This is a genomic window from Curvibacter fontanus (assembly GCF_054780335.1).
In genome coordinates this window covers 221,569-274,615 of record NZ_BAAGWN010000016.1, presented here as the reverse complement: position 1 = coordinate 274,615, position 53,047 = coordinate 221,569, and the positions used below count along the sequence as shown (strand labels likewise).

At 66.5% G+C, this 53,047-nt stretch carries 62 protein-coding genes and 2 pseudogenes (2 of these 64 running past the window's edge); 42 read left to right on the top strand and 22 right to left on the bottom strand.

Annotated elements, in window-relative coordinates:
• Positions 1-40 carry the final stretch of a molybdopterin adenylyltransferase gene (gene mog / locus ACYVH8_RS12460; RefSeq protein ID WP_460489129.1) on the top strand. 557 nt of this gene lie to the left of the window's left edge, so only the last 40 of its 597 coding nucleotides appear in the window; its start codon lies off the left edge, out of view; it ends in the stop codon at positions 38-40.
• An 18-nt stretch (positions 41-58) separates the two neighbouring features.
• On the opposite strand, the gene ACYVH8_RS12455 is transcribed toward mog, so the two are convergent.
• Positions 59-973 (bottom strand): LysR family transcriptional regulator, encoded by a 915-nt coding sequence (locus ACYVH8_RS12455; protein WP_460489128.1) that lies wholly within the window; start codon positions 971-973, stop codon positions 59-61.
• Between the two features lie 86 nt (positions 974-1,059).
• Here ACYVH8_RS12455 and ACYVH8_RS12450 point away from each other — a divergent pair, with 86 nt between their 5' ends.
• From ACYVH8_RS12450 to ACYVH8_RS12420, 7 genes are all read left to right on the top strand, one after another.
• A complete protein-coding gene (locus ACYVH8_RS12450; protein WP_460489127.1) occupies positions 1,060-2,058 on the top strand; it encodes a sodium-dependent bicarbonate transport family permease in 999 nt (332 codons plus the stop codon).
• A 55-nt stretch (positions 2,059-2,113) separates the two neighbouring features.
• Positions 2,114-2,992 carry an EamA family transporter gene (locus tag ACYVH8_RS12445; protein WP_460489126.1) on the top strand — a complete coding sequence of 293 codons (879 nt, stop codon included), beginning with the start codon at positions 2,114-2,116 and terminating at the stop codon, positions 2,990-2,992.
• Positions 2,993-3,089: 97 nt separating this feature from the next.
• On the top strand, positions 3,090-3,638 hold the full coding sequence (locus tag ACYVH8_RS12440) for an iron transporter (RefSeq protein WP_460489125.1): 549 nt from the start codon (positions 3,090-3,092) through the stop codon (positions 3,636-3,638).
• 2 nt (positions 3,639-3,640) lie between these two features.
• A complete protein-coding gene (locus ACYVH8_RS12435) occupies positions 3,641-5,179 on the top strand; it encodes a carbohydrate porin (RefSeq protein WP_460489124.1) in 1,539 nt (512 codons plus the stop codon).
• 8 nt (positions 5,180-5,187) lie between these two features.
• Complete coding sequence (locus ACYVH8_RS12430) at positions 5,188-5,529, top strand: cupredoxin domain-containing protein (protein ID WP_460489123.1); 342 nt, start codon at positions 5,188-5,190, stop codon at positions 5,527-5,529.
• 9 nt (positions 5,530-5,538) lie between these two features.
• A complete protein-coding gene (locus tag ACYVH8_RS12425; RefSeq protein WP_460489122.1) occupies positions 5,539-5,688 on the top strand; it encodes a hypothetical protein in 150 nt (49 codons plus the stop codon).
• Positions 5,681-7,078, top strand: a complete 1,398-nt coding sequence (locus ACYVH8_RS12420) for a 4Fe-4S binding protein (RefSeq protein ID WP_460489121.1) — start codon at positions 5,681-5,683, stop codon at positions 7,076-7,078. The genes ACYVH8_RS12425 and ACYVH8_RS12420 overlap by 8 nt, the downstream gene beginning before the upstream one ends.
• A 16-nt stretch (positions 7,079-7,094) precedes the next feature.
• On the opposite strand, the gene cysE is transcribed toward ACYVH8_RS12420, so the two are convergent.
• The gene (gene cysE, locus ACYVH8_RS12415; RefSeq protein WP_460489120.1) at positions 7,095-7,868 is read right to left on the bottom strand and encodes a serine O-acetyltransferase; all 774 of its coding nucleotides are present in this window, start codon (positions 7,866-7,868) and stop codon (positions 7,095-7,097) included.
• Positions 7,869-7,877: 9 nt separating this feature from the next.
• Entirely contained in the window at positions 7,878-8,690 is an 813-nt protein-coding gene (locus ACYVH8_RS12410; RefSeq protein ID WP_460489119.1) for an RNA methyltransferase, read from the bottom strand.
• 124 nt (positions 8,691-8,814) lie between these two features.
• On the opposite strand from ACYVH8_RS12410, the gene ACYVH8_RS12405 reads away from it, so the two are divergent.
• Positions 8,815-9,726 (top strand): inositol monophosphatase family protein, encoded by a 912-nt coding sequence (locus tag ACYVH8_RS12405; RefSeq protein WP_460489118.1) that lies wholly within the window; start codon positions 8,815-8,817, stop codon positions 9,724-9,726.
• Between the two features lie 99 nt (positions 9,727-9,825).
• On the opposite strand, the gene ACYVH8_RS12400 is transcribed toward ACYVH8_RS12405, so the two are convergent.
• Positions 9,826-12,792 carry a sensor domain-containing protein gene (locus tag ACYVH8_RS12400; RefSeq protein WP_460489117.1) on the bottom strand — a complete coding sequence of 989 codons (2,967 nt, stop codon included), beginning with the start codon at positions 12,790-12,792 and terminating at the stop codon, positions 9,826-9,828.
• A gap of 265 nt (positions 12,793-13,057) precedes the next feature.
• Between ACYVH8_RS12400 and ACYVH8_RS12395 the strand changes: the two genes are divergently transcribed.
• The 4 genes from ACYVH8_RS12395 to ACYVH8_RS12380 all read left to right on the top strand — a co-directional run bounded on the left by ACYVH8_RS12395 (position 13,058) and on the right by ACYVH8_RS12380 (position 15,622).
• Positions 13,058-13,219, top strand: coding sequence for a DUF2256 domain-containing protein (locus ACYVH8_RS12395; protein WP_460489116.1), 162 nt, complete (start codon positions 13,058-13,060; stop codon positions 13,217-13,219).
• A complete protein-coding gene (locus ACYVH8_RS12390; protein WP_460489115.1) occupies positions 13,216-14,769 on the top strand; it encodes a cryptochrome/photolyase family protein in 1,554 nt (517 codons plus the stop codon). The genes ACYVH8_RS12395 and ACYVH8_RS12390 overlap by 4 nt, the downstream gene beginning before the upstream one ends.
• A gap of 54 nt (positions 14,770-14,823) precedes the next feature.
• Positions 14,824-15,204, top strand: a complete 381-nt coding sequence (locus ACYVH8_RS12385; RefSeq protein ID WP_460489114.1) for a DUF2237 family protein — start codon at positions 14,824-14,826, stop codon at positions 15,202-15,204.
• A 253-nt stretch (positions 15,205-15,457) separates the two neighbouring features.
• Positions 15,458-15,622, top strand: coding sequence for a hypothetical protein (locus ACYVH8_RS12380; protein WP_460489113.1), 165 nt, complete (start codon positions 15,458-15,460; stop codon positions 15,620-15,622).
• Here the strand turns inward: ACYVH8_RS12380 and hpxZ are convergent, their stop codons facing one another.
• From hpxZ to ACYVH8_RS12360, 4 genes are all read right to left on the bottom strand, one after another.
• Entirely contained in the window at positions 15,623-16,024 is a 402-nt protein-coding gene (gene hpxZ / locus ACYVH8_RS12375; RefSeq protein ID WP_460489181.1) for an oxalurate catabolism protein HpxZ, read from the bottom strand. It lies immediately after the preceding gene.
• 21 nt (positions 16,025-16,045) lie between these two features.
• Positions 16,046-18,661: a branched-chain amino acid ABC transporter ATP-binding protein/permease gene (locus ACYVH8_RS12370; RefSeq protein WP_460489112.1), complete on the bottom strand. Its 2,616-nt coding sequence runs from the start codon at positions 18,659-18,661 to the stop codon at positions 16,046-16,048.
• A complete protein-coding gene (locus ACYVH8_RS12365; RefSeq protein WP_460489111.1) occupies positions 18,658-19,536 on the bottom strand; it encodes a branched-chain amino acid ABC transporter permease in 879 nt (292 codons plus the stop codon). Before ACYVH8_RS12365 ends, ACYVH8_RS12370 begins: the two co-directional genes overlap by 4 nt.
• Before the next feature lie 80 nt (positions 19,537-19,616).
• Complete coding sequence (locus ACYVH8_RS12360; RefSeq protein WP_460489110.1) at positions 19,617-20,801, bottom strand: ABC transporter substrate-binding protein; 1,185 nt, start codon at positions 20,799-20,801, stop codon at positions 19,617-19,619.
• A 230-nt stretch (positions 20,802-21,031) separates the two neighbouring features.
• Here ACYVH8_RS12360 and ACYVH8_RS12355 point away from each other — a divergent pair, with 230 nt between their 5' ends.
• From ACYVH8_RS12355 to ACYVH8_RS12340, 4 genes are read left to right on the top strand one after another with little or no spacing between them, the layout of a single operon-like run.
• Positions 21,032-21,463, top strand: coding sequence for a nuclear transport factor 2 family protein (locus ACYVH8_RS12355; protein ID WP_460489109.1), 432 nt, complete (start codon positions 21,032-21,034; stop codon positions 21,461-21,463).
• An 11-nt stretch (positions 21,464-21,474) separates the two neighbouring features.
• Positions 21,475-22,398 (top strand): polysaccharide deacetylase family protein, encoded by a 924-nt coding sequence (locus tag ACYVH8_RS12350; RefSeq protein WP_460489108.1) that lies wholly within the window; start codon positions 21,475-21,477, stop codon positions 22,396-22,398.
• A complete protein-coding gene (locus ACYVH8_RS12345; RefSeq protein WP_460489107.1) occupies positions 22,395-23,597 on the top strand; it encodes an amidase in 1,203 nt (400 codons plus the stop codon). Before ACYVH8_RS12350 ends, ACYVH8_RS12345 begins: the two co-directional genes overlap by 4 nt.
• Complete coding sequence (locus ACYVH8_RS12340) at positions 23,581-24,360, top strand: GntR family transcriptional regulator (RefSeq protein WP_460489106.1); 780 nt, start codon at positions 23,581-23,583, stop codon at positions 24,358-24,360. Before ACYVH8_RS12345 ends, ACYVH8_RS12340 begins: the two co-directional genes overlap by 17 nt.
• Here the strand turns inward: ACYVH8_RS12340 and ACYVH8_RS12335 are convergent.
• The 3 genes from ACYVH8_RS12335 to metE are packed head-to-tail and all read right to left on the bottom strand — an operon-like array spanning position 24,302 to position 27,880.
• Complete coding sequence (locus ACYVH8_RS12335; RefSeq protein ID WP_460489105.1) at positions 24,302-24,814, bottom strand: GNAT family N-acetyltransferase; 513 nt, start codon at positions 24,812-24,814, stop codon at positions 24,302-24,304. The two genes, ACYVH8_RS12340 and ACYVH8_RS12335, sit on opposite strands and share 59 nt — an antisense overlap.
• Entirely contained in the window at positions 24,795-25,550 is a 756-nt protein-coding gene (locus ACYVH8_RS12330; RefSeq protein ID WP_460489104.1) for an acyl-CoA thioesterase, read from the bottom strand. Before ACYVH8_RS12330 ends, ACYVH8_RS12335 begins: the two co-directional genes overlap by 20 nt.
• A complete protein-coding gene (metE, locus tag ACYVH8_RS12325; RefSeq protein ID WP_460489103.1) occupies positions 25,550-27,880 on the bottom strand; it encodes a 5-methyltetrahydropteroyltriglutamate--homocysteine S-methyltransferase in 2,331 nt (776 codons plus the stop codon). The genes ACYVH8_RS12330 and metE overlap by 1 nt, the downstream gene beginning before the upstream one ends.
• A 109-nt stretch (positions 27,881-27,989) precedes the next feature.
• Between metE and ACYVH8_RS12320 the strand changes: the two genes are divergently transcribed.
• Positions 27,990-28,868: a LysR family transcriptional regulator gene (locus ACYVH8_RS12320; protein WP_460489102.1), complete on the top strand. Its 879-nt coding sequence runs from the start codon at positions 27,990-27,992 to the stop codon at positions 28,866-28,868.
• A pseudogene (locus tag ACYVH8_RS12315) lies at positions 28,852-28,908 on the top strand (hypothetical protein); the annotation flags it as partial. The gene ACYVH8_RS12320 and the pseudogene ACYVH8_RS12315, both read left to right, overlap by 17 nt.
• Positions 28,909-29,046: 138 nt before the next feature.
• Here the strand turns inward: ACYVH8_RS12315 and ACYVH8_RS12310 are convergent.
• Both ACYVH8_RS12310 and ACYVH8_RS12305 read right to left on the bottom strand, forming a co-directional pair.
• On the bottom strand, positions 29,047-29,451 hold the full coding sequence (locus tag ACYVH8_RS12310) for a histidine kinase (protein WP_460489101.1): 405 nt from the start codon (positions 29,449-29,451) through the stop codon (positions 29,047-29,049).
• Positions 29,448-29,945, bottom strand: a complete 498-nt coding sequence (locus ACYVH8_RS12305) for a GAF domain-containing protein (protein WP_460489100.1) — start codon at positions 29,943-29,945, stop codon at positions 29,448-29,450. Before ACYVH8_RS12305 ends, ACYVH8_RS12310 begins: the two co-directional genes overlap by 4 nt.
• A gap of 170 nt (positions 29,946-30,115) precedes the next feature.
• On the opposite strand from ACYVH8_RS12305, the gene mutS reads away from it, so the two are divergent.
• A complete protein-coding gene (gene mutS / locus ACYVH8_RS12300; protein WP_460489099.1) occupies positions 30,116-32,719 on the top strand; it encodes a DNA mismatch repair protein MutS in 2,604 nt (867 codons plus the stop codon).
• The gene (locus ACYVH8_RS12295; protein WP_460489098.1) at positions 32,716-33,555 is read left to right on the top strand and encodes an alpha/beta fold hydrolase; all 840 of its coding nucleotides are present in this window, start codon (positions 32,716-32,718) and stop codon (positions 33,553-33,555) included. The genes mutS and ACYVH8_RS12295 overlap by 4 nt, the downstream gene beginning before the upstream one ends.
• On the opposite strand, the gene ACYVH8_RS12290 is transcribed toward ACYVH8_RS12295, so the two are convergent.
• The 4 genes from ACYVH8_RS12290 to ACYVH8_RS12275 form a co-directional block, all read right to left on the bottom strand.
• The gene (locus ACYVH8_RS12290; protein WP_460489097.1) at positions 33,556-34,401 is read right to left on the bottom strand and encodes a dienelactone hydrolase family protein; all 846 of its coding nucleotides are present in this window, start codon (positions 34,399-34,401) and stop codon (positions 33,556-33,558) included. It abuts the gene before it with no gap.
• A gap of 2 nt (positions 34,402-34,403) precedes the next feature.
• Entirely contained in the window at positions 34,404-35,291 is an 888-nt protein-coding gene (locus ACYVH8_RS12285) for an undecaprenyl-diphosphate phosphatase (RefSeq protein ID WP_460489096.1), read from the bottom strand.
• A 65-nt stretch (positions 35,292-35,356) separates the two neighbouring features.
• Positions 35,357-35,749: a nuclear transport factor 2 family protein gene (locus tag ACYVH8_RS12280; protein ID WP_460489095.1), complete on the bottom strand. Its 393-nt coding sequence runs from the start codon at positions 35,747-35,749 to the stop codon at positions 35,357-35,359.
• Positions 35,750-35,834: 85 nt separating this feature from the next.
• Positions 35,835-36,077 carry a hypothetical protein gene (locus ACYVH8_RS12275; RefSeq protein ID WP_460489094.1) on the bottom strand — a complete coding sequence of 81 codons (243 nt, stop codon included), beginning with the start codon at positions 36,075-36,077 and terminating at the stop codon, positions 35,835-35,837.
• 287 nt (positions 36,078-36,364) lie between these two features.
• On the opposite strand from ACYVH8_RS12275, the gene ACYVH8_RS12270 reads away from it, so the two are divergent.
• The 3 genes from ACYVH8_RS12270 to ACYVH8_RS12260 are packed head-to-tail and all read left to right on the top strand — an operon-like array spanning position 36,365 to position 38,261.
• A complete protein-coding gene (locus ACYVH8_RS12270) occupies positions 36,365-36,685 on the top strand; it encodes a cupredoxin domain-containing protein (RefSeq protein WP_460489093.1) in 321 nt (106 codons plus the stop codon).
• A gap of 6 nt (positions 36,686-36,691) precedes the next feature.
• The gene (locus tag ACYVH8_RS12265) at positions 36,692-37,519 is read left to right on the top strand and encodes an FTR1 family iron permease (RefSeq protein WP_460489092.1); all 828 of its coding nucleotides are present in this window, start codon (positions 36,692-36,694) and stop codon (positions 37,517-37,519) included.
• Positions 37,520-37,526: 7 nt separating this feature from the next.
• Positions 37,527-38,261, top strand: coding sequence for a hypothetical protein (locus ACYVH8_RS12260; protein WP_460489091.1), 735 nt, complete (start codon positions 37,527-37,529; stop codon positions 38,259-38,261).
• A gap of 48 nt (positions 38,262-38,309) precedes the next feature.
• Here the strand turns inward: ACYVH8_RS12260 and ACYVH8_RS12255 are convergent, their stop codons facing one another.
• The 5 genes from ACYVH8_RS12255 to ACYVH8_RS12235 all read right to left on the bottom strand — a co-directional run bounded on the left by ACYVH8_RS12255 (position 38,310) and on the right by ACYVH8_RS12235 (position 43,798).
• Positions 38,310-39,434, bottom strand: a complete 1,125-nt coding sequence (locus ACYVH8_RS12255; RefSeq protein WP_460489180.1) for an ABC transporter permease — start codon at positions 39,432-39,434, stop codon at positions 38,310-38,312.
• Positions 39,435-39,541: 107 nt separating this feature from the next.
• Positions 39,542-40,252 carry an ABC transporter ATP-binding protein gene (locus ACYVH8_RS12250; protein WP_460489090.1) on the bottom strand — a complete coding sequence of 237 codons (711 nt, stop codon included), beginning with the start codon at positions 40,250-40,252 and terminating at the stop codon, positions 39,542-39,544.
• Between the two features lie 88 nt (positions 40,253-40,340).
• Positions 40,341-41,945 carry an efflux RND transporter periplasmic adaptor subunit gene (locus ACYVH8_RS12245; protein ID WP_460489089.1) on the bottom strand — a complete coding sequence of 535 codons (1,605 nt, stop codon included), beginning with the start codon at positions 41,943-41,945 and terminating at the stop codon, positions 40,341-40,343.
• Between the two features lie 178 nt (positions 41,946-42,123).
• Positions 42,124-42,579: a hypothetical protein gene (locus ACYVH8_RS12240; RefSeq protein WP_460489088.1), complete on the bottom strand. Its 456-nt coding sequence runs from the start codon at positions 42,577-42,579 to the stop codon at positions 42,124-42,126.
• Positions 42,580-42,706: 127 nt separating this feature from the next.
• Positions 42,707-43,798, bottom strand: a complete 1,092-nt coding sequence (locus tag ACYVH8_RS12235; protein ID WP_460489087.1) for a DUF2157 domain-containing protein — start codon at positions 43,796-43,798, stop codon at positions 42,707-42,709.
• Positions 43,799-43,866: 68 nt separating this feature from the next.
• Here ACYVH8_RS12235 and ACYVH8_RS12230 point away from each other — a divergent pair, with 68 nt between their 5' ends.
• The 18 genes and pseudogenes from ACYVH8_RS12230 to ACYVH8_RS12145 all read left to right on the top strand — a co-directional run.
• The gene (locus tag ACYVH8_RS12230; RefSeq protein ID WP_460489086.1) at positions 43,867-45,951 is read left to right on the top strand and encodes a glutamine--tRNA ligase; all 2,085 of its coding nucleotides are present in this window, start codon (positions 43,867-43,869) and stop codon (positions 45,949-45,951) included.
• 5 nt (positions 45,952-45,956) lie between these two features.
• Positions 45,957-46,190, top strand: coding sequence for a hypothetical protein (locus tag ACYVH8_RS12225; protein WP_460489085.1), 234 nt, complete (start codon positions 45,957-45,959; stop codon positions 46,188-46,190).
• Positions 46,187-46,402 (top strand): DUF2283 domain-containing protein, encoded by a 216-nt coding sequence (locus ACYVH8_RS12220; RefSeq protein WP_460489084.1) that lies wholly within the window; start codon positions 46,187-46,189, stop codon positions 46,400-46,402. The genes ACYVH8_RS12225 and ACYVH8_RS12220 overlap by 4 nt, the downstream gene beginning before the upstream one ends.
• Positions 46,403-46,407: 5 nt before the next feature.
• Entirely contained in the window at positions 46,408-46,695 is a 288-nt protein-coding gene (locus ACYVH8_RS12215) for a helix-turn-helix domain-containing protein (protein WP_460489083.1), read from the top strand.
• Positions 46,696-46,706: 11 nt separating this feature from the next.
• Positions 46,707-46,916, top strand: a pseudogene (locus ACYVH8_RS12210) (glutamine--tRNA ligase); the annotation flags it as partial.
• A gap of 1 nt (position 46,917) precedes the next feature.
• The gene (locus ACYVH8_RS12205; protein ID WP_460489082.1) at positions 46,918-48,276 is read left to right on the top strand and encodes a hypothetical protein; all 1,359 of its coding nucleotides are present in this window, start codon (positions 46,918-46,920) and stop codon (positions 48,274-48,276) included.
• 47 nt (positions 48,277-48,323) lie between these two features.
• On the top strand, positions 48,324-48,605 hold the full coding sequence (locus tag ACYVH8_RS12200; RefSeq protein WP_460489081.1) for a DUF427 domain-containing protein: 282 nt from the start codon (positions 48,324-48,326) through the stop codon (positions 48,603-48,605).
• Between the two features lie 6 nt (positions 48,606-48,611).
• Positions 48,612-48,944, top strand: coding sequence for a hypothetical protein (locus tag ACYVH8_RS12195; RefSeq protein ID WP_460489080.1), 333 nt, complete (start codon positions 48,612-48,614; stop codon positions 48,942-48,944).
• A complete protein-coding gene (locus ACYVH8_RS12190; RefSeq protein ID WP_460489079.1) occupies positions 48,913-49,152 on the top strand; it encodes a hypothetical protein in 240 nt (79 codons plus the stop codon). Before ACYVH8_RS12195 ends, ACYVH8_RS12190 begins: the two co-directional genes overlap by 32 nt.
• A complete protein-coding gene (locus ACYVH8_RS12185) occupies positions 49,152-49,286 on the top strand; it encodes a hypothetical protein (protein ID WP_460489078.1) in 135 nt (44 codons plus the stop codon). The genes ACYVH8_RS12190 and ACYVH8_RS12185 overlap by 1 nt, the downstream gene beginning before the upstream one ends.
• Positions 49,287-49,304: 18 nt before the next feature.
• Positions 49,305-49,646: a nucleotidyltransferase family protein gene (locus ACYVH8_RS12180; protein WP_460489077.1), complete on the top strand. Its 342-nt coding sequence runs from the start codon at positions 49,305-49,307 to the stop codon at positions 49,644-49,646.
• Between the two features lie 14 nt (positions 49,647-49,660).
• Entirely contained in the window at positions 49,661-49,933 is a 273-nt protein-coding gene (locus tag ACYVH8_RS12175; RefSeq protein WP_460489179.1) for a HEPN domain-containing protein, read from the top strand.
• A 180-nt stretch (positions 49,934-50,113) separates the two neighbouring features.
• Positions 50,114-50,251 (top strand): DUF427 domain-containing protein, encoded by a 138-nt coding sequence (locus ACYVH8_RS12170; protein WP_460489076.1) that lies wholly within the window; start codon positions 50,114-50,116, stop codon positions 50,249-50,251.
• A 52-nt stretch (positions 50,252-50,303) separates the two neighbouring features.
• Entirely contained in the window at positions 50,304-50,546 is a 243-nt protein-coding gene (locus ACYVH8_RS12165) for an addiction module protein (RefSeq protein WP_460489075.1), read from the top strand.
• The gene (locus ACYVH8_RS12160) at positions 50,543-50,839 is read left to right on the top strand and encodes a type II toxin-antitoxin system RelE/ParE family toxin (RefSeq protein WP_460489074.1); all 297 of its coding nucleotides are present in this window, start codon (positions 50,543-50,545) and stop codon (positions 50,837-50,839) included. Before ACYVH8_RS12165 ends, ACYVH8_RS12160 begins: the two co-directional genes overlap by 4 nt.
• Entirely contained in the window at positions 50,836-51,969 is a 1,134-nt protein-coding gene (locus ACYVH8_RS12155) for a methyl-accepting chemotaxis protein (protein WP_460489073.1), read from the top strand. The genes ACYVH8_RS12160 and ACYVH8_RS12155 overlap by 4 nt, the downstream gene beginning before the upstream one ends.
• A gap of 20 nt (positions 51,970-51,989) precedes the next feature.
• The gene (locus ACYVH8_RS12150) at positions 51,990-52,316 is read left to right on the top strand and encodes a hypothetical protein (protein ID WP_460489072.1); all 327 of its coding nucleotides are present in this window, start codon (positions 51,990-51,992) and stop codon (positions 52,314-52,316) included.
• Between the two features lie 69 nt (positions 52,317-52,385).
• Positions 52,386-53,047, top strand: the 5' portion of a protein-coding gene (locus ACYVH8_RS12145; protein WP_460489071.1) for an NYN domain-containing protein. 145 nt of this gene lie beyond the right edge of the window; the window shows 662 of its 807 coding nt (coding positions 1-662); the start codon lies at positions 52,386-52,388; its stop codon lies beyond the right edge, outside the window.

Sequence of the window (53,047 nt, the reverse complement as noted above, 5' to 3'; positions counted from 1 at the left end):
GGCCTTCCGTCCCAGGTCGGCCCTACGCGCGCCGAAATAAGAACCGCGTCGCGCGCCCTCAGCGCGTCAGCGCCTGCGACGTCAGTTGCCCGGCCTGCGCAACGAGTTGCTGGCGGAACACCTCGGCAATCGGCGACAGCCGCTTGCCCTTGGGATAGACGATGTGCCACTGCGAGGCGATCGGAAAGCCCTGTACATCGAGCACGGCCACTCCCTGCGTGACGGGCTTGGCGGCCAGCGCGTGCACCGAAATCACGGCCAGCCCCAGCCCGCCGGCCACGGCCTCGCGCACCGCCTCGTTGCTGCCGAGCTCCAGGCGCAGTTCAGGCGTGTAACGCTGCTTGCGGAAATGCGCGTCGGCGGCCAGCCGTGTGCCCGAGCCCTGCTCACGCAGGATGAAGCGCATGCCGCGCAGGTCCTGCAGCTGCAGTCTGCGCCGGCGCGCCAGCGGATGCGAGGTCGCAGCGATCAGCACCAGCGGATTGGGCAGGAAGACCTGATCTTCGAGCTCCAGCTCGGCCGGCGGCCGCGACATGATGTAGAGATCGTCCAGGTTCTCGCGCAGGCGGCTGACCACGCCGTCGCGGTTGAGCACCTCCAGCGAGATCTCGACGTCGGGGTGGTGGCTGCAGAAGTGGCCGAGCAGGCGCGGGATGAAGTACTTGGCCGTGCTCACCACCGCCACCTTGAGCCGGCCGCGCGTCAGCCCCTTGAGGCCGTCGATGGTCTGGCCGAAAGCCTCCCACTCGGTGGCCATGCGCCGCGCCGTACGCGCCAGCTCCAGTCCGGCCTGGGTCAGGTGCACGCGGCGCGCCACCACCTCGTAGAGCGGCAGGCCCACGGCCTCGCTGATCTCGCGCAGCTGCATGGAGGCGGTGGGCTGCGTCACGTGCATCGCGCGCGCCGCGCCGCTGACGCTGCCGGTTTCGGCCAGCGCCAGGAAGAGGCGTAGCTGGCGAAAGGTTACGTTCATAGATAAAACTCTATGGATAAGTGCTTGAATATCGATTTTACTTTGTGCACCGGCACCCCCATCATTGCGCGGTCTGGAGACCTTCGATGCACAACCTGCTTGACCCCGCCATCCTGTTCTTCGTGTTCGGCATGCTCGCCGGCACGGTGAAGTCCAATCTGGAGATCCCCGCGCCGATCACGCGCTTCCTCTCGCTCTACCTGCTCATGGCCCTGGGCCTCAAGGGCGGTTTTGCACTCTCGCAGTCGGGCCTGACGGCCGAGGTGGTCACCAGCCTGGCCTGCGCCGTGCTGCTGGCCGTGCTCGTGCCCCTGCTGGGCCACCGCCTGCTGCGGCGCCTGGCCTCGCCCTTCGATGCCGCCGCGCTGGCCGCCACCTACGGCTCGGTCAGCGCGGTGACCTTTGTCACCGCCACCCAGTTCCTCGACAACCAGCAGATCGGCTACGGCGGTTACATGGCCGCGGCCATGGCGCTGATGGAGTCACCCGCCATCGTGCTGGCGGTGCTGCTGGCCAATGCCCAGCGGCGCCATGCGGGCGTCGGCGTGCTCCCCTTGCCCCATGGCGCCGCCGCCCTGACGCCACCGCAGCCGGTGGGCATCGGCCCCCTCCTGCGCGAGTCCCTGACCGACGGCGCCCAGCTGCTGCTGCTCGGCGCCATGCTGATCGGCATGCTCACGGGCGAGAGCGGCAAGGCGGCCATGCAGCCTTTCTCGGGTGACCTGTTCAAGGGCATGCTGGCCTTCTTCCTGCTCGACATGGGCCTGCTGACCGCGCGCAACCTCGGCCCGCTGCGCCAGCACTCGCCCTGGTTGATCGCCTACGCCCTGCTGGCGCCGCTGGTGCATGCGGGCCTGGCCCTGGCGCTGGCCACGGCGCTGGCCGTGCCCCTGGGCGACACCATCCTGCTCATGGTGCTGGCGGCCAGCGCGTCCTATATCGCCGTGCCCGCCGTGCTGCGCCATGCCATCCCCGAGGCCCAGCCCGCGCTGTACTTCGGCATGTCCCTGGGCGTGACCTTCCCGCTCAACATCCTGGCGGGCATTCCACTCTACGCCTGGGTGGCACAATCGGTGTTGAACTGAAGCGGTGGGCCGGCGCACGGGCCCGCCGCCCGTGACCACGTCAGCCCCCCTGCCCTTGCCTCACACACACCTCCTGCTCGCCCTGGCCGTGGTCGCGGTCTGGGGCACCAATTTCGTGGTCATCAAGTTCGGGCTGACCGAGCTGCCGCCGCTGCTGCTGGCCACCATGCGCTTCCTGCTCAGCGCCCTGCCCTGGCTGTTGTTCATCAAACGCCCGGCCGTGGCCTGGCGCTATCTGGTGAGCTATGGGGTCTTCATCGGCTTCATGTTCGGCCTGCTCTTCATGGCCATGCGCAACGATGTGTCGCCAGGCCTGGCCTCGCTGCTGATGCAGTCGCAGGTCTTCATGACGCTGCTGCTGGTCGCCTGGCTGCAGCACGAGCGCATGCCGCGTATGCGGTTCGGCGGCCTGGCCCTGGCCACCCTGGGTTTCGCGCTGATCGCCTGGCAGAGCTTTGCCCAGGCGCATGCCGACGTCACGCCACTGGGGCTGGTCCTGGCGCTCAGCGGAGCCCTGTGCTGGGCCTGCGCCAATGTGGTGTCGCGCAGCATCGGCCGTGTTGATATGCTCGGCTTCATGGTCTGGAGCAGCGTGTTTGCCGTGCCGCCTCTGCTGGGCCTGAGCCTGTGGTTCGAGGGGCCGGCCGCCATCACCGAGGCGCTGCCGCACGCCAGCCTGGCCGCCTGGGCCGCCATCGTCTGGCAGGCGGTGGGCAACACCCTCTTCGGTTTCGGCGTCTGGGGCTGGCTGCTGGCGCGGCACCCGGCGGCCACCATCACGCCCATGGCCCTGCTGATTCCCGTGTTCGGCATGGGCTCCTCGGCCCTGCTGCTGGGTGAACCTTTGCAGGCCTGGAAGCTCGGGGCCGCCGCCCTGGTGATGGCCGGCCTTGCCATCAATGTGACGCTGGGCCAGCGCCCACGCCCGGACTGATCACACCAACTTCTGATCCGGATCGGATTCAGCATTTTCATTTTATGTAATAATAATCATTGTCATTAACATTAACAACCATCTAACGATGAGCACCATGCCCAGTTCCAAGCACGTCCAGCGACTGTTATTTGTTCTTGCTGCCATCTTCGCCCTACACGCCCGGGCGGTGGAATACCCCATCGGTACGCCACACCAGCGTGTGGGCATGGAGATCGCGGCGGTCTACCTGCAGCCTGTCAGCATGGAACCCGACGGCATGATGCGCAAGGCCGAGGAATCCGACATCCATCTCGAAGCCGACATCAAGGCCTTGGCCAACAACCCCAACGGCTTCGAGGAAGGCGCCTGGGTGCCCTATCTGGTCGTCAGGTACGAGGTCACCAGAACCGACAGCCAGCAGAAGATCAGCGGCGAAATGATGCCCATGGTCGCCAACGACGGCCCGCACTACGGCGACAACGTCAAGCTCTTCGGCCCCGGCAAATACCACGTGAAGCTCACCATCCTGCCGCCGTCGGAGAACAGGCATGCGCACTTTGGCCGCCACACCGACCGCCTGACCGGCGTGCGCCCCTGGTTCAAGCCCTTCGAGGTGGAGTACGACTTCGTCTACGCCGGCATCGGCAAGAAGGGCGGCTACTGATCATGCGCCGCACCACCCTCCACGCCCCCCGGGCGGTGCTGGTGCTGTGCAGCGCCGCGCTGCTGGGCATGCCGGTCCGGGCCGCCCCACCGGAGCAGGAACTGCTGGACAAGCTGGACCGGCTCAACCGCCGGCTCGAGCAGCTGGAGCAGCGCAACGGCGAACTGGAAAAACAGCTGCGCGCGCCGCCGGCCGCAGCGGGCACCGGCGCACCGCTGGAGCAGCGCGTGCGCAAGCTGGAAGAAACCCAGCGGAAGATCGAACAGGGCATGGACTCGGAGAACATCAGCGAGAACGAGCCCGAACTCACCTCGCGCCTGAAGGCGGTGGAATACCAGTCGCTCAACACACTCAAGGCCGCGCGCGTGGTCGAGTCGCTCGAAGGCGTGACCGCCGGCGTGAGCCTGACCACGGTAGCGCAAAGCCCGCACGGCGTGGCGGCCGGCTCGCCCGCGGGCACGGAGAACAGCCAGCTCAACTACCGCGCCGATGCCTTCGTCACCCTGCCCCTGCCCAAGGTCGGCGACACCGAGAGCCGTATCTTCACCCACTTCCGCATGGGCCAGGGTTCGGGCCTGAACGCGCTGACCAGCTACTCCAAACCCAACGCCACCGCGTTTCGCGTGCAATCAGCGCAGCCCGACGACTCCGTGGCCGTGCTGGGCCAGGCCTGGTACCAGGCCACCATCCCGCTGCCCTTCGGCGGCTTCAAGCCGCACTCGCGCGAGCAACTGGAAGTCAATTTCGGCAAGATGGACCCCTTCGTCTTCTTCGACCAGAACGCCGCGGCCAACGACGAGACGCGCCAGTTCCTCAACACGGTCTTCGTGCACAACGCCCTGCTCGACGCCGGCAGCGACATCGGTGTGGACGCCAACGGCTTCACGCCGGGCTTTCGCCTCTCCTACCTGAACCAGCGCACCAGGAGCGAAGCCTGGCGCCTGTCGCTGGGCGTCTTCGGGGCCGGCAAGGGCGCCAACTACCAACAGTTCTTCACCTCGCCGCTGATCCTGGCGCAGGCCGAGACGCAACTGCGCTGGGACGGCAACCCCGGCAACTACCGCATCTACTACTGGCAGAACGGCCAGGCCCCGGGATATGACGGCGTGACCCGCCTGCGCAACGGCTGGGGCCTGTCGGTGGACCAGCGCACGGGTGATGCCTGGACGCTGTTCGGCCGCTGGGGCCAGCACATCCACAGCGGCGGCGCGCGCTTCGACCGTGCCCTCACGCTGGGTGCGGAGGTCGCCGGCTTCGCCTGGGATCGCGGAGGCGACTCCCTCGGCATGGCCCTGGCCTGGATGAACACCAGCGATCACTTCACGCTCAACTCGGCCACGGCCGACGCCAACGGCGACGGCATTCCGGACTACGGCTACGCCGCCGGCAAGGGCGAACAGGTGGCCGAGCTGTACTATCGCTACCGCATCAACAAGCAGTTCGAGATCTCGCCCGACCTGCAGTACATCGTACGCCCGGGCGCCTCCCCCGAGGCCGGCGCCATCACCGTCATCGGCGTGCGCGCCCAGCTCACCTTTTGAGGCCCGCCATGATCCGCCCCCCCTTCCGTGCGCACCTCGCCGCCCTGCTGCTGGCCTGCGTCCTGGCGCCCGTGCAAGCCCAGGACATGCCGAGCTTCCAGCTTCTCATCAAGGACGGTCGCTTCCACCCCGAAACCCTCGAGGTGCCGGCCCACACCCGCTTCCGCCTGCTGATCAGGAACGAGGGCCCGGGCGCGGAAGAGTTCGAGAGCGTGGAACTGCGCAAGGAAAAAGTGCTGGCCCCGGGCGCCTCCAGCTTCTTGATCTTCCAGCCGCTCAAGCCCGGCACCTACAAGTTCTTCGGAGACTTCCACCCGGACACGGCCCAGGGCCGGTTCATCGCGAAGTGAGAGCAGCCCATGGGTAATTCCCTGTTCGTCGTCTGGCGCGATTTCCGCCTCGGTGGCTTCCTGCTGCTCCTGCTTGCAATCGCCCTCCTGGTGGCCGTCTATGCGGCTTACTGGGCCGGCGTCGTGCTGGTGCAGCGCCGCCTGAACCGCCATGCGTGAAATTCCGATTGTTCCGCACACCGTTGCCGCCACCGGCAGCAAAGATCCGGGCTGGCTGGCACGGATGGGGGTCGCCATGCAGGTCCATCGGCGGGCCATCATGGCGCTGCAATGGATCGTGGTCGTGGCCTACGTGGTGCTACTGGTCGTGCCGGCCTTCATGCCGCTGCCGCCCGAGGAGGCCCACATCTACAACAACCTGCGCCTGTTCGCGCAGTTCCTGTTCTGGGGCATCTGGTGGCCCTTCGTCATGCTGAGCATGATGCTGCTGGGACGTGTCTGGTGCGGCGTCCTCTGCCCGGAAGGCACGCTCACCGAAATCGCCAGCCGCCATGGCCTGGGCCGCGCCATCCCGCGCTGGATCCGCTGGAGCGGCTGGCCCTTCGTCGCTTTCGTCTGCACCACGGTCTACGGCCAGCTGGTCAGCGTCTACGAATACCCGCAAGCCGCCCTGCTGGTGCTGGGTGGCTCCAGCGTCGCGGCGGTGGCCGTGGGCCTGGTCTACGGCCGGGGCTCGCGTGTCTGGTGCCGCTACCTGTGCCCGGCCAATGGCGTGTTCTCCCTGCTGGCCAAGATTGCCCCCGTGCATTTCCGCGTCGACGAGCAGGCCTGGAAAGCCAGCACCGAACGCCGGCCCATGGTGAACTGCGCGCCCCTGATCGACATCCGCCACATGAAGAGCGCCTCGGCCTGCCATGCCTGCGGCCGCTGCAGCGGCTATCGCGGCGCGGTGCAGCTGGCCGTACGCCCGCCGGCGCAGGAAATCCGGGCCACACGCAACAAGGATGTCTCGACCGAAGAGGCGCTGACGCTGCTGCTCGGCGTGCTGGGCATCGCAACGGCGGCCTTTTTGTGGTCGTCCAGCCGCGCGCTGGTGCAGGTGAAGTCCCTGTTGGCGAACTGGCTGGTGGAACACGACGTCTTGTGGCCCCTGAATGACGATGCCCCCTGGTGGCTGCTGACGCATTACCCCGCCGCCAACGACATGTTCACCTGGCTCGACGGCTTCTGCATCCTGGCCTACATCCTGGGCGGCGGCCTGGCGGTGGGACTGGCGGTGCTGGCCGGCATCCGGCTGGCCGCCCGCGTGGCCGCCGATGCGGACCTCTCGTGGCAGCGCCTGTCGCTGGCTCTCGTGCCGCTGGCGGGCATGAGCATCTTCCTCGGCCTGTCCATGCTGACGCTCGGGCACCTCAAGGCCGAGCGTGTCTCGCTGGAATGGGTGGCGCCGGTGCGGGTCGTGCTGCTGGTTCTGGGCAGCAGCTTTGCCGCCTGGCTGGGGGCACGCTTGCTGCTGCGCAGCGCGACGGCACGCAAGGTGATCGCTTACGCGCTTTTCCTGCTGCCGGTTGCCCTGATCGACACGATCTGGGCGCTCAACTTCTTCTGACCGGGCGGCTGGCCGTCTACTTGCCGACCAGCTGGTTGAGCTTGGCAGCCTCGAACAGTTCTTCGCGCGCGGCGTCGCCGGGTACGCAATCGGAGATCGCTTTGCCCGAGGACAGCTTCTCGATGGCCTGCCACAGCAGGGCAATCTGGTGCTCCTGCGAACCCGCGTTGTCGATCAGGCCCTTCATGGCCTGGCTCAGCGGATCGTCCTCCTGCGTGATGCCGTAGGCCGTGAACTTCCTCTCCGGCGCGGTCACGTCGGCGCTTTCGCCGGCCCTGGACGGGATGATGCGCGCCGGGATGCCCACGGCCGTGGCGCCGGCCGGCACCGGCTTGATGACCACCGCATTGCTGCCGATCTTGGCGCCGTCGCCCACCTCGAAACCACCGAGCACCTTGGCGCCCGCGCTCACCACCACGTCGCGGCCCAGTGTGGGGTGGCGCTTGGTGCCCTTGTAGAGCGAGGTGCCGCCCAATGTGACGCCGTGGTAGATGGTGCAGCCGTCGCCCACCTCGGCGGTCTCGCCGATCACCACACCCATGCCGTGGTCGATGAAAACACGCTGACCGATCTTCGCGCCCGGGTGGATCTCGATGCCCGTGAACCAGCGGCCGAAGTGTGAAATGAAGCGCCCCAGCCACTTGAGGCCGTGGGTCCAGCACCAGTGGCCCCAGCGGTGCATCACGATGGCGTGCAGGCCGGGGTAGCAGGTCAGCACCTCCCAGGCGCTGCGGGCGGCCGGGTCGCGGTCGAGGATGCACTGGATGTCGGAGCGGAGGCGGGAAAACATAGGCTTAGTCTAGCGCTTAGCCTTGTCCGCCGTCTCCAGCATGGCCTTGGCAACACCTCTGAGGATATGGATTTCCTCCTGGCTCAGGTCCGCGCGGTTGAAGAGGCTGTTGAGCCGCGGCATGAGCTTCTTGGGCGCCTCGGGGTCGAGAAAGCCCACCGCCACCAGGGCCTGCTCCAGGTGCGCCAGCAAACCGGCCACCTGCGCCGCGTCGGCGCGCACTTTCTCCGTTCGGGCTGAGCCTGTCGAAGCCGGCTGCCCAACGACCGGCTCAGGGCGGACGGAATGTGCGAACCCACCCAAGGCCAGCCGCCATTCGTAGGCGATCACCTGCAGGGCCGAGGCCAGGTTGAGCGAGCCGAACTTCGGATTGGTCGGGATGCTCAGGGCCACATGGCAGCGGTAGACGTCCTCGTTGCGCATGCCGAAGCGCTCGGAACCGAAAAGAAACGCCACGCCCTGGCTGCCGGCCTCGGGCGTGGCCGTCTGCGCCAGCTGCGCGAAGTGCTCGCGCGGCGCGCGTGTGGGCGGACCGAAATCGCGCGGGGTCATGGCGGTGGCGCACAGATGGGTCATGCCCTCCAGCGCCTCGTCCAGGGTCTCGACGATGCGGGCGTTGTCCAGCACATCCAGCGCCCCGCTGGCGCGCTGGATGGTTTCCTCGCGTCGCAGCACATTGGCCCAGCGCGGGGCCACCAGCACCAGTTCGTCGAAACCCATGACCTTGATGGCGCGCGCGGCCGCGCCCACATTGCCGGCGTGACTGGTCTGGATCAGCACGAAACGGGTGCGAAAGGCGGGGCTTTGGGGGCTGGTTTGCATGAAAAACGGATGAGACGGGTAAAATCTGGGCTTATTGTCGCCGCCCGCATCGCCGGACGGCGTTTTTGCTCTTCCAGCCAGCCGGGGCCTGCGCACTGCGCAGCCCCTCAACGCCTCACAATTTATGTCGTCCCCCAATCTGCACCCCATGCTCAACGTGGCCATCAAGGCCGCCCGCGCCGCCGGCGCCATCATCAACCGCGCTGCGCTCGACGTCGAGGCCGTGCGCGTCTCGCAGAAGCAGGTGAACGACTTCGTGACCGAGGTGGACCACGCCAGCGAAGAGACCATCATCGAGACCCTGCTGACCGCCTATCCGGGCCACGCCATCTGGGGCGAGGAAACCGGCCGCACACGCGGCGCCCAGGATTCCGACCACGTCTGGATCATCGACCCGCTGGACGGCACCACCAACTTCATCCACGGCTTCCCGGTCTATTGCGTGAGCATCGCGCTGGCCGTCAAGGGCAAGGTCGAGCAGGCCGTCATCTACGACCCCTCGCGCAACGACCTCTTCACCGCCACCAAAGGCCGCGGCGCCTACATGAACGAGCGCCGCATCCGCGTGAGCAAGCGCACCCAGCTCTCGCAGTGCCTGATCTCCACCGGTTTCCCCTTCCGCCAGGGCGACAACTTCCCGGCCTACCTGGCCATGATGAGCGACGTCATGCAGCGCACCGCCGGCCTGCGCCGCCCGGGCGCCGCCGCGCTGGACCTGGCCTATGTGGCCGCCGGTTTCACCGACGGCTTCTTCGAGACGGGCCTGAGCCCCTGGGACGTGGCGGCCGGCTCCCTGCTGGTGACCGAGGCCGGTGGCCTGGTGGGCAACTTCACCGGCGAGTCCGACTTCCTGGAACAGAAGGAATGTCTGGCCGGCGCCCCGCGCATCTACGGCCAGCTGGTGCCTCTGCTGCACAAGTACAGCAAGTTCGCCGGCGCCGGCGAGAAGGCCGAGGCGCGCCAGAACGCCGACAAGCTCAGCTTATCGCCGGGCAACGGCAACAGTGACGAGCGTGACCAGGGCGCTTTCGAATAAAAACCTGATCGAGCTCGACGATATCCGTTCGGGCTGAGCCTGTCGAAGCCCCGGCGAGCCCTTCGACAAGCTCAGGGCGAACGGATTCAGAGGGGAACCCTAAGCGGGGATGACGGTGTGGCCCAAGGGCCCGGGGCAACCGAAGAGGTAACCCTGGAACACCATGCAGCCGCTGTCCAGCAGGAACTGCCGCTGGCCCTCGGTCTCCACGCCCTCGGCCACGGCCTGCAGGTCCATGCTCTGCGCCAGGGCCAGGATGGTGCGCACGATGGCCGCGTCGTTGGGATCGGTCAGCACGTCGCGCACAAAACTCTGGTCGATCTTGAGCTGGTCCAGCGGCAGGCGCTTGAGATAACTCAGCGATGAGTAGCCCGTGCCGAAGTCGTCCAGCGCAAAACGCACACCACGCTCACGCAAGGCGCCCATCTTGCGGATGGCGTCTTCCACGTCGCTGATCAGCACGCTCTCGGTCAGCTCCAGTTTCAGGCACTGCGGATCGACCCCGGTCTCATCCAGCACGGACAGCACCTGCCTCACGAAGTCGCTCTGGCGGAACTGGCGCGCGCTGACGTTGACCGCCAGGCTCAGCTTGCTGGTGACCGGCTGCGCGGACCAGGCCACCAGCTGGCGGCAGGCCGTGCGCAGCACCCACTGGCCGATCGACAGAATCAGGCCGGTCTGCTCGGCCAGGCCGATGAATTCACCGGGCGACACCATGCCGCGCCCCGGATGGCGCCAGCGCAGCAGCGCCTCGTAACCGACGATGCGGTTGCGCCCATCCACCACCGGCTGGTAATGCAACAGCAGTTCCTCGCGCTGCAGGCCCATGCGCAGGTCGGTGTCGAGCGCGGCGCGCGCGAGCACGGCAGCCTGCATCTGCGGATCGAAGAAACGCAGCGTGTTGCGCCCGGCCGCCTTGGCCTGGTACATCGCTACGTCGGCACGCTTGAGCAACTCGTCCACACCCAGCACCGCGCCGCAGAACAGCGTGATGCCGATGCTGGGTGAGCTGTTGTGCTGGCGTCCCACCAGCTCATAGGGGGCGTTGAGGCGGGCGAGGATCTTCTCGGCCACCAGCTCGGCCTGGCGCGCAGCATCGGCGTCGTTCTCGCTGAGGTCTTCCAGCATCACCACAAACTCGTCGCCACCGAAACGCGCGGCCGTGTCGCCCTCGCGCAGACAGGAGACCAGGCGCAAGGCCACCTGTTCGAGCAGCAGGTCGCCAACGTCGTGGCCCAGCGTGTCGTTGAGGTCCTTGAAATTGTCCAGGTCGATGAAGAACAGGCCGCCGTAGTGGCGGTTGCGCGCGCTGGTGACCTGCGCGTGCGAAAGCCGGTCCATCAGCAGACGGCGATTGGGCAGGCCGGTCAGGGTGTCGTAGAAAGCCAGACGCTGGGTCTCGTCCTCGGCGCGTTTGCGTTTGCTGATGTCGCGCCCGATGCCGCGGTAGCCGCGGAACCGCCCCTGGTCGTCGATGATGGGGGCGCCGCTGACAGCCACCCAGTAGGGCTGGCCTTCGGCGTCGAGGCGCTGCAGTTCCAGGTCACGGAAGGACTGGTGCGATTCCAGCACACGGCGGTGTGCGTCCCAGTCCTCCGGGCCCAGGTTCAGCGCGCCGAGTTCCCAGCGCGTCTTGCCCAGGCTGTCTTCCTGGGTCATGATGGACTTGCCGTCACGGTAGCCGACGAAACTGGTGAATCGGAAATCCTCGTCGATCTCCCAATACCAGTCGGACGAGAGATCGGTCAGGCTGCGAAAGCGGGCCTCGCTCTCCTCCAGCTGGGTCTCGGCGATCTTGCGCTGGGTGAACTCGCGCATGACGCCGTAGGAGGACAGTTCGCCATCGGATTCGCGCACGGTGATGGCGTTGCCCCGCATCCAGTGGGTGCCGCCATCGGCGGCGCGGATGCGGAACTCGTGCTGCCAGGTCGCACCGTCGCTGTGGGCCTCGCGCATGGAATCGAACAGGGCCGGGATGTCCTCGGGGTAGATGGCCGCCAGCAGCTTGCGACCGTCCCGTCGAACCATCTCCGGATCCAGGCCGAACTGGGTGCGCACGCTTTCGTTGATGAAGGGAAAGGTGATCCGTCCGTCCTTGTGGTACTGGTACTGGAACAGCACATCGGGCACGCGGCTGGTGAGCTTTTCGATGAACTCCAGCTTCTCCTGCAGGTCGCGGTTGACCTGACGCTCGGCGGTGATGTCCTGGACCACGCCGAAATCGATCGGTTCACCCCGGCTGTTGAACTGGCGGTGCAGGCTGGAGCGCAGCCAGACCTCGGCGCCGTCGGCGCGAAACGCGCGGTACTCGAAAGGCCCCCCCCGCATCTTGCTGCGTTCGTCGATGAAGCGGGCCAGGTCGTCAGGATGGATGGAGCTGCGGGCCTGCCGGCTCGTCATGGGCGAGGCGTTGTCCGGGTCCAGCCCCCGGATCATCCTCAGCCCCTTGGACCAGACGATCCTCTGGCCATCGGCCGAGGCAATCCAGTAGCCGACGCCAGCCAGCTGCTCGGTCAATTCATGCAGCGCCAGCTGCTGGCTGAGCTTGTCATTGGCCAGCGCCAGCTCGCCAGAGCGCACCGACTCCTCGGCCATGCGCTGGGCGGTGATGTCCTTGATGTACATCAGGATGTGCTTCTCGCCACCTACCTCGATCAGCGTGCCGTTCAGACGCACCAGGCGCTTGCGCTTGTCCTTGAGGCTGACGATGACCTCCCGGTCGCGCAGGCGGCCGCTGATGCGCAGCTCGGCCATCGCGGCCTCGCGGCTGGCCATGTCCGGCCAGTGCCCGATCTCCACCACCGTGTGGCCGATCACTTCCTCGCGCGTGTAACCGGTGACGACCAGCCACTCCTGGTTCACATCGACGATCAAGCCATCGCTCAGGCGGGACAGGCCGATGGCCTCGGGGCTTTCGTCGAAAGCCGCGATGAACATCTGCTCGGAATGACGACGCTGGCTTTCCAGCAGGGTCCAGTCACGCTCACGCTGCTGCAGACGCAGTTCAGCCTCACGCAGCTGCGCGCGCAGTCGGGTGATCTCCGCCTTATCGTCTTCAGAATCCATCGAACATGTGTTGACGGGCCGCAGGCCTGGACCAGCCTGACGTCCCTGCCCCTGCCTGCTGCCCTTGGGTATCGGAACATGTTAATCGAGTTGCCTGCTCGCGCCCCTGCCTGCGACGGGAATAAGTCCTGAAAGCCGGTATTCCTGCCGCATTCCCGGTCCGCAGGTTCACTGACAGCGCCACGGGGTCATGCGGGCGACGGCAGCACAAAAGCAGGGGGGACGCTACAGTCGGCGCTGCACGCCCCTCCACCCCGCACAGGCCATGACCCCGTCCAAAGACTTCAAAGGCAACAAGCAGTCCCTGCCCGGCAAACCCTGCAGCGTCTGCGGCCGCCCCATGAGCTGGCGCAAGAAATGGGCGAAGAACTGGGAGCAGGTCAAGTACTGCTCGCAAGCCTGCCGCCGCGCCCGGCCCGCCCCATGAGCGCGCTGCGCTCCCTCGTGCTCGTGCTGGGTGACCAGCTGGACCCGCAGGCCGCCGCCTTCGACGGCTTCGATCCCGCGCAGGACCGCGTCTGGATGGCCGAGGTGGCCGAGGAGTCCACCCACATCCCCTCGGGCAAGGCCCGCACCGTGCTGTTCCTCAGCGCCATGCGCCATTTCGCGCAGGCGCTGGGACAGGCGGGTCGGCCGCTGCACTACGTCCGGCTGGACGACGCCGGCAACCGGGGCAGCCTGGCGGCCCAGCTGGCGCACGACCTGGCCACTTTGCAGCCCCGGCAGTTGATCCTGACGGCGCCGGGCGACTGGCGCGTGCTCAAGGCCCTGCAAGCCACGGCAGCGGCCGCCGGCATCCCCCTGGAGATCCGCGACGACCGGCATTTCTACACCACGGTGCGCGAATTCGCCGCCCACGCCCAGGGCCGCAAGAGCCTGCGCATGGAGTATTTCTACCGCGAGCAGCGCCGCAAACACAAGGTGCTGATGGACGGGGACCGGCCCGCCGGCGGCCAGTGGAACTTCGACGCCGACAACCGCCAGGCCTTCGGCCCCCAGGGCCCGGGTTTCGTGCCGCCGCGCAGCCACTTCGAGCCCGACGCGATCACGCGCGAGCTCATGGTCCTGGTGCAGCAGCGCTTTGCCCATCACCCCGGCTCGCTGGAGAGCTTTGCCTGGCCGGTCACGCGCGCGCAGGCCCTGCAAGCCTTGGAAGACTTCATCACGCAACGCCTGGCTGATTTCGGCCACTGGCAGGACGCGATCTGGCCCGGCGAGCCCTGGCTTTACCACGCCCACCTCTCCGCTGCCCTCAACCTCAAGCTGCTGCATCCGCGCGAGGTCGTGGCCGCGGCCGAAGCCGCATGGCGCGCCGGCCGGGCGAGCCTGCCGAGCTGCGAGGGCTTCATCCGCCAGATCCTGGGCTGGCGCGAGTATGTGCGCGGCATCTACTGGACCCGGATGCCGCAGTACCTCGAAGGCAACGCCCTCGACGCCCATGAGGACCTGCCCGCCTGGTACTGGGACGGCCGCACCGACCTGGCCTGCCTGGCCGACGCCATCACCCAGACGCTGCAGCACGGCTACGCGCACCACATTCAGCGCCTCATGGTGACCGGCCTGTTCGCCCTGCTCTATGGCGTCGAACCCCGGCAGGTGCACGCCTGGTACCTCGGCGTCTACGTGGACGCGGTGGAATGGGTCGAGCTGCCCAACACCCTGGGCATGAGCCAGTACGCCGACGGCGGCCTGATGGCCAGCAAACCCTATATCGCCAGCGGCAAATACATCGAACGCATGAGCCCGCTGTGCCGGGGCTGCCGCTACGACCCGGCCCAGCGCACCGGCGAGCGCGCCTGTCCGGTCACCACGCTGTACTGGGATTTCCTGCTGCGCCACGAAGCGCTGCTGGCGCGCAACCCGCGCACCGCGCTGCAGGTCAGGAACCTCGCCCGGCTGGACGACGCAGAGCGCAAGGCCCTGCAGGCCCGTGCCGGCGCCATCCGCCGCGGCGAGGTCGGCAGGCTGCCGGCCTGAACGGGTGATAAGCAGCCCCGTGCCAGACGGCGCGTTTTGCCATAAGCTCACGCCATGACCACCCTGAACGTCCTGGGCTCCGAGCTTGTGCCCTGCTCCTACGACCCGCTCACCGGCTTCCACCGCGACGGCTGCTGCAAGACGGATGCGCACGACCTGGGCTCGCACGTGATCTGCGCGCGTATGACGCAGGCCTTCCTGGACTTTGCCCAGGCGCGCGGCAACGACCTTGTCACCCCGCATCCTGAATACCGCTTCCCCGGCCTCAAGGCGGGTGACCGCTGGTGCCTGTGCGCGCTGCGCTGGAAAGAGGCGCTGGATGCCGGCGTGGCCCCGCCCGTGGTGCTGGAATGCACGCACCTGCGCGCGCTGGACTACGTCACGCTGGATCAATTGCGCGCACACGAACTGGTGCGCAGCCAGAGCAAACCATGAGTGGCGACACCGATCGCCGGATTCCGGCGCAAGTGGCCTGGCTGGGTTAAGGCGGCCTGCTGCCGTTCGCGCTCACCGCCCTGGGCACCCTGACCGATGCTGTGCATCGGGAGGTCTGGGAGCAGGACCTACGGCGCCATCATCCTGAGCTTCGTGGGTGCGCTGCACTGGGCCCATGCCATGGGCGCGAACGGGGACCGCCGGGCCCGGCCGCTCTGCTTCTGGAGCGTGGTGCCGGCGCGCGGCGGCGTGCTTGCTGGCCGCCTTTCTGCTGATCCTCGGCTTCGCCGCACATTGCGTGCAGGACAAGCGCCTGGCATGCCTGCACCCCATGCCCGGCTGGTACCTGCCGCTGCGCCTGCGACTCAGCAGCGCGGCCTGCCTGTGCCTGGCAGCCATTCCTTACGTCGCAAGCTGATCAGCGCGCGGAGCCCGGGACGGCCGGCGGGGCCATGAAGCTCACGTGCGCCGCCACCACGCGCCAGCCCGCGGGCGTGCGCAACCAGGTCTGACTCTGGCGCCCGATGGCCTCGCTGCCGCTGCGGCGGAACTCGGTGTTGGCCGTGGCGTAGTCGGGACCGTAGGTGGTGATCACGGTGCGCGTGAGTTCGCGCATCAGGCCGGCGGCGGGCCGCCCCGCGCGAAAGGCCTGGATGGCCTGGTAGCCGTAGAGGTTCTCCGTGGCGCCGTAGCGCAGGGTGTGCGGGCTGTCCCAGAACAGCTCGTCCAGCACGTCCACCTTGTTGTGCACCAGCGCGTCCTCGTAGCGCGCAAAGGCCGCGGTGACTTCGGCCAGCACGGCCGGCGCATTGATCTCCATCGCCATACTCACTCCCGGTTCTCAGTGATGTCCCACCTGCTCGCCCAGATAGGCCTGGGCCAGGGCCCCATCGGCCGCAATCTCCGCCGCCGTGCCCTGCGCCACGATACGCCCCCCCTCGATGACGTAGGCCCGGTCCGCCAGCGCCAGCGCCAGGCCGGCCATCTGGTCCACCAGCAACAGCGTCATGCCCTCGCGTCGCAGCCGGTCCAGCGCGGCGAAGAGTTCGGCAATGATCTTGGGCGCCAGACCCAGCGAGGGTTCGTCGAGCAGAAGGATACGCGGGCGCGACATCAGCGCGCGCGCAATCGCCAGCATCTGCTGTTCACCGCCCGAGAGCAGGCCGGCACGCTGCTGCAGGCGCTCACGCAGGCGCGGGAAGCGCTGCAGCTGTTCCTCCACCCGCGCGTCCCGGTCGACCGGATGCAGGAAAGCCCCCAGGCGGATGTTGTCCAGCACGCTGAGCTCGGGGAAGACCTGGCGCCCCTCGGGCACCAGCACCACGCCCTGGGCCACCACCTGCTCCGCCCCCAGGTTCTTGAGCTCGCGGCCTTCGAGGTGGATGCCACCCAGCACGGGCCGGTGCAGACCGGCCAACGCCTTCATCAGCGTGGACTTGCCCGCGCCGTTGGCGCCCAGCAGGGCCACCACCTCGCCACGCCGCACCTGCAGATCGATGCCGTGCAGCACGGGCTCGGCGCCGTAACCGGCCACCAAAGCGCCCACGCCCAGCATCTCGGGGCGTTCCTTCGTATCAGCCACGCGCGTGGCAGAACCGCGCCCCGCCGCCGGGCCGCCCCAAGGCGGGGCAGCCCCCTCGGGGGGCAGCGACCCGTGCAACGGCGGAGCGTGGGGGTCAATCATTTCCAGTGACTCGCCCAGATAAGCCTGTTGCACCGCGGGGTTGGCCTGCACCTCGGCCGGTGTGCCCGTCGCCAGGCGCACCCCCGCGTCGAGCACCACCACCTGGTCGCTGACGCCCATGACGAGGGTCATATCGTGTTCCACCAGCAGCACCGTGATGCCCGCCACGGCGATACGCCGCAGCAAAGCGCCCAGGCGCTCCTTGTCCTCGCGCGACAGGCCGGCCGCCGGTTCGTCCAGCAGCAGGGCTTCGGGATCGGTGGCCAGCGCACGGGCGATCTCCACCAGGCGCCGGTCCACATGGGCCAGATCGGCCGCCAGCGCGGCCGGGTCACCGACATATCCGCAGAAGGCCAGCAGCTCGGCCGCGCGTGCTGTGTACTCGGGCGCGTGACGGCGCGACGCACCCAGGAGCGGACCCAGACGGCCACGCTGCATGGCCAGCACCACGTTGTCCAGCACGCTCAGGCTGCCAAAAAGTTGCGAGGTCTGGTAGGTGCGCGCCACACCGCGGCGCGCGATCTGCATGGCGCTGCGCCCGGCCAGCGCCTCACCGCCCAGCGCAAAGGCGCCGGCCGTGGGCAGGTAAAACCCGCCCAGCATATTGAGGGCCGTGGACTTGCCCGCGCCATTGGGGCCGATCAGGCTGGTCACCGCGGCGGCGCGTGCCTCGAAGCTCAGCGCCGACACCGCGCGCACACCGCCGAACTGCATGCTCAGACCCTCGGCCTTCAGGCCCAGGCGCGCACGCGTCGGCAGGGCCAGCTGGCCTGTTGCGTTCGGACGCGAGGCCGCCGCCGGGGCCGCGCGCCACAGGGCGCGCAGGCGCTGCAGCCAGCCCACCACCCCATCGGGCGCCACCCACAGCACCACGAGCAGGAGCACACCGAAGAAGAGCAGGCGGAATTCCTCCAGCCCCGAGAGCAGCTCGGGCAGCATGCCCACCAGCAGCGCGCCCACCAGGGGACCGGCCACCGAGCCGGCGCCGCCCAGCATCACCACCAGCACGAAGAGGATGGACTGCAGAAAACCGAAGGTGTGCGGCGTGACAAAACCCGAGAGCGGCGCGAACAGGGCGCCCGCGGCGGCCGCACACAGAGCGGAAACGGCAAAGGCCACGGTCTTGATGACCAGCGGGTTCAGGCCCACCGATTCGGCCGCTGTCTCGGCATCGCGCACGGCGCGCATGGCCGCGCCCCAGGTGCCGCGCGCCAGCCAGGCATAGGCTGCCAGTCCCAGGCCGGCCGCCGCGATGGCCAGCAGGGCCACGGCACGTTCGCCCTGGGCCAGACCACCCAGCGAGGGGGCGCTCAAGCCCATGATGCCGTTCTGCCCGCCCGTCAGCGCGCTGGCTTCGATGATGCCGTTCTCGACGATGAAACCGAAGGCGATGGTGATCATCGCCAGATAAGGTCCCTTCACGCGCAGCGCCGGTACCGCCAGCAAGGCACCGCAGGCACCCCCGATCACGGCCGCGATGGGCCAGGCCAGCCAGAAACTCAGGCCCGCCTTGGTGGTGAGGATGGCCACCGTGTAGGCGCCGATGGCGTAGAAACCCACATGGCCGAAGGACACCTGGCCGGTTAGCCCCACGAGCACATTGAGGCCCACACCCACCAGGGTCAGCAGCGCCACCTGCGCCAGCACGAAGACCCAGTAGCCGTTGAGCGTGAGGGCCAGGCCGGCGCCCAGCCCCAGCACGGCCAGCAGCGCCGCGATCTGCAGCGGCGTGCCCAGGCCCAGCAGGGGCCGTTTTGCAAAAGACGCGTTCATACCTTCTTCACCTCCGCGCGGCCGAACAGGCCGTTGGGCCGCCAGGCCAGCGCCGCAATCACCAGCGCGAAGGTCAGGATCTGCGTATAACCCGAGCCCAGCGTGGCGGTGATCATGGCCTCCACCACACCGAACAAGAGACCGGCCAGCATGACGCCCCAGGCGCTCGTGATGCCGCCCAGGATGGCCACGGCAAAGGCCTTGAGGCCGAAGAGCGTGCCCATGTCGGAATGCACATTGGAAAGCGGTGCGATCAATACGCCGGCGATGCCCGCGAACAAAGCCGAGAGCGCGAAGGCCAGCGCGACGGCGCGCCGGATCGGGATGCCCATGAGTCGCGCCGCGGCGCGGTTCTGCACCACGGCCAGCATGGCCGTGCCCCAGCGCGTGCGCCGGCTCAGGGTGTGCAGCAGCGCGGCCAATGCCAGCCCCACGACGGGGATCAGCAGTTGCAACGGGTAGACCCCCAGGCCGACACCACCCACCTCCAGCGGCGACTGCGCCAACGCTGAGGGCAGGCTGCGCGGCTCCTTGCCGTAGGTCGCCATGACCACGTTGTCGAGCACGATGCCCAACGCCACCGTGGCCATGAGCCAGGCGTCCGAGCCGCGGTGCACGAAGGGCCGCACGGCCAGCAGCTCCACCAGCAGGCCGTAAGCCGCGCACAGCGCCAGGGCCAGCAGCACGGCCGCCCAGCCCGGCCAGCCGAAGGTCTGCGCGAAGGTGTAGGTGAGCACCGCGCCCAGCATCATGGAACTGCCCTGGGCGAAGTTGACCGTGCCGCTGACGGCATAGGTCACGTAAAAACCCAGGGCCATCAGCCCGTACATGCTGCCCAGGCCCAGCCCGCTGACCAGCGCGGATAACTCCGACATATCTCGTCCTCTTCAAACCCAAAAAAGCGGGTCTCCGCCCGAAAGGCGATGACCCGCGTTGTCTCTGCTGCTGGCGAGCGTTAATTCATGCCAACAGGCACGATACGGTTGTCGATGAACTGCGCCCAGACGTAATCGTCGGACTTCACGGCATCGTGCACTTCGGCGCTGAAGGGTTTCACGTAGGTCTTGATCAGTCCCTCGTACTTGTCGATCTTGTAATAACCCTGGCGGATGGCGTCACCGCTGGTGGAACCGGCGGCCTGGATGGCCAGCGCCGTCAAGTGCATGGCGTCGTAGGCATTGGCCACGCCCACGGCGGGCGAGATGTCGTCCGGGCCCTTGATGGCCGGGTACTTGGCCATCAGGGCCTTGATCACGCGCTGGCCCACGGGCGACTGCTTGCCGAAGAAGCTGTAGGTCTGCACGAAGTGCACGTCCTTGCCCATGGCGCCGGCCAGTTCGGTGAAACGGCCGCCGGCCGGACCCCAGTGCGAAACCACCGGCACCTTCCAGCCCATGCGCTCCAGCGACTTGACCACCTGGGCCGAGGGGCCGACGTTGCCCACCATGAAGAGGGTGTCGGCGCCCGCGGCCTTCAGGCGCGTGAGCTGCGGCACCATGTCCACGTCATTGCCTTCGAACTTCTCCACGCCCGCGGGCGTCACGCCCTTGGCGGCCATGGCAGCCTTCAGGCCCTTCTCGTTGCTCTCGCCCCAGGGGTTGTTCACGAGGATCAGGCCGGGCTTGGCGCTCTTGAAGTTCTTCTGCGCGTAGGCCAGCATGCCCACGTCGACGATCTCGTCCACCGCCGACACGCGGAAAGCGTAGTTGGGATTGGCGCCGTTCTTGGTGATGCCCGTGCCCGCGGCCCAGGGGCCCATGAAAGGCACTTTCTCCTGGTTCAGCAGGGGCACGATGGCCATGGACACCGGCGTGTCCAGGCCGCCGAAGATCACAGCCACCTTCTCGCGATAGATCAGTTCGCGCGCAGCCACCACGCCCTTGGCGGGGTTGGCTTCGTCGTCGCGGCGCACCAGCTCCAGCTTGCGCCCGCCCAGCAGGCCGCCCTTGGCATTGATCTCGTCGATCGCCACCTGCATGCCGCGCGTGATGGCTTCGCCGGCCAGAGCCGACTGGCCCGACAGCGCCGTCACCAGGCCGATCTTGATGGGTTCATTGGCCAGCACCGGGCCGGCCGCGGCCAGGGCCAGGCCGGCGGCCAGCAGCGCGCGTCGCGTCGCGGAGAAAGAGCAAGGGTTCATGGCGGTACTCCTGTGAGTGGAAGGACAGAAAGCGGGTCGACCCGCGGGCTCTTTCAATCATGCAATTCGCGTGCCAGTGTCACCACGATGGCAATTTCTTTGTTTTCATATATATGATTGGATTGTCGACAATATGGCATGTCTTTTGCAAGCACTTTTATCGCGCGCCCCTGACAGCCCCGGACGGTGCATCCGGCACCAAAAGGGGGCTTGACGAGAGGAAAACGACCATGGAAGACCCGACCGTGAACCAGACCGAGGCACCCGCCACCCCCGCCGCCGTGGTGGACGAATACCTACGCCTGCTGATGATCCCGGAGCCGGTTTCGGCCAGCCGCTTCGTGGCCCCCGGCCTGCGCATCCGTTTCACGGGCGGGCGCGAGATGCGCGCGCCCGCGGAGTGCGCGGCCTTCAACGCCACGCGCTACCAATGGGTCAAGAAAAACATCGAGGCCACCGAGACCGTGGCCGGCGGCACGCCGGACGAGACCGTGGTCTACAGCCGCGGCACGCTCTACGGCGTCTGGCCCGACGGCACGCCCTTCGAAGGCAACCGTTATGTGGACCGCTACGTCGTGAAGCAGGGCCTGATCACGCAGATGGAGGTCTGGAACGACAGCGCCGAATGGCTGCTCGTGCGCGCCGGCCTGGCGACCCAGTGAGGTACAGCACCATGCCGGCGATCTACCCAGGCCTCCTCCCCGACCACGGGCGTTTCCCCTACCGCCCCATCACGCGCCGCGCGGACTACCACTGGCCCGGCGGCGCGCGTCTGGCCGTCTACCTGGCGCTCAACATCGAACACTTCGCTTTTGGTGAAGGCCTGGGCGCCATGATCGGCCCGGCCTCGCCTCAGCCCGACGTGCTCAACTACTCCTGGCGCGAGTACGGCAACCGCGTGGGCGCCTGGCGCTGCCTGGAACTCTTCGACCAGCTGCGCCTGCCCGCGGCCGCGCTCATCAACACCGCGCTCTACGACCACTGCCCCGAGCTCGTGGCCGCCTGTGCCGCGCGCGGCGACGAACTCGTGGGCCACGGCCACAGCAATGCCGAGCGCCAGGGCGTGCTGGACGAGCAGGCCGAACGCGAACTGCTCGTGCTCTGCCGCGACCGCATGCGCGCGCGCAGCGGCACGGCGCCCGCGGGCTGGCTCTCGCCCTGGATCAGCGAGAGCAAGCTCACGCCCGACCTGCTGGCCGAAACCGGCTACCGCTACACGCTCAACTGGTGCCACGACGACCAGCCCGTGCGCATGGCCACGCGCAACGGCCAGGGCCTGTGGTCCCTCCCCTACCCGCAGGAGCTCAACGACATCCCCATGATCGTGGGCCGCCAGATGGACGGCAAGGACTTCGCGCAGATGATCGTCGACAACTTCGACGAGATGCTCGAACAGTCGCGCCAGCAGCCGCTCGTCATGGGCATCGCCCTGCATCCCTACCTCGTGGGCCAGCCCTACCGCCTGCGCCACCTGCGCCGCGCCCTGCAGCACCTCGCGGCCGCACGCGACCGTGGCGAAGTCTGGTTCGCCACGCCCGGCGCCATTTGTCAGCACATGGACGCCATCGCTCAAAAGAATCCCGAGGCCATCGCATGAACGCCCCCCTGCCCTTCCCCATCACAGACACCGTCGGCGCCTGGGTGCCGCACGGCCGCTACACCCTCGCCGGCCAGGCCGGCGGCCCGCTGGCCGGCCTGAACTTCGCGGCCAAGGATCTCTTCGACGTCGCAGGCCATCCCACGGGCGCGGGCAACCCCAGCTGGCTCGCCACCCACCCCGTGCCCGCCGAGCACAGCGCCGTGGTGACGCAGCTGCTGGCCGCAGGTGCCACCCTCATGGGCAAGGTGCTCACCGACGAACTGGCCTACAGCCTGCACGGCGACAACACGCACTACGGCACGCCCATCAACTCACGCTACCCGGAGCGCGTCACCGGCGGCTCGTCCAGCGGCTCGGCCGCGGCCGTCACCGCCGGCCTGGTGGACTTTGCGCTGGGCACCGACACCGGCGGCTCCACGCGCGTGCCCGCCAGCTACTGCGGTATCTGGGGCCTGCGCAGCACGCACGGCCTGGTCTCGACCCGCGGCCTGGTGCCCCTGCACCCGAGCTTCGACACCGCCACCTGGCTGGCCGCCGACGGCGAGGTCTTCGAACGCGTGGGCCGCGTGCTGCTGCCCGACAGCCTGTACACCCCGCGCCGCCTGCTGCTGCCGCTGGACGCCTGGGAGCTGGCCGACGAGATCTTCACCACACCGCTGCAACGCGCCCGCGACATACTGGCCCACCAGCTGTCCTGCGTGCCCGAAGGCCTGCGCATCGCGGGCGACGCAGGCCTGGCCGCCTGGCGCCAGACCTATGTGACGGCCGGTGCCTTCGAAGGCTGGCAGGTGCACGGCGACTGGATCACCCAGACGCAGCCCGTCTTCGCCCCCGCCATCGCCAGCCGCTGGAAAGCCGCGAGCCAGGTCACGGCCGAAGCCTCGGCCGCCGCGCGCGCCGCCCAGGCGCAGATCCGCGCCCACGTGCACGGCCTGCTGGGTACCGATGGTCTGCTGCTGCTGCCCTCGGCCGCCAGCCTGGCGCCGCGGCGGGACGCAGCCCCCGCCGACGTGGACGCCGTGCGCCTGCGTACCATGGCCATCACCTGCATCGCGGGCCTCTGCGGCCTGCCGCAAATCAGCCTGCCGGTGCGCACGGACTCCGGTGATATGCTGGGCATCTCCCTGCTGGGGCCTGCCGGCAGCGACCTGGCCCTGATCCAACTCGCACGCAGCCTGCATGCCCAAATCGACTGAGTCCCTGAGCACCCCACGCCCCGGCCGGCGCGCGCCACCGCCGCGCCAGCGCAGCCCCGCCCCGCCCGTGGAAGACACGGTAGCCGAGGGCGACAGCGCCGACGTGGAGGCCCGCATCTACCGCGCCGTCTTCGACAGCGTGATGAGCCAGCGCCTCAAGCCCGGCACCAAACTGCCCGAGGCCCCGCTGTGCGAACTCTTCGGTGTCAGCCGCTCGGTGGCGCGCAAGGTGCTGCAGAAGCTCGCGCACGACCACATCGTGCAGCTGCGCCCGAACCGCGGCGCCATCGTGGCCGTGCCCACCCGCGAGGAAACGCGCCAGATCTTCGAGGCCCGCCGTGCGCTGGAAGCCGCCATCGTGCGCCTGGTGACCGAACGCGCCACCGCGCGCGACCTCAAGGCCCTGCGCGAACAGCTGCGCGAGGAACACCAGGCCATGCACCGCTTCGACCAGCCCGCCTGGGCAAGACTCGCCAGCGCCTATCACCTGCGCCTGGCCGAACTCTCGGGCAATCCCATCCTGCAGCGTTACCTGGTGGAAATCGTCTCGCGCTGCTCGCTCATCGTGGCCGTGCACCAGCCCCCGGGCAATGCGGCCTGCGAGCACGACGAACACGAACGCATCGTCGACTGCATCGCACGCGGCGAGGCAGAAGAAGCGGTCAAACTCATGGATCAGCACCTGCGTGAACTCGAAGAGCACCTCATGCTTGTGTCGCCGGGCGACGAGAAGAGCCTGGCCAAGCTGCTGGGCCTGCGCTAAACGCCGGCGTGATCTCCAGCCGCGGCGGTAACCCGCGCAGTTGCACGCCGTAACCCAGGCGCCGCGCCATGGCCGGCATGGCGGCGTGCCCGTGCTGACAGAGCAGGCGCTCCACATCGGGCATCTGGCCCATGGCCGCGGCCAGCAGGCTGGTCCCCAGGCCCTGTCCCCGCAGGGGTTCGTTGACCGTCAGGGTCAGTTCCCAGGCACCGGCCCGTCGGGTCGGTGAGAGTTGCAGCACCGCCTGCAGGCCCAAGTCGCCCTGCAGCCAGGCGCCCCACCAGCGCTGCCGGGGCCAGGCGATACGCGCCACCCAGCGCAGCAGCGCCTCGTCGCTCAGGGTCGTGCCGAAACGCGCGTAGCGGTCATCCGGCGACAGCGCCAGCAAATGCAGGCCCAGCGCACCGCGATGCACGGGCAGCAGCGGCGAGAGCTCAAGTGTCGATGGCCACATAGACCAGCTTGGTCGAAGAGCACAGGCGCCGCTCGCCACCCACCGAGGACTCGGCCCACATGTCGGCCTGCACACGAATCGAGCGCCGGCCCGTGCCGATGACGTGGGCCGTCACCTCCACCACATCGCCCACGCGCGCGGGCGCCTGGAAATCCAGCTTCTCGCTGCCAGCCATCACCACGGAGCGGCGTACCTGGCGCGTGGCCGCCACAAAACCGGCCTTGGCCATCCAGGCCATGGCCGGTCCGCCATGCAGCACACCGCGGTGGTTGGCATGGCCCGGAAACACGATCTCGGCCACCGTGGCGCGCGGCACCAGCGCCGCCTCGGCATCCGATGCACCCACATCACCGCTCCATTCCGGCAGGGCGGGCGCCAGCGCTTCGTCGGCATCGGCCTGGCGCACCATGATGAACTCGCCCGACACACAGTGCGTGCGCTCGCCACTGAGCAGGTCCTCCGCGATCAGGCGTGTGTCCACCGTCACGGAACGACGTCCGCGGTGGATCACCTGGGCGCGGCATTCCACCAGATGGCCGGCCGGTGCCGGTGCGGCAAAGTCCAGGCGGCTCACGGAGGCTGTCACGACCGAACCGCGCAGCACCTTGCTGCCCATGATGAAGGCCATGCGATCGAGCATGGACAGGGCCGCGCCGCCGAACAGCGTGCCATGGTGATTGGATTGATCGGGCCAGACCATGTCGACCACGACCATGGAAGGAAGAGCGCCCTCCATCAGGCGGCACCCGCCGACAGGGCGCGCAGCTGGCGTGCCGCGCCCACCATATGCGTAAGCGCCGGCAGCACCTCGGACCACTGGCGTGTCTTGAGGCCGCAGTCCGGGTTCACCCAGAGCCGCTCGGCGGGGATGCGCTCGGCGGCCTTGCGCATCAGCTGCACGATGTGCTCCTGCGTCGGGATGTTGGGCGAGTGGATGTCGTAGACGCCGGGCCCGATCTCGTTCGGGTACTTGAAGTCGTCGAAGGCATCGAGCAGCTCCATGTCCGAGCGCGAGGTCTCGATGGTGATCACGTCCGCGTCCATGTCGGCGATCGAGGCGATGATGTCGTTGAACTCCGAGTAGCACATGTGGGTGTGGATCTGCGTCTCGTCGCGCACGCCGTTGGCCGTGATGCGGAAGGACTCCACCGCCCAGTCCAGGTAGCCCTTCCACAAGGAGCGGCGCAGCGGCAGGCCCTCGCGCAGCGCGGCCTCGTCGATCTGGATCACGTGCACGCCGGCCTGCTCCAGGTCCAGCACCTCCTCGCGGATCGCCAGCGCGAGCTGCTTGCATGACAGCGAACGTGGCTGGTCGTCACGAACGAAGGACCAGTTGAGGATGGTCACCGGCCCGGTGAGCATGCCCTTCATGGGTTTGTCCGTGAGGGACTGCGCGTAGCTGATCCATTCCACCGTCATGGCCCTGGGGCGGCTGATGTCGCCAAAAAGAATCGGCGGCTTCACGCAGCGCGAGCCGTAGGACTGCACCCAGCCGAACTGGCTGAAGGCGTAACCCTCCAGCTGTTCGCCGAAGTACTCGACCATGTCGTTGCGCTCGGCCTCGCCGTGCACCAGCACATCCAGGCCCAGAGCCTCCTGCTCTCGCACGCTGCGTGCGATCTCGGAACGCATGGCGGCCTGGTAGCCGGCTTCGTTCAGCCGGCCGGCCTTGAACTCGCTGCGCGCATGGCGGATCTCGGCCGTCTGCGGGAAGGAGCCGATGGTGGTGGTCGGATAGACCGGCAGTTGCAGCAGCGCCGCCTGCTTGGGCGCGCGCTGGGCATAAACATGTTCACGCTGGCCCAGGCTGGCGCTGATCTTCGCCACCGCGGCCTGCACCGCCGGCTTGTGCACGCGCGGCGAAGCGCGCCGTGCCGTCAGCGCGGCCTGGTTGGCGGCCAAGGCGTCCTTCACCGCCGCGCGCCCCTCACGCAGGGCCCTGCCCAGCACCTGCAGCTCGTCGAGCTTCTGCAAGGCAAAGGCCAGCCAGGATCTCACCTCGGCATCGAGCTTCTGTTCGCTGCCCAGGTCCACCGGCACATGCAGCAGCGAGCACGAGGGCGCAATCCACAGGCGATCGCACAGGCGCTGCGCCAGCGGCTCCAGCCAGTCGAGTACGGCGTTCAGGTCGGTCTTCCAGATGTTGCGGCCATTGATCACACCCAGCGACAGCACCTTGTGTGCCGGCAGCAGATTGAGCACGGGCAAGACATCGTCACGGCCCTTGACCGCGTCGATGTGCAGGCCCGCCACGGGCAGGTTGGCCGCCAGGTAGCCGTTCTCCAGCAGGGGGCCGAAGTAGGTGGCCAGCAGCAGCTTGACGCGGCAGCTCTTGAGCTGGTGGTAGGCCGTGTTGTAGGCGTGCTGCCAGTCGGCATCGAGCTCGGTGACGAGCAACGGCTCGTCGATCTGCACCCACTCCACACCCTGCGCGGCCAGGGTCTCCAGCAGTTCGGCGTAGACCACGAGCAGACGCGGCAGCAGGGCCAGCTTGTCGGAATCGTCCTTGGCCTTGCCGATCGCCAGGTAGGTCACCGGCCCCACGAGCACCGGCTTGGCGCGCACGCCCTGGGCCTTGGCCTCGGCCAGTTGCGCCAGCAGGCGCGAGGCATCGAGCTTGAATTCGGTGGCGGCGGTGAACTCGGGCACGATGTAGTGGTAGTTGGTGTCGAACCACTTGGTCATCTCGCCGGCGGCCACACCGCCACAGCAGGCACCGTGATCGTCCGTGCCGGCCGCAGAGCGGCTGGATTCCGAAGCGGCCGCCGAGCGGCCGCGTGCCACGCGGAAGTAGTTGTCCAGCACCTCACCGTGGAAGCCGCGCACGCGCTCGGGCAGGTTGCCCAGCGTGAAGCTCATGTCCAGCACCTGGTCGTAGAAGGAGAAATCGCCCACGGGCACCAGGTCCAGCCCGGCCTGCTGCTGCCAGTGGCGCTGGCGCAGCTGGGCGCCCGCGGCCAGCAGGGCCTCACGCGAGGACTCGCCTTTCCAGTAGGACTCCTGCGCGAACTTGAGTTCACGTTTCGCGCCGATGCGGGGAAAACCAAGGTTGTGAATCAGGGCCATGATGGGTTTGCCTTTGCTGAAAGAGATGCAATGAAGCTCGGCATCCTAGGCAAGCAAACCCATTACGTAAAATGGTCTTATTTCAACCATCCATTAGATTGGCTCATATATGCTGGAACGCATCCATCTGGCCATCGTGCTGGAAGTCGCCAAACAGGGCTCGCTGACGGCGGCCGCGGACACCCTGTGCCTGACCCAGTCCGCCCTGAGCCACTCGGTGAAAAAACTGGAGTCGCTGCTGGGCACGGCGATCTGGCTGCGCGAGGGGCGCCAGCTCATCCCCACCCAGGCCGGTGAGTACCTGCTGGCTGTGGCCAACCGCGTGCTGCCGCAACTCAACCAGGCCGAAGAACGCCTGCGGCAATACGCCGAAGGCGAACGCGGCACCCTGCGCATCGGCATGGAATGCCACCCCTGTTACCAGTGGCTGCTCAAGCTCGTCGCGCCCTACCTCGCGCGCTGGCCCGATGTGGACGTGGACGTGAAACAGAAATTCCAGTTCGGCGGCATCGGCGCGCTGTTCGGTTTTGAGATCGATCTGCTCGTCACGCCCGACCCGCTGTTCAAACCCGGCCTGCGCTTCGAGCCGGTGTTCGACTATGAACAGGTGCTGGTCGTCCCGCGCAGCCACAAGCTGGCCGGCGCCACGCATGTGCTGCCCAGACAACTGGCGCAGGAGACCCTCATCACCTACCCCGTGGCGCCGGAGCGGCTGGATGTGTTCAACCAGTTCCTCACACCCGCGGGCATCGCGCCGCGCCAGCACCGCACCATCGAGACCACCGACATCCTCATGCAGATGGTCGCCAGCGGCCGTGGTGTCACGGCGCTGCCGCGCTGGCTGGTCGAGGAATACGCCGAACGCATGGACATCACGCCCGTGCGCCTGGGCCGACACGGCCTCAAGAAACAGATCTTCCTGGGTCTGCGCGAGTCGGACGGCGATGTGGATTACCTGCAGGCCTTTGTAGATCTGGCGCGGGCTTGACGAACACGAACGCATCGTTGACTGCATCGCGCGCGGCGACGCCGAGAGCGCGGTGCAGCTCATGGACCAGCACCTGCGGGAGCTGGAGCAGCACCTGATGATTTCGGCGCCGGGCGATGAGCAGAGCCTGGCGCGGCTGCTGGGCCTGGCCTGAGGCGCAGGCAGGCGCCCGCGCGGCTCAGGCCACCGCTTCGTCGACCAGCATGCGGATGGTCATGATCACATCGCGCACCTTGAACGGCTTGAGCAGGATGCGACACACCAGAAAGCCGCGCAGCACATTCGCCAGCTCGGCGCTGCAAGCAGTGGTCGTCACGGCCACCGGGACATTGGCCAGCGTCTTGTAGGTGCCGTTGCGCAAGTTCTGGATCAAGGCCAGCGCCGCAGGCTCGTCATTGAGCGAAAGAATCAAGCCGCTGAAAGGATGGTGCTGCAGCAGCTGCTCCGCGGCCCGGATGCTGGTGGCCAGGCGCACACGCGGCATTTTCAGTTCGCGCGCGGTGGACACGATGATGCTGCCCACCAGGGCCGCCTGCTCCACCACCAGGATATCGCCGGGCAAATAGCCGGACGTCGACGTCATGCAGCGTCACCCTTGCGCAGCAACTCTTCGACCACGAGGTCACGCAATGAATTCAGGATCGCCAGCCCGATGTCGTCCATCTCGCGCGGCTGATGGTCAAAAACGCACAGCGTGCCCATGGTGTGCCCCCCGGGCAACTTGAGCGGGGCGCCTGCATAAAAGCGGATGTGCGGTGCCTGTACCACGTTGGGATTGTCTGAAAACCGCTGATCCGTCAGCGCATCGGGCACCACGGTGGGCTCGTCCACCAGGATGGCGTGGCCACAGAAGGAATCCTTGCGCGAGGTTTCGCTCACGTTCAGACCGACGCGGGCCTTGAACCACAGGCGGTCGGAGTCCACCAGCGAGATCGACGCCAGCGGCATGTCCAGCTCCTGCGCGGCGAACGCGACGATACGGTCGAAGCGCTCCTCGGGCGGCGTGTTCAGTATGAGCAGCTCGCGCAGCCGGGCGAGGCGATCGTCTTCGTTGCTGGGCTTGGGGGCAGGAATCATGGGGGTTTGCCTTCTCGGCCCCTCTCACGGGGGGCGACAGTCATGTGGGCTAAGAAGCGTTCATTTTCATGATCGTGGTGGTGCACTCATGATACTTGGCCACGGAGAGGCCCGTCACGACCCCAGGCAAGCGGGCGTCGGCTGCGCCGACCTCAGATAGACTCGCCCGGATGTCAGCACATACGGCCGATCTGGCCCTCCACACCCCCATGATGCAGCAGTACCTCGGCCTCAAGGCCGGGTACCCGCAGACCCTGCTGTTCTATCGCATGGGCGACTTCTACGAGGTGTTCTTCGAGGACGCCGAAAAAGCCGCCCGCCTGCTCGACATCACCCTCACCCAGCGCGGCCAGTCCGGCGGCAAGCCCGTGGTCATGGCCGGCGTGCCCTTCCATTCGGTCGAGACCTACCTGGCCCGCCTCATCAAGCTCGGCGAATCGGTGGCCATCTGCGAGCAGGTGGGCGACGTGGCCACGGCCAAGGGCCCGGTGGAACGCAAGGTGGTGCGTGTGGTCACGCCCGGGACACTGACCGACAGCGCCCTGCTCAGCGACAAGAGCGAATCCCTGCTGCTGGCCGTGCACCAGGGCCTGCGCAACACCCTGGGCCTGGCCTGGCTCAGCGTCACCCAGGGTGAGGTCAACCTGGCCGAATGCAGCCCGGACGAACTGCCCGAGTGGCTGGCCCGCATCGCCCCCGGCGAGCTGATCTACAGCGCCGGCAGTACACCGGCCTTCGAGCAGCGCCTGCAGGCGCTCAAGCAGGCCAGCGGCATGGCGCTGGCCCTGCGCCCCGAATGGCAGTTCGACAGCGCCCTGGGCCAGAACAAATTGCTCGAACAGCTCAAGGCTGCCAGCCTGGCCAGCTGGGGCGCGCAGGAACTGCCGCAGGCCCACGCCGCCGCCGCCGCCCTGCTGGCCTACGCCGAACACACCCAGGGCCGGGCCTTGAGCCACGTGCACAACGTGCGTGTGCAGCGCAACGACCAGCTCATCGACCTGCCGCAAACCACGCGCCGCAACCTCGAACTGGTACAGACCCTGCGCGGCGAAGACAGCCCCACCCTCTTCTCCCTGCTCGACACCTGCATGACCGGCATGGGCAGCCGCCTGCTGAAAAGCTGGCTGCTGGAGCCCGCGCGCGACCGCGCCCCGGCGCAGCAGCGGCTCGACGCCCTCGGCGCATTGAGAGGCGGCCCCTGGCCCAAACTGCGCGAACAGCTCAAGGGCTGCAGCGACGTGGAACGCATCACCGCGCGCATCGCCCTGCGCCAGGTGCGCCCGCGCGAGCTCGTGGCCCTGCAGCAGACGCTACAAAAAACGGAGCAACTGGCGCCCGCTCTGCAGGGCCAGGCCGGCCTGCTGGCCCAGGTGTCCCAGCACCTGCTGCCCCCCGCGGGCTGCGCGGAATTGCTGGCCCGCGCCATCCTGCCCGAGCCTGCCGCCCTGGTGCGTGACGGCGGCGTGATCAACGACGGCCTGGACGCCGAGCTCGACGAGCTGCGGGCCATCCAGACCAACTGCGACGGCTTCCTGCTGGAGCTGGAAACGCGTGAACGGGCCCGCACCGGCATCAACAATCTGCGCGTGCAGTTCAACAAGGTGCACGGCTTCTACATCGAGATCACCAGCAGCAACCTGGACCGCGTGCCCGAGGACTACCGCCGCCGCCAGACGCTGAAGAACGCCGAGCGTTTCATCACGCCCGAGCTCAAGGCCTTCGAGGACAAGGCCCTCAGCGCGCAGGAACGGGCCCTGGCCCGCGAGAAGTGGCTCTACGAACAGCTGCTGGACCAGCTCGAACCCCATATCGCCGCGCTCACGCGCACGGCACGGGCGCTGGCCACGCTGGACGTGTTGTGCTCCCTGACCGAACGCTCGCTCACGCTGGACTGGTGCGCGCCGGTCTTTGCCAACGAACCCTGCATCGAGATCACGGCCGGTCGCCACCCCGTGGTGCAGGCCCGCCTGGCCGAGACCAGTTCCGGCGCCTTCATCGCCAACGACACGCGCCTGGGCCCGAAGCAGCGCATGCAGATCATCACCGGCCCGAACATGGGTGGTAAATCGACGTACATGCGCCAGGTGGCCCTCATCGTGCTGCTGGCCTCCATGGGTTCCTACGTGCCGGCAGCGAATTGCCGCCTCGGACCGATCGACGCCATCCACACCCGCATCGGCGCCGCCGACGACCTGGCCAACGCCCAGTCCACCTTCATGCTGGAGATGACCGAGGCCGCGCAGATCCTGCACGCGGCCACGCCGCAGTCCCTGGTGCTGATGGACGAGATCGGCCGCGGCACCTCCACCTTCGACGGCCTGGCCCTGGCCGGCGCCATCGCCACCCAGCTGCACGACAAGACCCAGGCCTACACGCTCTTCGCCACGCACTACTTCGAGCTCACCGAGTTCCCGGCCAAGCACCATGCCGCCGTCAACGTGCACGTCAGCGCCACCGAGTCGGGCCACGACATCGTTTTCCTGCACGAGATCCAGAGCGGCCCGGCCAGCCGCAGCTACGGCATCCAGGTCGCCCGTCTGGCCGGCATGCCGACCACGGTGGTGAACCACGCGCGCCATGCGCTGGAAGCGCTGGAGACCTCTGCCTCGCAGAGCCAGGCCCAGGTCGACCTGTTTGCCGCACCCCCCGCAGAAGAGCCCACCCGGCCCAGCGCCGTCGAAGCCAGCCTGGCCGACATCAACCCCGATACCCTGAGCCCGCGCGACGCGCTCGATGCGCTTTACGCGCTGAAGAAACTGGCGACCCGCAAATGAATTCCCACCTGCCCCCCATCATCTTCTCGCACGCCAACAGCTTTCCGGCCAGCACCTACCGCGTGCTCTTCGCCGAGCTGCGCCGGCGCGGTTTCAAGGTCAAGGCCGTGGACAAGTTCGGCCACGACGAGCAGTATCCCGTCACCAGCAACTGGCCCCACCTGGTGCAGCAGCTGGCCGACTTCGCCAGCGCCGAGATGAACAAGAGCGGTGAACCGGCCTTCCTGGTCGGCCACTCGCTCGGTGGGTTCCTGAGCCTCATGGCCGCCGCGCGCCACCCCGAACTGGCCTGTGGTGTGCTGCTGATCGACTCGCCCATCCTGGGCGGCTGGCGCGCCACCAGCGTGAGCGTGGCCAAGCGCACCCAGCTCATCGGCGCGGTCTCACCGGGGGCCATCAGCAAACAGCGGCGCAACAGCTGGCCCGGTGTGGAAGAAGCCATCGAGCACCTGCGCCACAAGAAGGCCTTCGCCCGCTGGGACCCGCAGGTGCTGCGCGACTATGTGGAACACGGCATGCACGAGGAAGACGGCAAACGCGTGCTGAGCTTCACGCGCGAGGTCGAGACCGCCATCTACAACACCATCCCCCATCATCTGGACAGCCTGCTCAAGCGCCACCCGCTCAAATGCCCGGTGGCCTTCATCGGCGGGCGCCATTCGGTGGAGATGAAACAGGTCGGCATGGCCATGACCGAGAAGGTCACCAAGGGCCGCATCACCCTGCTCGACGGCTCGCACCTCTTCCCCATGGAGCAGCCCGTCACCACGGCCGCCGCCATCGAAGCCGCGCTGCTGAACCTGCAGCGCGTGCGCGAACTCAAAGCCAGCGCCTGATCAGCGCAGCTGTTCTTCCAGGAACCTGAACATCCGTTCGCGCGAGGCCACCCGGGCTGCCGGGTTGCCGCCCACGGTGGCCTTGCCGCTGCGGGTGCTGCCCACGTTGTCACGCACGCGCGGCGGCGAGAGGCTGTCAAAGCCGTGGTAACTGTCGGCATAGACCTCGAACTCGAAACGCGGCGCCTGTGCGCCCAGACGCTGGTGCAGGCGCACGCAGGGCGCGGACGCCGTCCAGTCATCGCGCTCGCCCACCATCATGAGCAGCGGCCCCTGCAAGCGGTAGTGGCTGTTCTTCAGTGGCTCGGTGCAGCCGGGATAAAAAGCCACGGCCGCACGTGCCTGCACCGTTTGCCCCTGCACGGCGGCGTCGCTGGCATCGAGCGCGGCCAGCACGGTCTGCGCACCGTGCGACCAGCCCAGCAGCGCCAGACGCGTGGCATCCACCTCGGGCCGGGCCGCCAGCCAGCGCAGCGCCGCCTGCGCGTCGGCGCGCCGGTCCGCTTCGCGCAGCGGGCGCTTGCCCTGGGGAATTTCGCAGACCGAACGCAGGCCGCGCGGGCCGAAACTGTCGAGCACCAGCACATGCATCTGCGCGGCATTGAGATCCGCCGCGTAACGGCGCAGGTGCGCCGTCAGCTGTCCGCGTGTGTCATAGGGGCCGCTGCAGCCGTGCAGGGCCACGACCGCAGGGCGCGGCCCCGCTGACGCGGCCGCAAACCAGTAAGCGACCAGGGGGACGCTGCCCGGCACCTCGACGCGCACGCCCGCGGGCAGCTTCTCGGCCCCGCTCAGCAAAGGCGCCAGCAAGAGCGCCCGCACCAGCCCCAGGGCCAGCCGCTTCATGTTCAGGCGCTCCAGCGCACCGCGCCGCTCCAGGCCGTGGCCAGCACCACGATGCCGAAGACGATGCGGTACCAGGCGAAGCCGACAAAGCTGTGCGTGGAAATGAACCGCAGCAGCCAGCGCACGCAGAGCCAGGCGCTGACGAAGGAAAACAGCAGGCCCACGCCGAACAGGGGCAGGTCGGCCGCCGAGAGCAGCGCGCGCTCCTTGTACAGGCTGTAGACGCCGGCGCCGATCAGCGTGGGGATGGCCAGGTAGAAAGAGAAGTCGGTGGCCGCCTTGCGCGACAGGCCCAGCAGCATGCCGCCGATGATGGTGGCGCCGCTGCGGCTGGTGCCGGGCACCATGGCCAGGCACTGCACCAGGCCCACCTTGAGCGCGTCCTTCCATGTCATTTCGTCAACAGACTCAATACGGCTGACTCCTGTAATTTCTGTTGTGTCAATCACATTCCCATCGAGCCGTGTTGCGACATATTTACTCCGGTTCGCCTGCAGTCTCTCCGCCCAAAGAATGATGAAACCACCGATGATGAAGGTCGTCGCCACCACCTCGGCCGTGAACAGATGGGCCTTGATGGCCTTGCCGAACAGCAAGCCCAGCAGCACGGCCGGCACGAAGGCGATCAGCACATTGAGCGTGAACTGCTGCGCCTGCCGCTGCGTGGGCAGGGCCACCACCGTGGCGCGGATCTTCTGCCAGTAGACCAGGATCACCGCCAGGATGGCGCCGGTCTGGATCGCGATGTCGAAGACCTTGGCCTTCTCGTCATCGAAACCCAGCAGCGCGCCGGCCAGGATCAGGTGGCCGGTGCTGGAAATAGGGAGGAATTCGGTCAGGCCTTCGACGACGCCCATCAGGGCGGCCTTGATCAGCAGGGTGATGTCCACGTACGCTCCAATGAAGACCTTGGATTATCGCTGGCGTTTCGAGCGCGTCGCACGGGGCGGCGGCGCTAGAACATGGTGTTGGCGTGCCGGGATTCGCCTGGGACGACTTGCAGCACGTCCCAGTGCTCGACGATTTTTCCCGCTTCGTCGAAACGGAAGATGTCGATGCCGGCCCAGTCCCGGTTCGTGTCGGTGGGCCAGATCTGGTGGCAGTGCAGGACGACGAAACGGCCTTCCGCCACCGAGCGCTTGAAGAGAACCCTTTTGCCCGGGTACTCCCGCGCCATCCGCTCGAAGTAGTCGATGAAAGCCGCCTTGCCATCGGCCACATGCGGGTTGTGCTGCGTGTAGCTCGCCCCGACATACCGTTCAACGGCCTCGCGCGGTTGGCACTGGTTGAACATCAGGTCATAAAACGCCATGGCGTTCCTGCGATTCTCGCCAGGGTTGCAGGGCATGTGAAGGCTTCCAGATCAGGGCAAGGGATGGGGGGCAAGAGATGCGCGGGCTTGCGGGCAGCCCTTCGGCGCGCCGGCCCAGGGATCAGAGCGGCGCGAGTCCCGAGAACTGGCTTTGTTCGGGATTGAAGTCCGGGTCCAGGCAGGCGTTGGTGAAGCCCACCGGCCCGAAGTCCACCAGGATCACCGCCCAGGTGTCCCATCGGTTGCGCGGGTCGATGCCGTAGGGATCCATCTTGATCTCTTCGGGGTTGACCTTGCGGCCCACATAGGAAGAGATGACCTGGAGTAATTGGCGGAAGTCCTCGACTCTCTGGACTTTCTGCATGGATTGCTCGAATCCGCATCCGCTGGGTCTGAACCGTGGCACTTGATTTCCTTAGTCTGCTAAGGCGCCCATTTTGCCGGCTCCCCGTTCAGCCGGGCATGAATAAGCTTACCTGGCCTGTTGTTTTTGCCCGGCGGGATGCGCCCCTTCGCTCCTGACAGCCAGGGCCTGTTCCAGCGCGGCCCATCCCCGGCGCGGCCTGTCGACAACCCCCCCAGGCAGTTCTCGTCAAAAGCACTTGACGTAATAATACGAATCGTTATCATTACCTCTCAAAGGAACCTGTCATGAAATCACTACCCATCCTGTTTGCCCTGCTCCTGTCCGTCTCGGCCTGGGCTGCCGACACCGAATACCAGCTCGTCATCCGCGAGCACCGCTTCGAACCAGCCGAGTTGCGCGTGCCGGCAAACCGGAAGGTCAAGCTGGTCGTGCACAACCAGGACAGCACGCCGGAGGAATTCGAGAGCCACGAGCTCAACCGCGAAAAAGTCATTGCCCCCGGCGCCAAAGCGACGATCTTCGTCGGCCCGCTCAAGCCCGGCCGCTACCCCTTTGTCGGCGAATTCAACGAGAAAACCGCGCGCGGCGTGCTGATCGTCGAGTAAGACCCCATGCTAGCCTCAGCCATCATCGTCTTTCGCGAAACGCTGGAAGCCGCACTCATCGTCGGCATCGTGGCCGCCTCGACGCGCGATCTGCGCAGTCGCAACACCTGGCTGGCCGGCGGCATTGCCGCCGGCGTGCTGGGCTCCCTGCTGGTGGCGCTTTTCACCGGCCGCATCGCCGAACTGGCCGAGGGCATGGGGCAGGAGCTCTTCAATGCCAGCGTCCTGCTGCTGGCTGCCGCCATGCTGGCTTGGCACAACATCTGGATGGCGCGCCACGGCATGACACTGGCGCGCGAGGCCAGGCAGTTGGGCGCCGACGTCAGCGATGGCAGCCGCGCCATGTCCGCCCTGGCCCTGGTCGTGGGCCTGGCCATCCTGCGCGAAGGCTCCGAGACGGCGCTCTTCCTCTACGGTCTGCTGAGCAGCGGCGAGGAGAGCAGCAGCAGCGTGTTCGGCGGCGGCGCGCTCGGCCTGCTGCTGGGTTGCCTGGCCGGCGTGGCACTTTATGCCGGCGTGCTGCGGGTCCCGGCGCGCCATTTTTTCAGCGCCACCAGCGGGCTCATCCTGCTGCTGGCCGCGGCCATGGCCAGCCAGGCGGCGCGCTTCCTGGTGCAGGCCGACATCCTGCCCAGCCTGGCCAGCCCACTGTGGAACATCAGCTGGCTGCTCGATGACCATTCCATGCTGGGCCGTCTGCTGCATGCGCTGACCGGTTATGAAGCCGCGCCGTCGGGTATCCAGGTCGTCTTCTACACCGCCACGCTGGCCCTCATCCTGTTCGGCATGCGCCTGCTGCGCATGCGCCCCTCTGTTTCCTCCACCACCTCCTGAGACTCTCATGAAAAAATATGCAATCCTCGTGGTTGCAGGCGCCCTGCTGTGCCCGCTGCTTGCCAACGCCGGCTCCGCCGACTATGTCTACATGCCCTCAGTGACCTATGGCGAGCACGAGATCGACTTCAAGATGGGCGGCGCCTCGAAGGCCGACACCCCGTACGAATCCGCCGCCAGCATCGGTTACGGCTACGGCATCACGCAGCGCTGGTTCAGCGAGATCTACCTCAAGTACAAGCGCGAACTCAACGAGAACACCAAATTCGACGCCGTCGAATGGGAAAACAAATTCATGCTCAGCGAGCCCGGCCAGTACCCGGTGGACGTTGGCTTCCTGCTGGAGATCGAGCGCCCGATGGATCACGACGAAGGCTGGGAAGTGAAATGGGGCCCTCTGCTCCAGACCGAAGTCGGCAAGGTCCAGCTCAACGCCAACCTGCTCTTCCAGCGCAGCTACGATTCGGCCCAAGCCAACCGGATGCAACTCCTCTACCAGTGGCAGGCCAAGTACCGCTGGACGCCCGGGTTCGAATTCGGCTTCCAGGGCATGGGCGCAATGGGCGACTACGACAACTGGTCGCCTGCGAGTGCGCAGGTGCACAAGACCGGCCCCGCCATCTTCGGCAAGAAGCCCCTGGGCGGTCGCCATGCTGTCAAGTACAACGCCGCCTGGCTGGTCGGCACCACCCAGGCCACGCCTGACCAGACCTTGCGCCTGCAGGTCGAATACGAGTTCTGATCCCCTGTCCGGCGGTGGCGGCAAGCCGCCGCCGGACCCCGGGACCAGCTACTCGTAACGCAGCGCCTGGATCGGCAAGAGACAGGAAGCCCGCCGCGCCGGGTAGAAACCGAAGAAAACGCCCACCAGGGCCGAGAAGCCCACGGCCAGGATGATGGCGCCGACGGACATGCTCACCTGCCAGCCGGCCAGCGTGCCCACGCCCCAGGTGGCCACCGCGCCCAGCAGCACTCCCAGCGCGCCGCCCATCAGGGAGAGCGTCACCGCCTCGATCAGGAACTGCGCCAGGATGTCGGTCGGCCGCGCGCCCACGGCCATGCGCAGGCCGATCTCGCGCGTGCGCTCGGTCACGCTGACCAGCATGATGTTCATGATGCCGATGCCGCCGATCACCAGGCTGATGCCGGCCACCGCCGCCAGCAGCAGCGTCATGATGCGGCTGGCCTCCTCCTGCGCCTGCAGAATCTCGGTCAGGTTGCGCACATTGAAGGGGTCTTCCACGCCGCTGGGCACCTTGAAGCGCTGGCGCAGCAGGTCCTTCACCGACTCCTCCACGCCCTTCATGCTCTGGCCCTCGCGCACCTTCACGAGGATGGTGCCCACGCGCTTGAGGCGGCTGGTCGCGTCGCCGCCCCAGATGCGGTTGCGCAGGGTGCTGATGGGCATCATCAGCACGTCGTCCTGGTCCTGCCCCATGGAGTTCTGGCCCTTGGAGGCCAGCACGCCGATGATCTTCATGGGCACGCCGCGCACGCGCACCACCTGGTCCACCGGGTCCTGCTCGCCGAAGAGCTCGCGCGCCACCGTGGCGCCCACCCAGGCCACCTTGGCCGAGCCGGCCAGCTCGGCGGGGTCGAATTCGCGGCCCGAGGACAGGCCCCAGTCGCGCGCCTCCAGAAAGTCGTTGGTCACGCCGTAGATCGCCGTGCCCCAGTTGCTGTTGCCCGCCACCACCTGGCCGCTGGTGCGCGAGGTGGGCGCCGCCACCTGCACCTCGGGAATCTCCACGGCAATCGCCTGCGCATCCTCCTCGGTCAGGCGCTGGCGCGTCTGCGCGCCCAGGCGCACACCCGCCTGCGACACACCGCCGGGCACCACCAGCATGATGTTGGAGCCCAGTCCCTTCATCTGCGCCTGCACGCGCTCGGTGGCGCCGCTGCCCACGGCGATCATGGTGATCACCGCCGCCACGCCGATGATGATGCCCAGCATGGTCAGGATGCTGCGCAGGGTGTTCGAGGCCAGGGCGCGCCAGGCCGTGCGCAGGGCGGCCAGCCAGTTCATGCGGCCACCTCTTTTTCCGCGTGGCCACCCTGGCGCAGGTCCTCGATGATCTGCCCGTCACGGAACACCAGCTTGCGCCGCGCCCAGGCCGCGATGTCGGCCTCGTGCGTGACCAGCACCACCGTCATGCCCTGCCGGTTCAGCTCGGTCAGCAGACGCAGGATGTCGTCGCTGGTTTTCGTGTCCAGCGCGCCCGTGGGTTCGTCGGCCAGGATCAGTTGCGGGTCGTTCACCAGCGCGCGCGCGATCGCCACGCGCTGCTGCTGCCCGCCCGAGAGTTCGCTGGGTGTGTGCTGCCAGCGCTCGCCCAGGCCCACGCGTGTGAGCGCGGCCAGGGCGCGCTCACGCCGCGGCAGCGGCTTCACACCGGCATAGACCATGGGCAGTTCCACGTTCTCCAGCGCACTGGTGCGCGGCAGCAGGTTGAACTGCTGGAAGACGAAGCCGATGCGCCGGTTGCGGATGGACGCGAGCTGGTTGGGCTCCATGCCCTCCACGGCCTCGCCCGCCAGGTGGTAGTGCCCGGTGCTGGGCAGGTCCAGGCAGCCCAGGATGTTCATCAGCGTGGACTTGCCCGAACCCGAGGCCCCCATGATGGCCACGAAATCCCCCTCCTCGATGTCCAGCGACACCCCGCGCAGCGCGTGCACGGTGCTGTCGCCCATCGTGTAGGTCTTGACGAGATCGCGTGCCTGAATCAATGCCATGTTTGCACCGTTCGCCCTGCGCTTGTCGAAGGGTATGGCATAGGCAGGAGGGCTTCGACAAGCTCAGCCCGAACGGATAGCTGCATCATCAGAACATCATGCGCGGACCGGTCGCCGGGCGGGCGCCGGGCGTTGTAGCCGGCCCCCCCGCACCCACCGTACCGGTGATCACCGGGGCGCCTTCCTGCATGGCCGCGGCCTCCGGCGCATCGGGCGGCACGATCAGCTCGGTGCTGCTGCCATCGGTGATGCCCAGGCGCACGCTCCAGGCCTGCGGCTTGCCGTCCTCGCCCATCAGGTAGATGCGCCCGCGCGTCACGGTGCGGCCCGCCGCTTCGGCCTGCAGCGCGGCGTAACGCTTCTTCTGCTCGGAGGTCAGCATGTCGCCGATGCGCGCGCGGATGTCGGCGGTGATGCGCTCGCGTGCCCGGGCGCGGTCGGCCTCGGCCATCTCGCGCAGGCGCCCGAACTGCGGCCGCGCCGAAGCGTAGATGGCGTCCACCTTCTCCACCTGCGCCGCGCTGAGCTGCAGCTCCTGCACCAGGCGGTTGCGGAATTCGTTCAGGGGGTTGTTGCCCCCGGCCGCCGGGGCCACGGGCGCGGCGACGGGCGCAGAGACTCCGTCCTGCGGGACCGGCGCGGCCGGCTCCAGGCCGGCGATGCGCACGCGCAGCGCCGCGTTGGGGATCTTGAGCGCGTGCTCGCGTGTGTCCGTCACCACGCGCACATTGGCCGTCATGCCCGGCAGCAGGCGCCCGTCGGGGTTGGAGAAGTTCACCACCGCCACATAGGTCACCACATTGGCCACATTGGTGGCGGCCTTGCGCACCTGGCCGATCTGGCCCTCGAAAGTCTGGCCCGGGTAGGCGTCCACCGAGAAGCTGGCCCTCTGCCCGCTGCGGATGCGGCCCACGTCGGCCTCGTCGATGGCGGCCTCCACCTGCATGTCGCGCAGGTTGCGGGCGATGATGAAAAGCTCCGGCGCCTGCAGGCTGGCCGCCACGGTCTGCCCCTTCTCGATGGCCCGCTTGATCACGATGCCGTTGACCGGCGAGGTGATGCGCGTGCGCGCCAGGTCGATGCGGGCCTGCGCCAGCGCCGCGTCGCGCTGGGCCACGCTGGCCTGCGCGCTCTTGACCTGCGCCTCGGTCACGCCCAGCTGGGCCTCGGCCGCCTTCACGGCCTCGGCGCTGGTGTTGACCAGTGCATTGGACTGGTCCGCCGTGCTCTGGGCGATGAAACCCTTGCCCACCAGCATCAGATTGCGCTCATGCGTGCGGCGCGCCTCGGCCAGGTCGGTCTGCGCGCGCGAGACCTGGGCCCGGCTGGCCACCACATTGGCCTGGGCGGTCAGCACCACGGCGCGCGCGGCGTCCACATCGGCCTGGGCCGAGCGCACGCGGTATTCGAAAGTCTCCGGGTCGATCACGGCCAGCAGCTGACCGGCCTTGACCTCGGCGTTGAAGTCCACGTACAGGTCCTTGATCTGGCCCGAGACCTGGGTGCCCACCGTGACCTGGGTCACCGGGCTCACCGCGCCGGTGGAGGCCACGGCCGCCTGCAGCGGGCCGCGCTCGATCCTGGCCGTGCGGTACTGCACCTCGACGCTGCCGAGGCGTTGTGTCCACCACAGCCCCAGGGCCGCCACCAGCGCCAGCGCCACCCCGCCCGTCACCAGATATGTCTTCTTCATGCGGCTGATTGTAGGAACAAGGCCATGTCCCGTACCGGCGGCAGGTGTCCCGCAGGTAAAGAGCAGGCAAACCGGCCCGCCGGCGGCACCATAAAAAACGGCGCTCGAAGAGCGCCGTGGAATGGCCGTTCGTAGAAACGGCCGGCTGCGGGGGAGGACCGCAGCAAAGCGAAGGATATCAGCGGCGGTTACCCATGTACGACTCAGGGCCACCCCGGCCCGCGCGCTCACCGCGCTCGGCATGACGCTCGTCGCGGTCGTGGTCGCGATCGCGGCGGCCGCCCCAGCCCCGCTCGTCCCAACGGCCATAACGGTCGTCTCGGTCTTTCCAGTGGCCGTAGGCATGGCCGCGGCTGTAATAGCCGGGAGCGATCACGCGGTAGACGGGTTGCGGGTAATAAACGGGCGCCGGGACATAGACCACGCGGGGGGCCGGCTCGTAGTAGCGTTCGTAGACCACCACGGGCGCTGCCGGCATATTGCTCACACCGACGCTGATGCCGGGCTGCGACATGCCGATGGACCAGTACACATCCGCTCCGTCGTGTCCGGCGTGGGCGGCGCTGCTGGCCCCCAGGCCCAGGGCGGCCACCAGGGCCAGGGCAGCGACGGAAGGGTTGGCTTTGGACGTCATGAGGAATCTCCTTTACGGGGCTCCCGATGGGCGCCCTGTTACCTCAACGCGCCCGACCTCGCCAAGGAGACGAAGCGCCGGCGAAGGACGTCACAAGATGTAACAACACCCTGTCAAAAACCCGGCCTCAGCGCGGCCGCAGCCCCGCCGGCAGCCAGCCGCTGAGCCGCGCCTCGATCTGCTTTTCATGGCGCTGCCACCAGATGCCCAGCGCCACCACGGCCAATCCCAGGAGAGTGAGCGCAAACGGAAACATCAGGCTGTGCTGGAACACCCGGTAGGACAGGTAGCCCAGATAACCCGCCACCCCCAGCGCCCCGAACACGGTGAACACCCGCCGGCCGATGGCCGCGCCCCCGAAGATCAGCCCCACATTGATCAGCGCGTACAGGGCCTTGCCCAGTTGCGAGCCCGAATCCTGCAGGCTCAGGCCGCCCCAGAACATGAGGGCGCCGAAGATATAGAGCCAGAAGGCAAAGTCCTGCCGCCACTCGCCCTGCGCCAGGCGGCTGCGCATGTCCACCCACATCGCCAGCAGGCAGGTGCCGATGCCGAAGACCAGGGACATGTCGCGCATGAACCTGTATTCAAAGCCGGCCTGCTGCATCAACAGGCTGGCCACATCCATGTACATGTACCAGACCGTCACCGCCACGGGCATCACCATGAAGGGCAGGCGGTAGCGCCACAGCATCACCACCGCGGCGGCCAGGGTGCCGAACTCCAGCGTGAGCCAGCGCCAGTCGATGTGGGTGTGATAGGCCCGGTAGCTGCCGGGCCCGCCCGGCGGCCACAGGCCCAGGCCGCTTTGCAGGGCCCACAGCGCCAGCGGCACCAGGCACACGGCCAGCGTGGCCAGAATGCCGGCCGGCGTGCCCAGGCCCCGGCCCTTGAGCTGGTCCGCCACCAGCAGGCAGGCCACCAGGTAACCCAGGGCAATGGCCAGCAGGCCCCAGTCGCCGAACTGCTGCCAGCCCAGGGTCATGAACAGCGTCATGGCGCCGATGGCCACCAAACCGCCAAAGTAATACAGCACGTTGGTGAAGCCAAAGCGCGGCCCGGCGGGCGGGCTGGCGGGCACCGTGGTCTGCACCCGGACCTTGGCCACCCAGCGCGCCCAGAGCTGCTGGGACTGCTGGCCCGTGATCAGGCCCTCGCGCACCGCCGCCTGCAGATCGGCCTGGGAGACGGTCACACTGTCGCTTTGTGGTTCGCTCATGGCGCCCTCCTGTGGCGTGCATGGTAGCAAGCCCGCGCCCGGCGGAGACCGGCCTCTAAAATGGCTGGATGAGCAAGCCCAGCACCCCCGATAACAAAGAAGCCCCCAAGGCCAGCAATTTCCTGCGCCAGATCATCGAACACGACCTGGCCGCCGGCGCCTACAGCGGCCGCCGCTGGGGCCATGCCCCCGGCACCGCCAGCGAACACGCCGAGGCGCAGGGCAGCGTGGCCGACCCCGCCCGCATCCGCACCCGCTTCCCGCCCGAACCCAACGGCTACCTGCACGTGGGCCACGCCAAGAGCATCTGCCTGAACTTCGGCCTGGCGCGTGACTACGGCGGCGTCTGCCACATGCGCTTCGACGACACCAACCCCGAGAAGGAAGAGCAGGAGTACGTCGACGCCATCACCGACGCGGTCAAGTGGCTGGGCTTCGGCTGGGACGCCCATGGCGACAGCCATCTGTACTACGCCAGCAACTACTTCGACTTCATGGTCCGCGCCGCCGAGTACCTGGTGGAAACCGGCCACGCCTATGTGGACGAGCAGACGCCGGAAGAAATGCGCGCCAGCCGCGGCGACTTCGGCAAACCCGGCACCGACAGCCCTTACCGCACACGCAGCCCGGCCGAGAACCTGGCCCGCTTCCGCGAAATGCGCGCCGGCCAGCATGCGGATGGTTCCATGGTGCTGCGCGCCAAGATCAGCATGGCCAGCCCGAACATCAATCTGCGCGACCCGGCCATCTACCGCATCAAACACGCCAGCCATCACAACACGGGCGACACCTGGTGCATCTACCCCATGTACTCCTTCGCCCACCCCATCGAGGACGCGCTGGAGAACATCACCCACAGCATCTGCACGCTGGAGTTCGAAGACCAGCGCCCGTTTTACGACTGGACGCTGGAGCGCATCGTCCCCATCCTGCGCGCGCCGCAGTTCGAACAGGCCAAGGCCCTGATCGAGAGGATCGAAGCCCAGGGCCTGGAAGCCGGCAAGGAATTTGCCCTGCACTGCCACAACCACGCGGACAAGCTCTTTGCCAGCGCCGCCGAAGGCCAGCTGCGCGCGCTGTTCGCCAAGTGGGAACACGACCGCAATGCCGTGCTGACGGACCTGCCCGCCTTCTTCGCCCTGCTCAGACAAGAAACCGCGCAGTTCACCCCCCTGCTGGCCCACGCGCTGGACGGCCAGCGCCCCAACGTCTTCCTGCTGCCGCACCAGCACGAGTTCGCCCGCCTGAACCTCACCTACGTGATCACCAGCAAACGCAAGCTGGCCCAGCTGGTGACTGAAAAGCGTGTCACCGGCTGGGACGACCCGCGCATGCCCACCATCGTCGGCCTGCGCCGCCGCGGCTACACGCCCGAGAGCATCCAGCTCTTTGCCGAACGCATCGGCGTGACCAAGGACTACAGCTGGATCGACTACAGCACGCTGGAAGGCTGCCTGCGCGAAGACCTGGAGAGCAAGGCCCACCGCGGCATGGCCGTGCTGGACCCGGTGAAACTCGTGCTCACCAACTGGGCCGAAGCCTTTGGCAGCGACAGCTACACCGAGGAATGCAGCCAACCCGCCCTGCCCCATGTTGAAGAAGGCCAGGTGGCCCCCGCGCCGCGCCGTTTCCTCATCGGCCGCGAGGTGTGGATCGAACGCGAAGACTTTGAAGAAGTGGCGCCCAAGGGCTACAAGCGCCTCTTCCCCGGCAATGTGGTGCGCCTCAAGGGCGGTTATGTGATCGAGTGCACCGGCTGTGTACGTGATGCAGCAGGCCAGGTGACCGAAGTACACGCCAAGGTCATCCCCGGCACCAAGAGCGGCACGCCCGGCGCCGACAGCGTCAAGGCCAAGGCCGCCATCACCTGGGTGAGCGTGGCCGACGGCGTGGCCGCCGAAGTGCGCCTCTACGACCGCCTGTTTATGGATGCGCAACCCGATGCCGGCGGCAAGGACTTCCTGGCCAGCCTGAACCCGGACAGCCTGAAAACCGTCACCGCCTATGTGGAGCCCTCACTGGCTAAAGGCCAGGCGGACGACAAGTTCCAGTTCGAGCGGCATGGCTACTTTGTGGCGGATCGGAAGGACCATAGCAAGGGTAAGCCTGTGTTCAATCGGGTCACTGGCCTTAAGGACAGCTGGGGCAAGTAAGCCGCATGGAAACCACCGACTACTTCCGCAACGATGTCATGGCCAAGCGGCCCTACATCAAGCCGGAGTGGTTGGAGCTGGCACTGAGCCAGCCGCTGCGCCGGGAAGTGCAGGTCGAGGACGGCCGCATCCGGCACTGGGTCTGGATCGCGGAGCTGAGCAAGCACCTGCGTGTGGTCACCCTGCCCGACGGCAAAACGGTGCACAATGCCTTTCCAGACCGGAGGTTTACGCCATGAAGATTTCGTACGACAAGGCCACCGACTCGCTCTACATCCACCTCTCCGACCGCCCCTCGGTCGATTCGGACGAGGTGAATGACGGCGTGGTGCTGGACTACGACGCAAACGGCGCCCTGGTCGGTATCGACGTACAGCATGCCAGCCAGCGGGCCGACATCAAGAACCTGTCGGTTTCGCATCTGCCACTGGAACAACTGCTGGCAGCCTGACGGCCATGCTGGACGCGCGACTCGGCAGCGACAACGTCTTCCGCGATCTCGGCTTTCCCGAAGCCGAGGCACAAAACCTGCTGCTGCGCGGTGACATGGTCATCCACATCCGTAAAGTGATCGACAAGCTCGGTATCACTCAAGCAGAAGCCGCCAAGCTTGCCGGTATCACCCAGCCGCGCATGAACGATCTGGTCAAGAACCGCACTCAAAAATTCACGCTGGATGCCTTGGTGAACGTCGCCGCCAGTCTGGGCTACTCAGTCAAGCTGTCACTGAAGAAGACCGCATGATGCATGCCAGTGCCAGCGGCAAGGACTTCCTCGCCAGACTGAACCCGGACAGCCTCAAGACCGTCACCACCTATGTGGAGCCCTCACTGGCCCAGGCTGCGGCGGACGACAAGTTCCAGTTCGAGCGGCATGGTTACTTTGTCGCGGACCGCAAGGACCACACCAAGGGTAAGCTCGTCTTTAACCGGGTGACGGGGTTGAAGGATAGTTGGGGGAAATAGAATGAACCCTCTTGCGGTCAGAGATCAATTTCTAAGGTCTACGGCCGAATGGGTCTGTGATTCGTACTCGCTTTCCATACGGTATCTTGCTGTCAAAGATCAAAGTGGTTTACGCATCCTTGATGCCGCATTAAGTGCGGGGCCGCTACCCCCTCCCAGACCAGTCAATTTCTCAATCGAAGTCGGTTCGCTCTGCGCTGGTCAGAAGACATTCCCGTCTTTAAAAAGGACCGTCTTAGAGAAAAAGCTAGAACAAGCTGCGAACGGAAAAATTGAAGTCAACGGATTTCAATTGACATTGGACTCCAAGAGTCCACCAGATTACTACGCCCCTCCACCGAATCAGGAAACGTGGTTTTCTGATCTTCATTTGATCGTACAAGGTAACCAACTGCCTCCCTCACCGATTCACGACTCTATCGAAGTTGATCAAGCGTTACGCTGCATCACACCGCCATTTGATGGAATGGCTGACCTCAGCACATTGCTTCAACTCTCGGACCCACGATCAGGTGGACGCCAACCCACTATCAACATTCGAGTGAACCCGCCAGTCGACGTGATGTTCGATAACACCTCATTACGAGAAAACAAATTCCAAGCGCTTCTTCACGCGCATCCAAAATTTGATATCAAACGGATTGGATTAGCCATTCGTGAATTTCCTGGTGATGGTGTCAAAACTAGAAAACAAGTGGCTCATGACATCAGCTGGAAGCGCGTAAGCAATGGCCGCCGACCCGGTTTACTTGACATTTCACTGATCAACGCCGATAGCGTCCTTGCCATGTTGACTGTAGGCGGCCGCACAGTGAGACGCCAATGGCATTTGGATCCGGACAAAGCGACCAACTCAAGATATGTTGCAACTCAGTTGTTTGACAAAGAACTGAAACAACTTCGAGATTCCGTACTAAATCCTATCGACCCCGATCGTTTTGAGCGGGGGATTGCATCGCTACTATTTCTTCTCGGTTTTTCCCCTGCTGTACAGGTTGAAACTCAAGCACCCGACATAGTAGTCACCACCCCAGGAGACAAGATTGCGGTAATTGAATGCACGATAAAGATTGCAGACTTTCACAGCAAACTTGGGAAACTTGTAGATCGTCGGAATGCATTAGTAAAAGTACTAGGCGCTACCGGGCATAACCTTCGAGTTGATTCAATTCTTGTATGCGGCTCGCCACGTGCACAAATCGCTGCCGACGAAAGTCTGCTGATTCAGCATCAAGTCACGCTGATAGCGAAAGAAGATTTAGAGCAAGCATTTAACAGAATTCGGATACCAACAAATCCTGATGAAATGCTTGATCGTGCTGCCGCCCAACTTGCATCGCGGAACCCTATCGACAGATAAACGCTTCTGTACTGCATCGAAAAATTTGATCGTAAGGCGTTAAAAATATGAAAGCCACCTGGAACAACACCGTCATCGCCGAGAGTGACGACACCGTGCTGGTGGAAGGCAACCACTACTTCCCCGCGCACACACTCAAGCGCGAGTACGTGACCTTTTCGAACCACAAGACCACCTGCCCCTGGAAGGGCGAGGCGCACTACTACGCGCTCATGGTCAACGGCGACATGCTGCCCGACGCCGTGTGGTACTACCCTGAGCCCAAGCCCGAAGCCCATCTCATCCAGGGCCGCGTGGCCTTCTGGAAGGGCGTGAAGATCGAGGAGTAGGCGGTCATGGCAACTGCCCGGCCCCGCCGAAAACCCGCCCCGCGCGTGGTCGTCTTTGCGGGACCCAATGGTGCGGGCAAGTCCACCCATGCCGACGCGATCCTGGCCACGCTGGGCATCAAGACCTTTGTCAACGCCGATTTCATCGCGCGCGGCCTGCCGGGTCGGCATACGGAAGCCGTCACGTTCACGGCCGGCCGGATCATGCTGGAGCGGCTGCACCAGCTGGCCGATGCCGGCGAAGACTTCACTTTTGAAAGCACACTACTACTTCTCGCTCGCCAACGCGCAGCTGGCCGTGCGCCGCGTGAAGCTGCGCGTGGGCATGGGCGGCCATGATGTGCCGACTGACGTGGTGCGTCGGCGTTTTGGGCGCAGCCTGAGTAACTTCTTTGAGCTCTACGCCCCGCTGGCGTCGCGCTGGGCCATCTTCGATAACTCACGTTCGTCCCAGGCCCGGTTGCTTGCCACCAGCGAGGGCGATAAACTCACCGTCACGGAACCGACGCTATGGCTGAAACTGCAAAAAACCGCGAACCGCGCCTGATGCCCACCCCCAAGGCATTGGAAAAGGCCTTGGCGCAGTCGGCCCAGCAGGCCAGAAAAATGGCCAAGGCCTTTGGACTGGAAGTGCCTGTGGTGGCCGACAAGCCCCGGCGCGCACCGGCCGGCAGGGCCTGAGCATCGTTCGGACCGCCCATGCAGACCAAGCCCATTCCTCCCGCCACTCACGCAGCGCTGCAAGCGTTCATCCAGCGCGCGGAGGCGCAATACCCTGTTTCACGTGCCATCCTGTTTGGCAGCAGGGCACGTGGCACGGAAGGACCGGACAGCGATGCCGATGTGGCCGTTCTGCTCAAAGGACACGGGCACTTTCTTCGGACCAAGATGGCCATGGCTGACATGGCCTTCGACGTGCTGCTGGATACAGGAATCCGCATCCAGGCGCTCCCCATTTGGGAGGATGAATGGGAACACCCGGAGCAGTATTCCAACCCTGAACTGCTGAAAAACATCGAGCTTGAAGGCATTCCGCTGTGAAAGCGGAAGAGCTGATGCACAAGGCCCGGCAGGCCGCTGCGTCAGCGAGGGCCCTGTACGGAATGGGAGACATGGACGGCGCATGCAACCGCGCTTATTACGCCATGTTCGATGCAGCAAAAGCAGCCTTGCGATACTCAGGAGCACCTGTCAGTGCCGACGTAGCCAGAACCCACAGCGGACTGATCAAGGCATTTGGCCTGCACTTGGTGAAATCGGGCCGCTTGCCCTTGGAACTGGGTCGTGCCATCAACCGGGCCGAAGATCTGCGCTTGCTGGCTGACTAAACCGGTGAGCCTGTGGACAAAGAACAAGCTGACTGGGCCGTAGAAAGTGCGGATCGTTTTGTTGCCACTATCACGACTGAATTTTTCTCGTCGTGACGCTGTGCCGCGACCAAGCAAGCTCCCCAAAGAGCGCTTGCTCTTCGAACAATCAGCGTACCAGGCACTGGAGCCACCCCCGCCATGCCCCGCCGCCCCCATTACCACGTCTACGTCATCGAGCTGCCCGGCGCCGTGTGGTTCTACCCCGAGCCCAAGCCTGAGGCCCATCTCGTCCAGGGCCGCGTGGCCTTCTGGAAGGGCGTGAAGATCGAAGAGTAACCTGGGCCGAATCGCTATAGTCAGTAAGTACCCTGTTCGTATGGAGCCTGCCATGTCACAAAACGCCGAGTCACTGAGCCAGCAAGCCGCCCAGCTGCCCCCGGCCGAGCGTATGAAGCTGGTCGAACGCATCCTGGACACGCTGGACACGCTGGACACGCCAGACCCGAACCTGGATGCACTCTGGGCCAAAGAGGCCGAGGACCGGCTGGCTGCCTATCGTCGGGGCGAGATCAGCGCCCTGCCGCTGGCCGAGGTTCTGGGCAAGTACACGATCAAATCTTCCGGCGCATGAACGTCAAGCTGCTGGCGCCCGCCCAGCACGAACTGGACGAAGCCATCGCCTGGTACGCAGCGCAAGCGCCCGGTCTGGGCGATGCATTCCTGATCGAGACGCTCAAGACCATCACCCTCATCACACGCCACCCGCAAGCCTGGCACCCGCTCAGCCCCCAGACAGGGCGTGAAGATCGAGAAATAGGCAGGCTCCACCCCCTCTCCTCCCCGCATCGCACCCCCGCCGCCGGGGCTACACTGGCAGGCACTTTTGCCAGCCTTGGGCGGGCCGCGCTTGGAGAAGGCTTATGAATTTCCTGGACGACATGAAGATCGGCACACGGCTGGCCCTGACTTATGCCATTGTGCTGCTGCTGATGCTGGGCATCCTCTACGAGGGCTACAGCACCCTGAGCCAGATCGCCGCGCAGGCGCCGCAGTTCCAGGTCACCATCTCCGGCGCACAGACGGGCATGCTGGTCATGGGCGTGCTGGCCTTGTTGCTGGGCACGGTTTCCACGGCGCGTCAGGCGCGCACCATTTCCGCGCCACTGGCCGACGCCGTGCTGATTGCCGAGACGGTGGCCTCGGGCGACCTGAGCCACGACTTCGAGAACACGCGCAAGGGCGAATTCGGCCGCCTGCTGGAGGCCATGGGCACCATGGAAGACACGCTGACCGATCTGGTCACCCGCATCAAGGAAAGCACCGCCCCGCTGGCCGACTCGTCCCAGGAAATTGCCGACTCCAACGCCGACCTGGCCCGGCACACCCTGCTGCAAGCCGAGGCGCTGGACCACGCGGCCGCCCGCATGACCGAGCTGACAGCCACCGTGCGCGAGAACGCGCAGCGCGCGCACAACGCCAACGGGCTGGCCGGCAATGCCTCGGGCATTGCACAGCGCGGCGGTGTGGTGGTGGGCGAGGTGGTGCAGACCATGCAATCCATCAGCAACAGTTCGCGCCAGGTGGTGGACATCATTGCCGTGATCGAGGGCATCTCGTTCCAGACCAATATCCTGGCGCTCAATGCCGCGGTGGAAGCGGCCCGGGCCGGCGAGCAGGGGCGCGGCTTTGCCGTGGTGGCGGGCGAGGTGCGCGTGCTGGCCCAGCGCAGCGCCGAAGCCGCCAAGCAGATCCGTGACCTCATCAGCCATTCGGCGCAGCAGGTGGAAGCGGGGGCCCAGCTGGTGGACCGCGCCGGCCACACCATGCAGGACATCGTACAGGCCGTGCAGCAGGTGACAGATTTGCTGGCCGAGATTTCCACGGCCTCGGCCGAGCAGAGCCGCGGCGTGAACGATGTGTCTGAATCCGTAGCGCGGATGCAGGCCGAGACACGCCACAACACCCAGCAGGTCACCCACACCGCCGAAGCCGCCAGCGACATGAATGAGCGCGTGCGCCAGCTGCAGGTGGCGGTGGACCAGTTCAAGGTCTGAGCGTCGGCGGGCCAGGCGGCATGGGACGCGGCGCGCACTATCACGTCTACGTGGTCGAGCTGTCTCGGGACGTGCTCTTTGAAGCCAGATTCAGGAAATGCAATCCTGCTTATGTCGAGGGCCAACCCTGCGTCTACGTGGGCATGACGGGCCTGGACCCCGATGTGCGCTTCGACAAGCACAAGGCCGGCATCCAGGCCAACAGCTATGTGACGAAGTACGGCCTGCACCTGCTGCCCGACCTCTACGAAGGCTTCAACCCCATGAACTACAAGGACGCGCAAGAGCGTGAGGTGGAAGTCGGCATCGACCTGCGCTCGGCGGGGTTTGGTGTGTGGCAAGCCTGAGCCCCCATGCAAATGAGCGTGCCCAAGCGCCCGCTCACCGTATGATGTGCCGCAACAAGGGAGGCCAACATGAGTAACCCAAGCTCGCCCCAGGAAAGTCGTGTCGCCGTCCTCGTCGACTGCGACAACACGACACCGGAGATCCTCGAATTCGCCCTGCGTGTCGTGGCCAAGTTCGGCCGCGTGGTGCTAAGACGTGGATATGGAAACCACAGCACACTGGCCAACAAATGGCAGGAAGCTTTGGTCCGTCTGGCTTTTACGCCCTGCCTTCAGTACCAATATGCTGCCGGCAAGAACACGGCGGACATCGCGCTTGCGTTGGATGCCATTGAGGCGATGTTCGACAACCGGGCGGATAGCTTTTGCCTCGTCACTAGCGACTCCGACTTTGCCTATCTGTGCCGCAAGCTGCGTGAACGTGGTGCGATGGTGAGCATAGTGGGCGAGAGCAAAACACCCGACGCGCTGCGCAACGCCAGTGATCAGTTCTTCGAATGGACGCCCTCGGAAGCAGTTTCTGAATCGAGTGAGCAGGGCGAACCCAAGGCTGCAACCGCCAAACCGGAACAGGCAAAAGACCCCCAACAAAAGCCCGGAGTGAAACGGCGACCTAAGTTCATCATTGAAGCGGTCACACTTCTGACCAGTGATACATCCGAAGGAAAAGTGAGCCTTGGGCATCTGGGTCAGTATCTGAAGCGCATGGACCCCGGCTTCTCGCCGAACAC

Excerpts from the sequence above, each read along its gene's own strand:
- ACYVH8_RS12455 (WP_460489128.1), bottom strand. The coding sequence starts at position 973 with ATGAACGTAACCTTTCGCCAGCTACGCCTCTTCCTGGCGCTGGCCGAA.
- ACYVH8_RS12450 (WP_460489127.1), top strand. The coding sequence starts at position 1,060 with ATGCACAACCTGCTTGACCCCGCCATCCTGTTCTTCGTGTTCGGCATG.
- ACYVH8_RS12440 (WP_460489125.1), top strand. The coding sequence starts at position 3,090 with ATGCCCAGTTCCAAGCACGTCCAGCGACTGTTATTTGTTCTTGCTGCC.
- ACYVH8_RS12435 (WP_460489124.1), top strand. The coding sequence starts at position 3,641 with ATGCGCCGCACCACCCTCCACGCCCCCCGGGCGGTGCTGGTGCTGTGC.
- ACYVH8_RS12430 (WP_460489123.1), top strand. The coding sequence starts at position 5,188 with ATGATCCGCCCCCCCTTCCGTGCGCACCTCGCCGCCCTGCTGCTGGCC.
- ACYVH8_RS12425 (WP_460489122.1), top strand. The coding sequence starts at position 5,539 with ATGGGTAATTCCCTGTTCGTCGTCTGGCGCGATTTCCGCCTCGGTGGC.
- ACYVH8_RS12420 (WP_460489121.1), top strand. The coding sequence starts at position 5,681 with ATGCGTGAAATTCCGATTGTTCCGCACACCGTTGCCGCCACCGGCAGC.
- cysE (WP_460489120.1), bottom strand. The coding sequence starts at position 7,868 with ATGTTTTCCCGCCTCCGCTCCGACATCCAGTGCATCCTCGACCGCGAC.
- ACYVH8_RS12410 (WP_460489119.1), bottom strand. The coding sequence starts at position 8,690 with ATGCAAACCAGCCCCCAAAGCCCCGCCTTTCGCACCCGTTTCGTGCTG.
- ACYVH8_RS12405 (WP_460489118.1), top strand. The coding sequence starts at position 8,815 with ATGTCGTCCCCCAATCTGCACCCCATGCTCAACGTGGCCATCAAGGCC.
- ACYVH8_RS12400 (WP_460489117.1), bottom strand. The coding sequence starts at position 12,792 with ATGGATTCTGAAGACGATAAGGCGGAGATCACCCGACTGCGCGCGCAG.
- ACYVH8_RS12395 (WP_460489116.1), top strand. The coding sequence starts at position 13,058 with ATGACCCCGTCCAAAGACTTCAAAGGCAACAAGCAGTCCCTGCCCGGC.
- ACYVH8_RS12390 (WP_460489115.1), top strand. The coding sequence starts at position 13,216 with ATGAGCGCGCTGCGCTCCCTCGTGCTCGTGCTGGGTGACCAGCTGGAC.
- ACYVH8_RS12385 (WP_460489114.1), top strand. The coding sequence starts at position 14,824 with ATGACCACCCTGAACGTCCTGGGCTCCGAGCTTGTGCCCTGCTCCTAC.
- hpxZ (WP_460489181.1), bottom strand. The coding sequence starts at position 16,024 with ATGGAGATCAATGCGCCGGCCGTGCTGGCCGAAGTCACCGCGGCCTTT.
- ACYVH8_RS12370 (WP_460489112.1), bottom strand. The coding sequence starts at position 18,661 with ATGAACGCGTCTTTTGCAAAACGGCCCCTGCTGGGCCTGGGCACGCCG.
- ACYVH8_RS12365 (WP_460489111.1), bottom strand. The coding sequence starts at position 19,536 with ATGTCGGAGTTATCCGCGCTGGTCAGCGGGCTGGGCCTGGGCAGCATG.
- ACYVH8_RS12360 (WP_460489110.1), bottom strand. The coding sequence starts at position 20,801 with ATGAACCCTTGCTCTTTCTCCGCGACGCGACGCGCGCTGCTGGCCGCC.
- ACYVH8_RS12355 (WP_460489109.1), top strand. The coding sequence starts at position 21,032 with ATGGAAGACCCGACCGTGAACCAGACCGAGGCACCCGCCACCCCCGCC.
- ACYVH8_RS12350 (WP_460489108.1), top strand. The coding sequence starts at position 21,475 with ATGCCGGCGATCTACCCAGGCCTCCTCCCCGACCACGGGCGTTTCCCC.
- ACYVH8_RS12345 (WP_460489107.1), top strand. The coding sequence starts at position 22,395 with ATGAACGCCCCCCTGCCCTTCCCCATCACAGACACCGTCGGCGCCTGG.
- ACYVH8_RS12340 (WP_460489106.1), top strand. The coding sequence starts at position 23,581 with ATGCCCAAATCGACTGAGTCCCTGAGCACCCCACGCCCCGGCCGGCGC.
- ACYVH8_RS12335 (WP_460489105.1), bottom strand. The coding sequence starts at position 24,814 with ATGTGGCCATCGACACTTGAGCTCTCGCCGCTGCTGCCCGTGCATCGC.
- ACYVH8_RS12330 (WP_460489104.1), bottom strand. The coding sequence starts at position 25,550 with ATGGAGGGCGCTCTTCCTTCCATGGTCGTGGTCGACATGGTCTGGCCC.
- metE (WP_460489103.1), bottom strand. The coding sequence starts at position 27,880 with ATGGCCCTGATTCACAACCTTGGTTTTCCCCGCATCGGCGCGAAACGT.
- ACYVH8_RS12320 (WP_460489102.1), top strand. The coding sequence starts at position 27,990 with ATGCTGGAACGCATCCATCTGGCCATCGTGCTGGAAGTCGCCAAACAG.
- ACYVH8_RS12310 (WP_460489101.1), bottom strand. The coding sequence starts at position 29,451 with ATGACGTCGACGTCCGGCTATTTGCCCGGCGATATCCTGGTGGTGGAG.
- ACYVH8_RS12305 (WP_460489100.1), bottom strand. The coding sequence starts at position 29,945 with ATGATTCCTGCCCCCAAGCCCAGCAACGAAGACGATCGCCTCGCCCGG.
- mutS (WP_460489099.1), top strand. The coding sequence starts at position 30,116 with ATGTCAGCACATACGGCCGATCTGGCCCTCCACACCCCCATGATGCAG.
- ACYVH8_RS12295 (WP_460489098.1), top strand. The coding sequence starts at position 32,716 with ATGAATTCCCACCTGCCCCCCATCATCTTCTCGCACGCCAACAGCTTT.
- ACYVH8_RS12290 (WP_460489097.1), bottom strand. The coding sequence starts at position 34,401 with ATGAAGCGGCTGGCCCTGGGGCTGGTGCGGGCGCTCTTGCTGGCGCCT.
- ACYVH8_RS12280 (WP_460489095.1), bottom strand. The coding sequence starts at position 35,749 with ATGCCCTGCAACCCTGGCGAGAATCGCAGGAACGCCATGGCGTTTTAT.
- ACYVH8_RS12275 (WP_460489094.1), bottom strand. The coding sequence starts at position 36,077 with ATGCAGAAAGTCCAGAGAGTCGAGGACTTCCGCCAATTACTCCAGGTC.
- ACYVH8_RS12270 (WP_460489093.1), top strand. The coding sequence starts at position 36,365 with ATGAAATCACTACCCATCCTGTTTGCCCTGCTCCTGTCCGTCTCGGCC.
- ACYVH8_RS12265 (WP_460489092.1), top strand. The coding sequence starts at position 36,692 with ATGCTAGCCTCAGCCATCATCGTCTTTCGCGAAACGCTGGAAGCCGCA.
- ACYVH8_RS12260 (WP_460489091.1), top strand. The coding sequence starts at position 37,527 with ATGAAAAAATATGCAATCCTCGTGGTTGCAGGCGCCCTGCTGTGCCCG.
- ACYVH8_RS12255 (WP_460489180.1), bottom strand. The coding sequence starts at position 39,434 with ATGATCGCCGTGGGCAGCGGCGCCACCGAGCGCGTGCAGGCGCAGATG.
- ACYVH8_RS12250 (WP_460489090.1), bottom strand. The coding sequence starts at position 40,252 with ATGGCATTGATTCAGGCACGCGATCTCGTCAAGACCTACACGATGGGC.
- ACYVH8_RS12245 (WP_460489089.1), bottom strand. The coding sequence starts at position 41,945 with ATGAAGAAGACATATCTGGTGACGGGCGGGGTGGCGCTGGCGCTGGTG.
- ACYVH8_RS12240 (WP_460489088.1), bottom strand. The coding sequence starts at position 42,579 with ATGACGTCCAAAGCCAACCCTTCCGTCGCTGCCCTGGCCCTGGTGGCC.
- ACYVH8_RS12235 (WP_460489087.1), bottom strand. The coding sequence starts at position 43,798 with ATGAGCGAACCACAAAGCGACAGTGTGACCGTCTCCCAGGCCGATCTG.
- ACYVH8_RS12230 (WP_460489086.1), top strand. The coding sequence starts at position 43,867 with ATGAGCAAGCCCAGCACCCCCGATAACAAAGAAGCCCCCAAGGCCAGC.
- ACYVH8_RS12225 (WP_460489085.1), top strand. The coding sequence starts at position 45,957 with ATGGAAACCACCGACTACTTCCGCAACGATGTCATGGCCAAGCGGCCC.
- ACYVH8_RS12220 (WP_460489084.1), top strand. The coding sequence starts at position 46,187 with ATGAAGATTTCGTACGACAAGGCCACCGACTCGCTCTACATCCACCTC.
- ACYVH8_RS12215 (WP_460489083.1), top strand. The coding sequence starts at position 46,408 with ATGCTGGACGCGCGACTCGGCAGCGACAACGTCTTCCGCGATCTCGGC.
- ACYVH8_RS12205 (WP_460489082.1), top strand. The coding sequence starts at position 46,918 with ATGAACCCTCTTGCGGTCAGAGATCAATTTCTAAGGTCTACGGCCGAA.
- ACYVH8_RS12200 (WP_460489081.1), top strand. The coding sequence starts at position 48,324 with ATGAAAGCCACCTGGAACAACACCGTCATCGCCGAGAGTGACGACACC.
- ACYVH8_RS12195 (WP_460489080.1), top strand. The coding sequence starts at position 48,612 with ATGGCAACTGCCCGGCCCCGCCGAAAACCCGCCCCGCGCGTGGTCGTC.
- ACYVH8_RS12185 (WP_460489078.1), top strand. The coding sequence starts at position 49,152 with ATGCCCACCCCCAAGGCATTGGAAAAGGCCTTGGCGCAGTCGGCCCAG.
- ACYVH8_RS12180 (WP_460489077.1), top strand. The coding sequence starts at position 49,305 with ATGCAGACCAAGCCCATTCCTCCCGCCACTCACGCAGCGCTGCAAGCG.
- ACYVH8_RS12175 (WP_460489179.1), top strand. The coding sequence starts at position 49,661 with ATGCACAAGGCCCGGCAGGCCGCTGCGTCAGCGAGGGCCCTGTACGGA.
- ACYVH8_RS12170 (WP_460489076.1), top strand. The coding sequence starts at position 50,114 with ATGCCCCGCCGCCCCCATTACCACGTCTACGTCATCGAGCTGCCCGGC.
- ACYVH8_RS12165 (WP_460489075.1), top strand. The coding sequence starts at position 50,304 with ATGTCACAAAACGCCGAGTCACTGAGCCAGCAAGCCGCCCAGCTGCCC.
- ACYVH8_RS12160 (WP_460489074.1), top strand. The coding sequence starts at position 50,543 with ATGAACGTCAAGCTGCTGGCGCCCGCCCAGCACGAACTGGACGAAGCC.
- ACYVH8_RS12155 (WP_460489073.1), top strand. The coding sequence starts at position 50,836 with ATGAATTTCCTGGACGACATGAAGATCGGCACACGGCTGGCCCTGACT.
- ACYVH8_RS12150 (WP_460489072.1), top strand. The coding sequence starts at position 51,990 with ATGGGACGCGGCGCGCACTATCACGTCTACGTGGTCGAGCTGTCTCGG.